This is a genomic window from Arenimonas alkanexedens (assembly GCF_054781355.1).
Genome location: NZ_BAAGUO010000008.1, coordinates 1 through 56,250, shown reverse-complemented (window position 1 = coordinate 56,250; position 56,250 = coordinate 1). Strand labels below are relative to the sequence as shown.

Annotated in this window: 52 protein-coding genes and 2 tRNA genes (1 of these 54 only partly in view); 25 read left to right on the top strand and 29 right to left on the bottom strand. The window is 67.1% G+C overall.

Going from position 1 to position 56,250, the window contains the following annotated elements:
* The 3 genes from rnd to ACYVGY_RS12910 form a co-directional block, all read left to right on the top strand.
* A protein-coding gene (gene rnd / locus ACYVGY_RS12920) for a ribonuclease D (RefSeq protein WP_460457908.1) crosses the window boundary here: on the top strand, positions 1-694 show its 3' portion. It extends 395 nt beyond the left edge of the window; the window shows 694 of its 1,089 coding nt (coding positions 396-1,089); its start codon lies beyond the left edge, outside the window; its stop codon occupies positions 692-694.
* 54 nt (positions 695-748) lie between these two features.
* Positions 749-824 (top strand) — tRNA-Ala (locus ACYVGY_RS12915).
* A gap of 175 nt (positions 825-999) precedes the next feature.
* Positions 1,000-2,403, top strand: a complete 1,404-nt coding sequence (locus tag ACYVGY_RS12910) for an ISL3 family transposase (RefSeq protein WP_460457907.1) — start codon at positions 1,000-1,002, stop codon at positions 2,401-2,403.
* 145 nt (positions 2,404-2,548) lie between these two features.
* Here ACYVGY_RS12910 and ACYVGY_RS12905 read toward each other — a convergent pair whose 3' ends face one another.
* The 3 genes from ACYVGY_RS12905 to ACYVGY_RS12895 all read right to left on the bottom strand — a co-directional run bounded on the left by ACYVGY_RS12905 (position 2,549) and on the right by ACYVGY_RS12895 (position 4,656).
* On the bottom strand, positions 2,549-2,965 hold the full coding sequence (locus ACYVGY_RS12905; protein WP_460457906.1) for a hypothetical protein: 417 nt from the start codon (positions 2,963-2,965) through the stop codon (positions 2,549-2,551).
* A gap of 14 nt (positions 2,966-2,979) precedes the next feature.
* A complete protein-coding gene (locus ACYVGY_RS12900; protein ID WP_460457905.1) occupies positions 2,980-3,198 on the bottom strand; it encodes a hypothetical protein in 219 nt (72 codons plus the stop codon).
* 462 nt (positions 3,199-3,660) lie between these two features.
* On the bottom strand, positions 3,661-4,656 hold the full coding sequence (locus tag ACYVGY_RS12895) for a transglutaminase family protein (protein WP_460457904.1): 996 nt from the start codon (positions 4,654-4,656) through the stop codon (positions 3,661-3,663).
* Between the two features lie 283 nt (positions 4,657-4,939).
* Here ACYVGY_RS12895 and ACYVGY_RS12890 point away from each other — a divergent pair, with 283 nt between their 5' ends.
* The 7 genes from ACYVGY_RS12890 to ACYVGY_RS12860 all read left to right on the top strand — a co-directional run bounded on the left by ACYVGY_RS12890 (position 4,940) and on the right by ACYVGY_RS12860 (position 10,985).
* Positions 4,940-5,932 carry a homoserine kinase gene (locus tag ACYVGY_RS12890; protein ID WP_460457903.1) on the top strand — a complete coding sequence of 331 codons (993 nt, stop codon included), beginning with the start codon at positions 4,940-4,942 and terminating at the stop codon, positions 5,930-5,932.
* An 11-nt stretch (positions 5,933-5,943) separates the two neighbouring features.
* Positions 5,944-6,020, top strand: a tRNA-Arg gene (locus tag ACYVGY_RS12885).
* Positions 6,021-6,067: 47 nt separating this feature from the next.
* The gene (amaB, locus tag ACYVGY_RS12880; protein WP_460457902.1) at positions 6,068-7,600 is read left to right on the top strand and encodes an L-piperidine-6-carboxylate dehydrogenase; all 1,533 of its coding nucleotides are present in this window, start codon (positions 6,068-6,070) and stop codon (positions 7,598-7,600) included.
* 9 nt (positions 7,601-7,609) lie between these two features.
* Entirely contained in the window at positions 7,610-7,975 is a 366-nt protein-coding gene (locus ACYVGY_RS12875) for a DUF4190 domain-containing protein (RefSeq protein WP_460457901.1), read from the top strand.
* A gap of 12 nt (positions 7,976-7,987) precedes the next feature.
* The gene (locus ACYVGY_RS12870; RefSeq protein WP_460457900.1) at positions 7,988-9,025 is read left to right on the top strand and encodes a quinone-dependent dihydroorotate dehydrogenase; all 1,038 of its coding nucleotides are present in this window, start codon (positions 7,988-7,990) and stop codon (positions 9,023-9,025) included.
* Positions 9,022-10,068 carry a UDP-N-acetylmuramate dehydrogenase gene (gene murB / locus ACYVGY_RS12865; protein ID WP_460457899.1) on the top strand — a complete coding sequence of 349 codons (1,047 nt, stop codon included), beginning with the start codon at positions 9,022-9,024 and terminating at the stop codon, positions 10,066-10,068. The genes ACYVGY_RS12870 and murB overlap by 4 nt, the downstream gene beginning before the upstream one ends.
* A 47-nt stretch (positions 10,069-10,115) precedes the next feature.
* Complete coding sequence (locus tag ACYVGY_RS12860; protein WP_460457898.1) at positions 10,116-10,985, top strand: DMT family transporter; 870 nt, start codon at positions 10,116-10,118, stop codon at positions 10,983-10,985.
* 6 nt (positions 10,986-10,991) lie between these two features.
* On the opposite strand, the gene ispG is transcribed toward ACYVGY_RS12860, so the two are convergent.
* Positions 10,992-12,221: a flavodoxin-dependent (E)-4-hydroxy-3-methylbut-2-enyl-diphosphate synthase gene (ispG, locus tag ACYVGY_RS12855; protein WP_460457897.1), complete on the bottom strand. Its 1,230-nt coding sequence runs from the start codon at positions 12,219-12,221 to the stop codon at positions 10,992-10,994.
* The gene (locus tag ACYVGY_RS12850; RefSeq protein WP_460457896.1) at positions 12,218-13,849 is read right to left on the bottom strand and encodes a hypothetical protein; all 1,632 of its coding nucleotides are present in this window, start codon (positions 13,847-13,849) and stop codon (positions 12,218-12,220) included. Before ACYVGY_RS12850 ends, ispG begins: the two co-directional genes overlap by 4 nt.
* Positions 13,850-13,954: 105 nt before the next feature.
* On the opposite strand from ACYVGY_RS12850, the gene xseA reads away from it, so the two are divergent.
* Positions 13,955-15,304, top strand: coding sequence for an exodeoxyribonuclease VII large subunit (gene xseA, locus ACYVGY_RS12845; protein WP_460457895.1), 1,350 nt, complete (start codon positions 13,955-13,957; stop codon positions 15,302-15,304).
* On the opposite strand, the gene ACYVGY_RS12840 is transcribed toward xseA, so the two are convergent.
* On the bottom strand, positions 15,305-16,750 hold the full coding sequence (locus ACYVGY_RS12840; RefSeq protein WP_460457894.1) for a diguanylate cyclase domain-containing protein: 1,446 nt from the start codon (positions 16,748-16,750) through the stop codon (positions 15,305-15,307). It abuts the gene before it with no gap.
* 90 nt (positions 16,751-16,840) lie between these two features.
* Between ACYVGY_RS12840 and ACYVGY_RS12835 the strand changes: the two genes are divergently transcribed.
* The 5 genes from ACYVGY_RS12835 to ACYVGY_RS12815 all read left to right on the top strand — a co-directional run bounded on the left by ACYVGY_RS12835 (position 16,841) and on the right by ACYVGY_RS12815 (position 22,464).
* Complete coding sequence (locus ACYVGY_RS12835) at positions 16,841-17,389, top strand: RNA polymerase sigma factor (RefSeq protein WP_460457893.1); 549 nt, start codon at positions 16,841-16,843, stop codon at positions 17,387-17,389.
* Positions 17,390-17,454: 65 nt separating this feature from the next.
* Positions 17,455-19,140 carry a vWA domain-containing protein gene (locus ACYVGY_RS12830; protein WP_460457892.1) on the top strand — a complete coding sequence of 562 codons (1,686 nt, stop codon included), beginning with the start codon at positions 17,455-17,457 and terminating at the stop codon, positions 19,138-19,140.
* An 8-nt stretch (positions 19,141-19,148) separates the two neighbouring features.
* Positions 19,149-20,108 carry a hypothetical protein gene (locus tag ACYVGY_RS12825; protein WP_460457891.1) on the top strand — a complete coding sequence of 320 codons (960 nt, stop codon included), beginning with the start codon at positions 19,149-19,151 and terminating at the stop codon, positions 20,106-20,108.
* Positions 20,108-20,710 (top strand): IMPACT family protein, encoded by a 603-nt coding sequence (locus ACYVGY_RS12820; protein WP_460457890.1) that lies wholly within the window; start codon positions 20,108-20,110, stop codon positions 20,708-20,710. Before ACYVGY_RS12825 ends, ACYVGY_RS12820 begins: the two co-directional genes overlap by 1 nt.
* A complete protein-coding gene (locus ACYVGY_RS12815) occupies positions 20,707-22,464 on the top strand; it encodes an ABC transporter transmembrane domain-containing protein (RefSeq protein WP_460457889.1) in 1,758 nt (585 codons plus the stop codon). The genes ACYVGY_RS12820 and ACYVGY_RS12815 overlap by 4 nt, the downstream gene beginning before the upstream one ends.
* 45 nt (positions 22,465-22,509) lie before the next feature.
* Here ACYVGY_RS12815 and ACYVGY_RS12810 read toward each other — a convergent pair whose 3' ends face one another.
* From ACYVGY_RS12810 to ACYVGY_RS12780, 7 genes are all read right to left on the bottom strand, one after another.
* On the bottom strand, positions 22,510-23,253 hold the full coding sequence (locus tag ACYVGY_RS12810; protein WP_460457888.1) for an S-methyl-5'-thioinosine phosphorylase: 744 nt from the start codon (positions 23,251-23,253) through the stop codon (positions 22,510-22,512).
* A gap of 1 nt (position 23,254) precedes the next feature.
* Positions 23,255-23,800: a hypoxanthine-guanine phosphoribosyltransferase gene (locus ACYVGY_RS12805; protein ID WP_460457887.1), complete on the bottom strand. Its 546-nt coding sequence runs from the start codon at positions 23,798-23,800 to the stop codon at positions 23,255-23,257.
* Position 23,801: 1 nt separating this feature from the next.
* A complete protein-coding gene (gene nagZ / locus ACYVGY_RS12800) occupies positions 23,802-24,812 on the bottom strand; it encodes a beta-N-acetylhexosaminidase (RefSeq protein ID WP_460457886.1) in 1,011 nt (336 codons plus the stop codon).
* Positions 24,812-25,315, bottom strand: coding sequence for a CYTH domain-containing protein (locus ACYVGY_RS12795; protein ID WP_460457885.1), 504 nt, complete (start codon positions 25,313-25,315; stop codon positions 24,812-24,814). Before ACYVGY_RS12795 ends, nagZ begins: the two co-directional genes overlap by 1 nt.
* 3 nt (positions 25,316-25,318) lie before the next feature.
* Positions 25,319-26,644, bottom strand: a complete 1,326-nt coding sequence (rlmD, locus tag ACYVGY_RS12790) for a 23S rRNA (uracil(1939)-C(5))-methyltransferase RlmD (RefSeq protein ID WP_460457884.1) — start codon at positions 26,642-26,644, stop codon at positions 25,319-25,321.
* A gap of 115 nt (positions 26,645-26,759) precedes the next feature.
* Positions 26,760-27,362 (bottom strand): YdbL family probable chaperone protein, encoded by a 603-nt coding sequence (locus ACYVGY_RS12785; RefSeq protein WP_460457883.1) that lies wholly within the window; start codon positions 27,360-27,362, stop codon positions 26,760-26,762.
* An 11-nt stretch (positions 27,363-27,373) separates the two neighbouring features.
* Positions 27,374-29,398 (bottom strand): hypothetical protein, encoded by a 2,025-nt coding sequence (locus ACYVGY_RS12780; protein ID WP_460457882.1) that lies wholly within the window; start codon positions 29,396-29,398, stop codon positions 27,374-27,376.
* A 47-nt stretch (positions 29,399-29,445) separates the two neighbouring features.
* Between ACYVGY_RS12780 and ACYVGY_RS12775 the strand changes: the two genes are divergently transcribed.
* Entirely contained in the window at positions 29,446-30,114 is a 669-nt protein-coding gene (locus ACYVGY_RS12775) for a response regulator (RefSeq protein ID WP_460457881.1), read from the top strand.
* On the opposite strand, the gene recO is transcribed toward ACYVGY_RS12775, so the two are convergent.
* The 10 genes from recO to rpoE form a co-directional block, all read right to left on the bottom strand.
* On the bottom strand, positions 30,105-30,818 hold the full coding sequence (gene recO / locus ACYVGY_RS12770; protein ID WP_460457880.1) for a DNA repair protein RecO: 714 nt from the start codon (positions 30,816-30,818) through the stop codon (positions 30,105-30,107). The genes ACYVGY_RS12775 and recO overlap by 10 nt on opposite strands.
* Position 30,819: 1 nt before the next feature.
* On the bottom strand, positions 30,820-31,734 hold the full coding sequence (era, locus tag ACYVGY_RS12765; protein WP_460457879.1) for a GTPase Era: 915 nt from the start codon (positions 31,732-31,734) through the stop codon (positions 30,820-30,822).
* Complete coding sequence (gene rnc, locus ACYVGY_RS12760) at positions 31,731-32,438, bottom strand: ribonuclease III (protein WP_460457878.1); 708 nt, start codon at positions 32,436-32,438, stop codon at positions 31,731-31,733. The genes era and rnc overlap by 4 nt, the downstream gene beginning before the upstream one ends.
* A complete protein-coding gene (locus ACYVGY_RS12755; RefSeq protein ID WP_460457877.1) occupies positions 32,380-32,796 on the bottom strand; it encodes a DUF4845 domain-containing protein in 417 nt (138 codons plus the stop codon). Before ACYVGY_RS12755 ends, rnc begins: the two co-directional genes overlap by 59 nt.
* Complete coding sequence (gene lepB, locus ACYVGY_RS12750) at positions 32,793-33,623, bottom strand: signal peptidase I (RefSeq protein WP_460457941.1); 831 nt, start codon at positions 33,621-33,623, stop codon at positions 32,793-32,795. Before lepB ends, ACYVGY_RS12755 begins: the two co-directional genes overlap by 4 nt.
* Before the next feature lie 35 nt (positions 33,624-33,658).
* Positions 33,659-35,452 (bottom strand): translation elongation factor 4, encoded by a 1,794-nt coding sequence (gene lepA / locus ACYVGY_RS12745; protein WP_460457876.1) that lies wholly within the window; start codon positions 35,450-35,452, stop codon positions 33,659-33,661.
* A 98-nt stretch (positions 35,453-35,550) separates the two neighbouring features.
* The gene (locus ACYVGY_RS12740; RefSeq protein WP_460457875.1) at positions 35,551-37,017 is read right to left on the bottom strand and encodes a Do family serine endopeptidase; all 1,467 of its coding nucleotides are present in this window, start codon (positions 37,015-37,017) and stop codon (positions 35,551-35,553) included.
* Positions 37,014-37,463 carry a SoxR reducing system RseC family protein gene (locus ACYVGY_RS12735; RefSeq protein ID WP_460457874.1) on the bottom strand — a complete coding sequence of 150 codons (450 nt, stop codon included), beginning with the start codon at positions 37,461-37,463 and terminating at the stop codon, positions 37,014-37,016. The genes ACYVGY_RS12740 and ACYVGY_RS12735 overlap by 4 nt, the downstream gene beginning before the upstream one ends.
* An 18-nt stretch (positions 37,464-37,481) precedes the next feature.
* The gene (locus ACYVGY_RS12730; RefSeq protein WP_460457873.1) at positions 37,482-38,123 is read right to left on the bottom strand and encodes a sigma-E factor negative regulatory protein; all 642 of its coding nucleotides are present in this window, start codon (positions 38,121-38,123) and stop codon (positions 37,482-37,484) included.
* Positions 38,120-38,713 (bottom strand): RNA polymerase sigma factor RpoE, encoded by a 594-nt coding sequence (gene rpoE, locus ACYVGY_RS12725; protein WP_460457872.1) that lies wholly within the window; start codon positions 38,711-38,713, stop codon positions 38,120-38,122. Before rpoE ends, ACYVGY_RS12730 begins: the two co-directional genes overlap by 4 nt.
* Before the next feature lie 152 nt (positions 38,714-38,865).
* Here rpoE and ACYVGY_RS12720 point away from each other — a divergent pair, with 152 nt between their 5' ends.
* Positions 38,866-40,896, top strand: a complete 2,031-nt coding sequence (locus ACYVGY_RS12720) for a 3-hydroxyacyl-CoA dehydrogenase NAD-binding domain-containing protein (RefSeq protein ID WP_460457871.1) — start codon at positions 38,866-38,868, stop codon at positions 40,894-40,896.
* 78 nt (positions 40,897-40,974) lie between these two features.
* Here ACYVGY_RS12720 and ACYVGY_RS12715 read toward each other — a convergent pair whose 3' ends face one another.
* Positions 40,975-42,420 (bottom strand): transglycosylase SLT domain-containing protein, encoded by a 1,446-nt coding sequence (locus tag ACYVGY_RS12715; protein ID WP_460457870.1) that lies wholly within the window; start codon positions 42,418-42,420, stop codon positions 40,975-40,977.
* Between the two features lie 105 nt (positions 42,421-42,525).
* On the opposite strand from ACYVGY_RS12715, the gene ACYVGY_RS12710 reads away from it, so the two are divergent.
* A complete protein-coding gene (locus tag ACYVGY_RS12710; RefSeq protein WP_460457869.1) occupies positions 42,526-44,019 on the top strand; it encodes a helicase HerA-like domain-containing protein in 1,494 nt (497 codons plus the stop codon).
* A 4-nt stretch (positions 44,020-44,023) separates the two neighbouring features.
* On the opposite strand, the gene ACYVGY_RS12705 is transcribed toward ACYVGY_RS12710, so the two are convergent.
* Positions 44,024-45,751 (bottom strand): DUF2207 domain-containing protein, encoded by a 1,728-nt coding sequence (locus ACYVGY_RS12705; RefSeq protein WP_460457868.1) that lies wholly within the window; start codon positions 45,749-45,751, stop codon positions 44,024-44,026.
* Positions 45,748-46,299: a LemA family protein gene (locus ACYVGY_RS12700; protein WP_460457867.1), complete on the bottom strand. Its 552-nt coding sequence runs from the start codon at positions 46,297-46,299 to the stop codon at positions 45,748-45,750. The genes ACYVGY_RS12705 and ACYVGY_RS12700 overlap by 4 nt, the downstream gene beginning before the upstream one ends.
* 112 nt (positions 46,300-46,411) lie before the next feature.
* Here ACYVGY_RS12700 and ACYVGY_RS12695 point away from each other — a divergent pair, with 112 nt between their 5' ends.
* Together ACYVGY_RS12695 and greB are read left to right on the top strand one after the other, a co-directional pair.
* A complete protein-coding gene (locus tag ACYVGY_RS12695; RefSeq protein ID WP_460457866.1) occupies positions 46,412-47,998 on the top strand; it encodes an AbgT family transporter in 1,587 nt (528 codons plus the stop codon).
* A 3-nt stretch (positions 47,999-48,001) separates the two neighbouring features.
* Positions 48,002-48,508 (top strand): transcription elongation factor GreB, encoded by a 507-nt coding sequence (gene greB, locus ACYVGY_RS12690; RefSeq protein WP_460457865.1) that lies wholly within the window; start codon positions 48,002-48,004, stop codon positions 48,506-48,508.
* Between the two features lie 74 nt (positions 48,509-48,582).
* Here the strand turns inward: greB and rimO are convergent, their stop codons facing one another.
* On the bottom strand, positions 48,583-49,917 hold the full coding sequence (gene rimO, locus ACYVGY_RS12685; protein WP_460457864.1) for a 30S ribosomal protein S12 methylthiotransferase RimO: 1,335 nt from the start codon (positions 49,915-49,917) through the stop codon (positions 48,583-48,585).
* A gap of 94 nt (positions 49,918-50,011) precedes the next feature.
* On the opposite strand from rimO, the gene ACYVGY_RS12680 reads away from it, so the two are divergent.
* The 3 genes from ACYVGY_RS12680 to ACYVGY_RS12670 are packed head-to-tail and all read left to right on the top strand — an operon-like array spanning position 50,012 to position 51,274.
* Positions 50,012-50,677 carry a dienelactone hydrolase family protein gene (locus ACYVGY_RS12680; protein WP_460457863.1) on the top strand — a complete coding sequence of 222 codons (666 nt, stop codon included), beginning with the start codon at positions 50,012-50,014 and terminating at the stop codon, positions 50,675-50,677.
* Positions 50,678-50,681: 4 nt separating this feature from the next.
* Entirely contained in the window at positions 50,682-51,116 is a 435-nt protein-coding gene (locus tag ACYVGY_RS12675) for an HIT domain-containing protein (protein WP_460457862.1), read from the top strand.
* A complete protein-coding gene (locus ACYVGY_RS12670) occupies positions 51,113-51,274 on the top strand; it encodes a LiaI-LiaF-like domain-containing protein (protein ID WP_460457861.1) in 162 nt (53 codons plus the stop codon). Before ACYVGY_RS12675 ends, ACYVGY_RS12670 begins: the two co-directional genes overlap by 4 nt.
* A 9-nt stretch (positions 51,275-51,283) precedes the next feature.
* On the opposite strand, the gene dcd is transcribed toward ACYVGY_RS12670, so the two are convergent.
* Both dcd and apbC read right to left on the bottom strand, forming a co-directional pair.
* Positions 51,284-51,853 (bottom strand): dCTP deaminase, encoded by a 570-nt coding sequence (gene dcd / locus ACYVGY_RS12665; protein WP_460457860.1) that lies wholly within the window; start codon positions 51,851-51,853, stop codon positions 51,284-51,286.
* Positions 51,854-51,928: 75 nt separating this feature from the next.
* Complete coding sequence (apbC, locus tag ACYVGY_RS12660; RefSeq protein ID WP_460457859.1) at positions 51,929-53,014, bottom strand: iron-sulfur cluster carrier protein ApbC; 1,086 nt, start codon at positions 53,012-53,014, stop codon at positions 51,929-51,931.
* 207 nt (positions 53,015-53,221) lie between these two features.
* On the opposite strand from apbC, the gene ACYVGY_RS12655 reads away from it, so the two are divergent.
* Positions 53,222-56,071, top strand: a complete 2,850-nt coding sequence (locus tag ACYVGY_RS12655) for a TonB-dependent receptor plug domain-containing protein (RefSeq protein WP_460457858.1) — start codon at positions 53,222-53,224, stop codon at positions 56,069-56,071.
* Positions 56,072-56,250 lie beyond the last annotated feature (179 nt).

Below are 56,250 nucleotides of genomic sequence, written 5' to 3'. Positions count from 1 at the left end.
CGAGACCCGCTCGGACTGGCTGCGCCGCCCACTGAGCGATTCCCAGCACGAATACGCCGCCGACGACGTCCGCCACCTGCACGCCGTGCATGCGCTGCTGGACGCCAAGCTCGCCGAGCTGGATCGCCATGCCTGGCGCCAGGCCGACGCCGACCGCGCGCTGACCAACGCCGCCAACGAAAGCGAAGATCCCTGGCCGCACCTGGCCCTGCGCAGCGCACAGGGGCTCGATACCGAAGGCCAGGCACGCCTGTGCCGGATTCTTCGCTGGCGTGACCTTGAGGCGCGCCGCAGCGACAAGCCCAAGAGCTGGATCATCGACAACGAGCTGGCGGTTTCGCTGGCCCGACGCCCGACCAGTGACCAGCGCGAATTCAACGCCATCCTTGATCGCCATCCCAAGGCCCCTCGCAAGTCGCGCGGCGCGCTGTTCGACGTCGTCAACGCGGCGCTGGCGGCCGAAGACCTCGCCATCCCGCTGCTCAAGGTCGACACCTTGGACAAACAAAAGGTGAAGGCGATGCAGGAGGCCGTGGCGGCCGTGGCGCAGGCGCACGGTCTGCCCGAGGGTCTGCTGTGCGCGCGCCGCCACCTCGAGGCCCTGCTGGAGGGCCGCGGCTGGCCCGGCGCCCTGGCCGGCTGGCGGCGCGAACTGCTCGAACCTGTGCTGGCCCCGATGATCCCGCCCGCCTGAATCGGACGGCTAGCCACGGCGACGCGGCATCCGTATAATTCGCGGACCTTCTGTGGGGGGGTAGCTCAGCTGGGAGAGCGCATCGTTCGCATCGATGAGGTCGTGGGTTCGATCCCCATCCTCTCCACCACGATTCCGAAAGGCCGGACCCTGTGTCCGGCCTTTCTTTTTTGGCTTTTTGGAATACGGTGTGGAGTTGGGATCTAGGATCAACTGCCGGCTGAAGTAGCTGTCATGGAATCCGGTGTTGAAACTGACGTGATCCAGTGACATGCTGTCATGGATTACAGTGTGGATTCCAACCCATGGATTTGCTGGACCTGAAGAACATCAAGTCGCTGTCGTCGAAGGTGGCTGACGGAGTTCGACTTATCGATGCGGAGGTGCTCGAAGAGCCAGATGTATGCGTGCTCTGCAAGGCACCTGACCCGTACCGGCATGATTCCCGGGAGCAGGCATTCGCGGATGCTCCGATTCGCGGCCAGCCAGTCCGTATCCTGTTCCACCGTCGTCGCTACCGCTGCCGCGTCTGCAAGAAGACCTTCTTCGAGCCGCTGCTGGGTTTCTCGGTGAAGCGCAACATGACCCAGCGCTTGGTCCACTACATCGCGCGGGACTCGCTGATCCGTACCTTCGCTGACGTCGCCCGCGACGTGGCCGTTGACGTGCAGACCGTGCGTGGCGTTTTCTTGGACTTCTCCTCGTGGCTCAGGGACAACCACCCGATCGCCACGCCACGAATCATGGGGATCGATGAGGCCAAGCGAGCCGGGGTCCTGTGTACTGTCCTGACGGACTTGGAGCGGCGCGAATATTTCGACATGCTGCCTTCGCGAAAGGCCAAGCCCTTGAATGCCTACCTGGCGCAGCTCCCCGACAAGGACCTGGTGAAGGTGGTCGCCATGGACCTGCACCTGGGTTTCGTTACGGCGATTGGCAAGCACCTGCCGAAGGCCGTACGCGTGGCCGACCGCTACCATGTCGCCCGGCTGGCGCAGGACGCCTTCGACAAGGCGCACGTGGCGGCCCGCAAGGGCCTCGATACCGGCGACCGGCTCGGGATGTTCCGCAAGCGGGGCCTGCTGGCCCAGCGAGATCGCACGCTCTCCGAGGCTGAGCGCCAGCGTGTGCTTGAGACCCTACAGCCCTTCCCGATCCTGGTAGCCGCCTACGAGGCGAAAGAGTCGTTCCTGCGGATATACGATGCCCCCGACCGAAGTAGCGCCGAGCAGGCGCTGGATGGCTGGCTGGACGGGTTGCCGAGAGAACTGTCGGGCTATTTCCGGTCGGTGACCCTTGCGGTCTCCAACAGCCGCGAGATCATCCTGAATTACTTTGAGCACCGGTATACGAACGCGTTCACCGAGGCGGCGAACGGCATCTCCAAACTGCTCCAGCGGACGGGGCGCGGCTACGGGTTTGAAGTCATGCGAGTGAAGCTGCTTTACGGCAAGCGGGGGCAGGCAGTCGACCTGTCGGACTATGACGCCGAGCTGGCGAGCGGTGGTGGTTCAGGCGCGCTAGGATACAGCCGAGTAACTGCTCACTACCGCTCGACACACGTCCCGACAGTTCCCAAGCAGACACGTCGAGGGCCAGCCTTTGCGCGGGTCGAGCGGCTGGTGGACGAAGGCTACTTCGATATCGGGAACCCTGAAATTGCTGACGAACTACAGGCGCTCGTTAGGGATTTCTCTGCTGAGACCTAGCGAAGGTTAAGGCTTCAACCGTTGCTCGCCCGCCCATTAATTTTCTATTCCACTAGCGGCATGCAACCAACATATCCGCACAGCTTGCGAGCCTGAGATTGCTGGAATGCCGTCAGCATACGACCAAAGCAGGTGAAACGGAATCTCATCCCGGCTCGCAATTCGCCTCGGGGTAGTAAATTCCACCGGTTCGATAGACTCTTTCCAAGCGTCTTTCGTCGATGTTGCTCACGTAAACGTAGTATTGATCCAAATAGGTGAGGTTGGCGAAAAGCAAACTTGCTTGACCAGGCATTGGCCCAGCCATGGCGCGTTCAAAGTCGAAATTCATGCCCGGCTTTCGCGCTGACAAATCAGTTTCGGCCTGACTGCGTAGCTGGTCAATCGCCTCGCCTGTTGCGGGCCTGCCGGACTTAAGGCGACACAGCGGCGGATCATTCGCAGTCGCATCGGCGAATGGAACCAAAAGTTCCACAGGCTCATCTGAAGTGCTCTCCCCGGAGGAGCATCCGGCGAGCGCAACTTGCAGAAAGCCCGCCAAGAAAAGCACACAAGTTCGCATCGGTTTTTACTCCACTACTTCGTCTTCGTTGCGCCCTCAATATGGCGATACTCGACAGCCTTGGCAGATTCCTCCGATTTTCTTTCCAAAGTGATCGGATTCACCGATGTGTCCAGTTGGCCCTGATCTCGGTCATACGCATGCCCGGCAACCTCGTGGGCAATGATGCTTGCGGGAGTACCCGAGCCTTCAATTCCTCCCGGAACGGTTTGATTCGGATCGTAGGCAGTCACGCTCCCAACGCCTGGGCCTCGTGAACCATCGGGTTGTATGTTTCCGTGCTCGTCGGGTCCGCCATTCGACCGGTTTGCAGGCCTTCCTCCAGCTTCCGGTTCGCGCGAGTGCGGCACGATTCGGTGCGCAAACCGTGAGCCCTCGAGTGTTGATATCCGCCTAGCATTCTCAGGATCAGCAGCCCTTACTGCCTCAAGGTTCGCACGGACACCCTTCCGAAACTCCAGCGGCCCGGAGATCATGACTCCTTCGCAAGATCCGTCGCCGCACCCCTTTGGAGCGCGACCATCAGGGTCGGTGTATAGGTAGGGATTGTTATTGGCGTACCAGTAGCGATTGAAGTTTGCGCCGTCCCGCTGATCCGTCTTTACCGGGTCTACGGACAAGAAACGAGCCTCGGCGCCTCCGCAGATCATGACCAGGATGCCGGTCATCACAACTGAACTCTTCGCCTTCATCGGTTAGTTCCTCGCCTCACGGGTCTTTTTCTCACGCCGAATCGATTCTAGGTACCGTGCTTCCTGCTCCGGCGACGGTGGTGTCCAGCCGAGCCGCTCTGCCTCAGCATACCAGCGCAGGTTCTCCTGGTTAATCGCGACGAACTCAGCCCGCTGACTGGCCGGAATTTGGTTCGGATCCGGATACCGGCGTACGAACCGCTCCTGGAAAATCAGATAATAGGCCGCACCCTTATGCTGCATGGCCACCACATCGCGCGGATCGACCTTGAGGGCAAGGTCCGCCGCTGCGATGCGCTGGCTCTGTAGGCCAGTCTTGCCATAGTGTTCCATCAACGAGCTCATCATTACCGTCACGGATTCCCGGCCGCTAAGCGGCCTCAGGTAAATACCTGTTTCGATGGCCCGAGATGAAATGCCCGTTTCACGTTCGTAGCTGCTGTCATATTTGAAGCCGCCCGCCGTGGCCTCCACGTTCAGCCAAGCGCCATCGTCACCGCGGAACTTGACAAGCAAGTGGCTGGGTGCGGTCGCGAGTGTCACCGGCAGGCCTAGGCGCTGGCCGAGGATCGCAAAGAGGATTGGCATCGAGACGCAGTTTCCCTCGCGAGTCGTCAGATAGACCGAGAGCAGTTTGTTCTGAAGGTCTCGGCCCAGCGGGTCATCCAAGTCGTACTGGAACGGCCTGCCGCCATTCCAGGGGCCTGGCTCGTACAAGGTCGACAGCAGCACATTGATCTTGCCGAGGTTCGACGCACCGGCAGGAATGCGGGCCTTCACGCTGGCGACCAAGGCGTCAATCTGCAGGCGGACCGCAGCTGGCGCCGCCTCTGGCGAAATCAGGTGATCGATGGCCAGCTTGGCTTCCAGTAGGTCGACCTCCCCATCCCGGCGCTCCAAGATCGACTCAATGGGTTTCAAGCCAGCCAGCCCCGGATCCGATGCTGACGCAGGCGATAGGGCGAGCAGGCAGGCGAAGAACGCCACGATCAGTCTCATCTGGACCTGCGAGTAGTGAAGGCCCGGCCATCGTAGGCGGTCTGGCCGGGGGCCTTCAACCGCTTGGCGGAAGAAAAATCCACACGGGCAGCACGGATCGCCTTTCTCGGAATCCACCGCGCCAACACTCGATCCGACCCAAACCCATCTGAAGGCTGGCCAGTCGAATCAACACTGGAATCCAAATAGCCTCTTTTTTTCGCCCCGCGAATCTTCACCCAGTGAATGCGCCGCCTGCGCGCGTCTCGGGCAATATGACGGCCCCGCTGCCGAGCTGCCCTGCGTGACCACAGTCGCCCGCCCCGCCAACGCCGCACCCCAGGTCGCCCGCGCCTTTGCACCGGCTTCGGTAGGCAATGTCGCGGTGGGTTTCGATCTACTGGGCCACAGCCTCGAGGGCGCCGGTGACATCGCCACCGTGCGCGTGTCTTCCGCTCCCGGCGTCCGCATTGTTGCGATTCGCGGAAAAGTCACCGAACTCCCCTGCGAGCCCTCCGCCAACACCGCCGGCGCCGCCCTGCTGTCCCTGCTGCAGGCCCAGGACCCCGGACACGGCTTCGAGCTCGAGCTCGACAAAGGCATCGCCCTGGGTTCGGGCATGGGCGGGTCGGCCGCGTCCTGCGTGGCGGCGCTGGTCGCGGCCAACGCGCTGCTGGCGACGCCTTTGCCGCGCGAGGCCCTCTACCCGCATGCGCTGACCGGTGAATCCGTGGCCAGCGGCGCCCGCACCGGCGACAACGTCGGACCCATGCTGCTCGGCGGGCTGGTGCTGGCCACGCCGGAGCGGCTGATCCGGCTGTCGTCACCGGCCGCCTGGCACTGCGCCTTGGTACATCCGCACTTCGTGCTCGAAACCCTGCGTGCCCGCGAAGTGTTGGTGGCGCCCTACCCGCTGGCCGACCTGGTGCGACAAACCGCGAATCTTTCCCAAGTGTTGCTCGGCTGCGAGCGCGGCGACGCCGGGCTGGTGCGGGCGGGGCTGCGCGACGAGCTGGTGGAGCCGCGTCGCGCGCCCTTGGTGCCGGGCTTCGCGGCGGTGAAACAGGCCGCGCTGGCGGCCGGTGCGATGGGTGCCAGCCTGTCTGGTGCCGGGCCCAGCGTTTTTGCCTGGTGCGAGGACCGGGCCAGTGCGCACCGGGCCGTCATCGAGATGCAGGCGGCGTTTTCCCGGGCAGGCCTTGGCAGCGACGGTTTCGTCTCGCCGCTGGCCGGGCCCGCCGCCGCACTGCTGCCCCCGACCGGCAGCATTGGGGCCAACCCGGTGTTTCTGCGATAATTCTCCGGCTTGGCCCCGTAGCTCAGCTGGATAGAGCGTCCCCCTCCTAAGGGGAAGGTCGTACGTTCGAATCGTATCGGGGCCGCCATTCTTTCTTAAGGCCCGTCACCGGGCCGTCTGCAACTGGAGCACACCATGACCCATCCCGTCCTCACCTCGCTCGGCCTGTCCGAGCTGGAATCCGGTACCTACCTCGGCCACGGCGAGTGGTCCAAAACCCGCGACGCCGGCGTGATCGAGCCGGTGAATCCCAGCAGTGGCGAGGTCCTGGGCAAGGTCCATGCGTCGTCGCAGGCCGACTACGACCTCATCGTCGAACGCGCCCAGGCCGCCTTCAAGATCTGGCGCACCACGCCGGCGCCCAAGCGCGGCGAAGCCATCCGCCTGTGCGCCGACGCGCTGCGCAAGCACAAGGACGCGCTGGGTTCGTTGGTTGCGCTGGAAATGGGCAAGTCCAAGCCCGAGGGCGACGGCGAAGTCCAGGAGATGATCGACATCGGTGAGTTCGCCGTCGGTCTCTCGCGCCAGCTCTACGGCCTGACCATGCACTCCGAGCGCCCGGGCCACCGCATGTATGAGCAGTACCAGCCGCTGGGCATCGTCGGCATCATCTCGGCCTTCAATTTCCCGGTCGCGGTATGGGCCTGGAATGCGTTCGTGGCCGGCGTCTGCGGCGACATCTGCATCTGGAAGCCCTCGCCCAAGACCCCGCTGTCGGCCATTGCTTCGATGAAAATCTGCAATGAAGCCCTGCGTGCCGGCGGTTTCCAGGACATCTTCTTCCTGTTCAACGACGGCGGCACCGACCTGGCCCAGTCGTTCGTGGACGACAAGCGCATCGCGCTGGTCAGCTTCACCGGTTCGACCAAGGTCGGCCGCATGGTCGGCGAGCGCGTCGCGCGCCGCATGGGCCGCAGCCTGCTTGAGCTGGGCGGCAACAACGCCATCATCGTCGACCCCTCGGCCGACCTGAAGCTGGCGATCCCCGCCATCGCGTTCGGCGCCGTCGGCACCGCCGGCCAGCGCTGCACCACCACCCGCCGCCTGTTCGTGCACGAGTCCATCTATGCCGACGTGGTGACCAAGCTGGTTGCCGCCTTCAAGCAGGTCGAGACCAAGATCGGCGACCCGACCGACGCCGCCAACCTGATGGGCCCGCTCAACAGCTCCGACGCGGTTGACGCCTATCTCGACGCCGTGGCCAAGGCCAAGGCCTCGGGTGGCAAGATCGAGTCCGGCGGCGCCCGCATCGACCGTCCCGGCAACTTCGTGCTCCCGACCCTGATCACCGGCCTGGCCAACAGCGCCGAGGTCGTGCAGACCGAGACCTTCGCACCGATCCTGTACGCGATGCCGTACAAGACCCTGGACGAGGCCATCGAAATGCAGAACGCCGTGCCCCAGGGCCTGTCTTCGTCCATTTTCACCACCGACCTGCGGGCGGCCGAGCAGTTCCTGGCCTCGGCCGGTTCGGACTGCGGCATCGCCAACGTCAATATCGGCACCTCGGGCGCCGAGATCGGCGGCGCATTCGGCGGTGAGAAAGAGACCGGCGGTGGCCGCGAGTCGGGCTCTGACGCGTGGAAGGTCTACATGCGTCGCCAGACAAACACCATCAACTACTCCAATTCGATGCCGCTGGCCCAGGGCATCAAGTTCGACCTCTGAGGAATGACCATGTCCGAGCCCACCTTGCCGCCTTCCCCGCCCTCCCCGGCGCCCGCTCCGGCGCCGGACACGGTCCCGGCCCCGGTCGGGCGTCCGACCAGCACGCTGGCGATCATCGCGCTGGTCAGCGGCATCCTGGGCTGGACCCTGCTGCCCTGGCTGGGCAGCCTGGCCGCCGTGATCTGCGGCCATATGGCCCGGGGCGAAATCCGCCGCAGTCAGGGCGGCATGGAGGGCGACGGACTCGCCATCGCCGGCCTGATCCTGGGCTGGGCCGCGATCGCGCTGACGGTGGTGACGATACTGGTCGTCATCTTCTTCTTCGGCGGCCTGGCGGTACTGCTCGGCTTGCTGGGCATGAGCGGCCAACTCTGAGGAACCGGCTCGATGTATGCCCTTGCCCGCCCCTTCCTGTTCCATCTTGATGCCGAACGGGCCCACGACCTGGGCCTGCGCGCGCTCGAGACCGCCTACCGCGCCGGCCTGAGCCCGCTGCTCGCCAGCCGGCACAAGCCGCTGCCCACCAAGACCTTCGGGCTCAACTTCCCGAATCCGGTGGGCTGCGCTGCGGGCCTGGACAAGAACGGCGCGCACGTGGACGCGCTGCTGGGGCTGGGCTTTGGCTTCGTCGAAGTCGGGACCACCACGCCGAAGCCGCAGGCAGGCAATCCCAAGCCGCGCATGTTCCGCCTTCCGGAAAACAATGCGGTCATCAATCGCCTGGGCTTCAACAACGACGGCGTTGACGCCCTGGTCGCCAACGTCTCCAGGGCGCGCCGCAAGCAGGGCGTGCTCGGCATCAATATTGGCAAGAACAAAGACACGCCCAACGAGGACGCGCTGCAGGATTACGCCTACTGCCTTGAGCGGGTGTATCCGCTGGCCGACTACGTCACCGTCAACATTTCCTCGCCCAACACCGCCGGCCTGCGCGAACTACAGGAAGAGCAGGCGCTGCGGCAGCTGGTCGGCGGCCTGCGCGAAGCCCAGGAAAAGCTGGCCAGCCAGCACGGAAAGCGCGTGCCGATGCTGGTGAAGGTCGCACCGGACCTGTCCGATGACGACATCGACGCCTGCGCCCGCGTGCTCAGCGACATGCGGGTGGACGGCGTGGTGGCCACCAACACCACCGTCGACCGCCTGCCCGTCGAGCGCCACCGGCTGGCGAAGGAAGCCGGCGGCCTGTCCGGCCAGCCGCTGTATGGAAAATCAACCGCGGTAATGCGCCGACTGCGCGCGCGGCTGGACGAAAGCATCCCCATCATCGGCGTCGGCGGCATCCTCAGCGGTGCCGATGCGGCCGGCAAGATCACCGCCGGCGCCCAGCTGGTGCAGTTCTATACCGGCCTGATCTATCGCGGCCCCGATCTGATCGGCGAATGCGTGGACGCGATCCGACGGCGACGCGAGGGCCGCCCGGCATGAGCGGCTACCAGCTGGCGGAGAACGTATCCCTCGCCGGCCGCAACACCTTCCGCGTCGCTGCCCGCGCCGCGACGATGGCGGACGTGTCGCAGGCCGATGCGCTGCCCGAGCTGTTCGAGATGATTTCGCTGCGCGACGACCCGCTGCTGGTGCTGGGCGAAGGCAGCAACCTGCTCTTTGCCGGCGACTTCCCCGGCGTGGCGATTTGCCTGACGATGGCTGGCTTACGCATCGTCCAGGACGACGGCGACAGTGCCCTCGTCCGGGCCGACGCCGGCGTGGCCTGGAACGACCTCGTGGGCTGGACACTGGCCCGCGGGCTGGTGGGGCTGGAAAACATGGCGCTGATCCCCGGTACGGTGGGCGCTTCGCCCATCCAGAACATCGGCGCCTACGGCGTCGAGGTCGGTGAGTTCATCGAGGCCGTCGAGGCCTTCCAGCGCGACACCGGCCAGATCAAGCGCCTGGCCCGCGAAGACTGCGCCTTCGGCTACCGTGACAGCATCTTCAAGCGCGAGGCCGACCGCTGGGTGGTCACCGCGGTAGAGCTTCGCCTGCCGCGCCAGCGCGAGCTGCGGCTCGACTATGCCGGCGTGAAAGAAGAGCTGGCGGCGATGGGGGTGGCGACACCGCGGGCAGTGCACGTCGCCGAGGCCATCAGCCGCCTGCGGACCCGCAAGCTGCCCAACCCGGCGCTGCTGGGCAATGCCGGCAGCTTCTTCAAGAATCCGCTGGTGGACACGAGCCAGGCCGAAGCCCTCAAGACCGAGCATCCGGCCCTGCCGGTTTTCCCCGGCCCCGCCGGGCACCAAAAGCTCTCGGCCGGCTGGATGATCGAAACCTGCGGCTGGCGCGGGTTCCGCGAGGGGGATGCCGGGGTCGCCAAGCAGCACGCCCTGGTGCTGGTGAACCACGGTCAGGCCAGCGGCGCACAGCTGCTGTCGCTGGCACGCAGGATCGCGGCGTCGGTGCGCGAGCGCTTCGGCGTGGCGCTGGAACCCGAGCCGCGCATCATCGGCGCCCGCTTCGACGACGCCGCGTGAGCGCCGTCGGCAACCGCCCCGCGGATGTGCCACGCGCGGTCGCGCTGATGACCGCAGGCACCGTGCTGTTCGCAATCATGGCGGTCTGCATCCGGCTCGCCTCGGAACAGTTGCACGCCTTCGAGATCGCCTTCTTCCGCAACTTTTTTGGCCTGGTGTTCATCCTGCCGATCCTGTTCCGGCACGGCCCCTCCATCCTGCGCACCAACAAGCTGGGCTTCTACCTGGGCCGCTGCGCGATCGGCATGGTGTCGATGCTGGCTGGCTTCTGGGCGATCGTTAACTTGCCGCTGGCGCAGGCGATCGCGCTGTCCTACTCCAGCCCGCTGTTCGTGACCATCGCCGCGGTGCTGGTGTTGGGCGAAGTGGTGCGCGCACGCCGCTGGACGGCGGTCACGGTCGGCTTCCTTGGCGTACTGGTGATCGTCAGACCGGGCAGCGACGACTTCACCGCCGGCAGCCTGGTCGCGGTGCTTGCGGCCCTGGCCAGCGCCAGCGCGGCGATCAGCATCAAGTTCCTGTCGCGCACCGAGCACCCTGACGCGATCGTGCTCTACACCACCATGATCTGGGTACCGATGTCGTTGGTGCCGGCGCTGATGGTCTGGCAGATGCCGGTCGGCATCACCTGGCTTTGGATCGTGCTGGCCGGCTTCCTTGGCACGACCGCGCACATGCTCTGGACGCGTGCGCTGAAGCTGGGCGAAGCCTCGATGCTCACGCCGATCAGCTTCCTGCAGGTACTCGTCGTGGCGGTGCTGGGCTATTTCCTGTTCAACGAAGTGCTCGACCGCTGGACCGTACTGGGCGCCGCGATCATCTTCGGCTCCAACGTCTACATCGCCCGACGCGAGGCGCGGCTGGCGCGGCAGGCGGTTACCGACCCCGAGATCAATCCGGGCACCCAGCAGCGCTGAGCCGGTTCAGGCCCCGCCGTAGCGTCGGGCCACGTAGTCGTCGATCACGCCCACGAAGTCGTCGGCGATGTTTTCGCCGCGCAGGGTCATGGCCTTTTCACCGTCGATGAAGATCGGCGCCGAGGGCGCTTCGCCGGTGCCGGGCAAAGAAATACCGATGTCGGCGTGACGGGATTCACCCGGGCCGTTCACCACGCAGCCCATCACGGCCAGCGACAGATTCTCGACGCCCGGATACTTCAGCTTCCACACCGGCATCTGTGCGCGCACGTGTTCCTGCACGCGTTGCGCCAGCACCTGGAAGAACTCCGAGGTGGTGCGTCCGCAGCCGGGACAGGCGGTGACCAGCGGCGTGAACGCACGCAAGCCCATCGTCTGCAGCAGCTCCTGGGCGACCTGCACTTCCAAGGTACGCGACGCGCCGGGCTCGGGCGTTAGCGAAATCCGGATCGTGTCGCCGATGCCTTCCTGCATCAGCACCGCGAGCGCGGCGGCGGACGCAACGATGCCCTTGCTGCCCATGCCGGCCTCGGTCAGACCCAGGTGCAGAGCGAAATCTGAGCGCGCCGCAAGGTCGCGATACACGGCGATCAGTTCCTGCACACCGCTGACCTTGGCCGAAAGCACGATGCGCTCAGGCGCCAGGCCAATCTCGACCGCGCGCGCGGCCGATTCCAGCGCCGACACCACCAGTGCTTCGCGCAGCACGCGGGCGGCGTCCCAGGGTTGGGCGCGGGCGGCGTTCTCGTCCATCAGTCGGGCGGCAAGCGCCTGGTCCAGGGAGCCCCAGTTCACGCCGATGCGAACCGGCTTTCCGAACTCGATCGCCTTTTCGACAATGGCGGCGAACTGGGTATCGCGCTTCCTGCCGAAACCGACATTGCCGGGATTGATGCGGTACTTCGCCAGCGCCTCGGCGCAGGCCGGCTCGGCCGCCAGCAGGCGGTCGCCGTTGTAGTGGAAGTCACCGACGATCGGCACCGGCACGTTCATCATGGCGAGCTTGTCGCGGATACGCGGTACTGCCGCGGCGGATTCGGGGTTGTTCACCGTCACCCGCACCAGCTCAGAGCCGGCGCGCCACAGCTCAGCCACTTGCTTGACGGTGGCATTGACGTCGGCGGTATCGGTATTGGTCATGGACTGCACCACCACCGGTGCGCCGCCGCCAATCTGGACGCCGCCGACGACAACGCCGCGGGTATCGCGACGCGACTGTGCGCGAGCCTCACTCATGCGGCGGCCTCCGGCTGGCGTTCACCGAGCAGCACATAGTCACCGGCATTCACCAGCACCTCGACGTCGGGCAGCAGGTCGGCGCCGGTGCGCGCGAGTTCAGGGAAGTGGCTGGAGAGATCATGAATCACTTCGACCCGGCTTCCGGACTCGATCGCCGCGTTGGCGATGAAGCAGCGACCCGGCGTACCGTCGATCGGAAACACTTCGATCGCGCGGCTGACCTGGCGGTTGCCGCCGTCGGCGCTGACCACGCGCAGGGCCACCGCGCTTGAGCGCCGCGACACCAGCTCAACGCCGGCGGACAAACTGCCGTCATCCTCGTAGCGCAGCCAACGCATCACGCCCACCATCCAGACCTGCTCTTCGCCTTCATCGCCGAAGTTCAAGCCCACCAACTCACCGACGCGGGCACGCGCCTGCTCGGCGCTGGCCCAGACCATGCGATATCCGCCGAGGCTTTGGTCGAGCACCTTGCCGGTGAAGCGCGGCACCTTGGTCATGTTGGCGGCGCCCTGGGTCCAGGCCGCACCCGCCACCACGTGCACGGTGCCCTGCGCCGACTGCTTCATGAAGGTGTCAAAGTCACGTTGTCCAGCCAGGAAGTAATGCAGGCCACTCAGGCCCAGCACCGTGTCCAGGCGATGACCGGCCGGCAGACGCACCAGGCCGCGCGCGGCGATCTGCCCGAAGGCACGGCGCAAGCGGATCAACAGGTCGTTGCCCACCCGGAAACCTTGACCCGCGGCAGGAACTATCTCGGACTGGCCATCGCGCACGCGCGACAACGCGCGCTCGACTTCATCGGCGAAGGCGCGCAAGTCGAGCCACATGGAGTGCGACTCTTCCCCGGCCCCGGGGCCGCGGTCGGCATCATCGGGCACCGCAGGCGCCAGCTCGTCCGGCGTCTGCTCGACCAGGCCACAGCGTCCGGTGAAAGCGCGGGCAATCGGCCACAGGCTGTCCTGCTCAATCTGACCGAAGGCGTAAGGATTCACCGCCGCCAACAGCAGTGCTTGGACATAAAGGGTATTCACGTCGGTACTGGCGCCGCCCAGCTTGTCCTCGGCGACCTTGCGGTCGAGCTTGAGCTGTACGGCGAAACGGTGGACGCGATGCAGTCCCTGCCAGACACCGACGGAGGCCGGACGATAGATGCGCCAGGCCATCGCCAGCGCCCGCGCATAGTGCCAGGCCGCTCGCTCGAGCGCGGTCAGCACCGAACCACCGCGCAGGAAAGGAATATTTCCCGCCGGCGCACACAGGTCGGCCGCGGCGCGCCGATAGCCTTGCGCCAGCAGCACATGGAAGGATTCGGCGACCGCCGCCGCGCGCGCGGCATCGGCCGGAAGCGGAAGCGGACTGGCGTTGAACTGGCGCTCGAGCAGGGAAATCGATTCGAGCGCGACGCCGCGCAACTCCTCCAGCGCACCGAGCCGGGCGCCGCTATCGAGCCGCTGCGAGGCCAGGCTGGTCAGGGCCCGCGACAGTTCCTGCTCGGTGGCCAGGGCGTTGGCGCGCGGAAGCGCAGCAACCCAGGCCTTCACCTTTCTTGGTTCCGGCGCGAAGCCGGCGCCGCCGGTGGCGGCGGGCAAATCTTCACAAAGCCGCTGGTAGCTATCGCTCATGGGGTTTCCTCGTGGCCCGCACAGTTTAGACCGGGCCGGTGCCCGCGCCCTACCCCGGCCGTCCGCGCCCCGGGGTATCCTGTCCGGCCATCCTCCCGGCCGCCCATGTCTCAGCTTGCCCGCGAACGCCAGGTCCTGCGCCCGTCCCAGCTCAATGCGCTGGCGCGCGACCTGCTTGAGGGCAGCTTTCCGCAGGTTTGGGTCGAAGGCGAAATCAGCAATTTCTCGCGCCCGGCCTCCGGGCACGCCTATTTCACTTTGAAAGACGAACGGGCCCAGGTCCGCTGCGCGCTGTTCCGGGCCAAGGCCCAGACCCTGCGCTTCGCCCCCCGGGACGGCATGTTGGTACTGGCGCGCGGCCGGCTCACGCTCTACGAAGCCCGCGGCGACTACCAGCTGGTGCTCGATCATATGGAAGAGGCCGGCGAGGGCGAACTGCGGCGCGCGTTCGAAGAGCTCAAGGCGCGGCTCGCCGCCGAGGGTCTGTTTGCGACAGATCGCAAGCGGTCGCTGCCGGCCTTCCCGCGTCGCCTGGGCGTGATCACCTCACCGCGCGGCGCCGCGGTTCGCGACGTCCTGAGCGTGCTTGGCCGGCGCTTCCCGCTGCTGCCCGTGGACGTGCTGCCGGTGCCCGTGCAGGGCGACACCGCCGCTGCGCAGATCCTGGACATGCTTCGCCGCGCCGTGGCCTCCGGTCGATATGACGTGCTGCTGCTGACACGCGGCGGCGGCTCGTTGGAAGACCTGTGGGCGTTCAACGACGAAGCCCTGGCGCGTGCCATCGCCGCCTCGCCGGTACCGGTGGTGTCGGCCGTGGGGCATGAGATCGACACCAGCCTGAGCGACTTCGCCGCGGACCTTCGTGCACCCACGCCCTCGGCCGCCGCCGAACTCCTGGTGCCCGAACGCGGCGAACTGATGGCACGGCTGTCCCAGCGTCGCCGCCAGCTGCAGGCACTTTTCGAGCGCATGCACACCGCGCGCGCCCAGCGTGCCGACCAGGCCTTCCTGAAGCTGCAGGCGCTGCGTCCGCAGCTGAGGCTCGAGCGCGGTCGCGGGCGGCTGGCCGCCCTCGCGCATCGCTTGGGTCAGGCAGTGGACCAGAGCCTGGCCCTGCGAGCCGAGCGCAGCGCCCGCATCCTGCGTCGCCTGGACCAGCAGCATCCGAGCAGGCGCCTGCAGGCGCATCGCCATCGCCTGCAGATGCTGGGACAACAGCTGTCCACGATCCCCAAGCGCGTCCTGGAGCCGAGGCAGCTGCGTTTGGTCGGTCTGATGCGCGCGCTGGCCAGCGTCAGCCCGCTGGCCACGCTCGCGCGCGGCTACAGCATCCTGCGCGACGACAAGAGCGGCAAGCTGGTGCGGCGCGTTGACCAGGTTCGGCCGGGGGATCGGCTTCAGGCGCAGATGGCGGACGGAAAACTGCAGCTGCGGGTTGAGCCGGGCGACGACTGATCAGTCGTCCGATGGCGCCGGCGATGCCTTGTGGAAGGTAATGCCCGCGCCGCCACCCTGCTTGGCCAGATACATCGCCTCGTCTGCCCGGTGCAGCAGCAGTTCGGCGCTGTCAGCGTCCGCCGGAAACTGAGCAATGCCGACACTGGTGCCCACGTCGACCGAATGCTGGCCCACCGAAATCGGCTGCTGAACCGTCTCTCGAAGCCGCGCCGCCATCGCGCGCACCGCCTCCTGATCCATGTCCGGGCCCATCGGCACCAGCACCAGGAACTCATCGCCGCCCATGCGCGCGACCATATCGCCCGGCCGCACGGCCTCCACCAGTCGTTCGGCGAGCTCGGCCAACACCATATCGCCGGCGGCATGGCCATAGGTATCGTTGACCGGCTTGAACTTGTTCAGATCCAGCGACAGGAGCGCAAAGCCATCGCCGCCACGGCGCCCGCGGGCGATCATGCGGTCGAGGTGACGCAAGGCCCAACGTCGGTTTGGTAGTTGCGTCAGTGCATCGACGCCGGCCAAGTGCCGGATCCGCTCACGATCGTGCAGGATCCTGGCTACCGCCAGCGCCGCCAGCACGCCCAGGGCCAGGCGCAGCAGGAACAGCGGCGAAAGCCAAAGCTCGCGGTCATGCCAGCCCTCCCGCGGCACCGCCGAGATAAGCCAGCTGCCGCCGGGCAGGAAGACCGGGACCTTGACGGCGCGGGCATTGATCGGAAGACGCGCACCGCGGATCGGCGCGCCGCCGGGGCCGGCAGCATCGCGACCGATGATCGAGATCAGCAGGTCTTTCTCCAGCTTGTCGATGCCCGCGCGGCGGAGCATGCGCTCGTGGTCCAAGGCCATGGTGACGACACCCCAGAGCCGGGGCGCGTCGTCCACGCTCACCCACATCGGGATGCGTACCGCCAGCACCTGGCCGCCCTGCACGGCCTCGAACGGGCCGGCGAGCACGGGCTCGTCCAGTCGGATGGCCTGCATCACGCCCTGCTTCTGGTCGGGATCGGCGAGTAGGTCCAGGCCCAGCGCGTCCTCGTTGCCAGCCAGTGGGTAGATGCTGGTGATGACGAAACCGGGCGCCAGCGCCAGCGTGTTGATCTGCGGCTGGCCCCGCAGCAGCTGTTCCGAAATCGCCTGGAATTCGAGCTCAGAAATCCCCTCGTGCAGGACCACCTGCACCGCCAGGCCCCGCACCAGGGCAACGCTGGCATAGATGTCGGTTTCGAGTCGTGCGCGGAAATTGGACAACTCGGCTTGCACCGCCGCCTGCCGCTCGCTGAAGGCGCGGGCGCGCTCGGTCTCCAGGGCGTTGAAGCTGAAAGCCAGCCCCAGCGCCAATACCAGCAGGGCCGCTACCCAATGCCGACCGGGACGCAGCCAGCCGCCCCGGGGGCCGGTGGGACCACTGTCGTCGTGACTGTCGAGAAGGAGACGCATGGCCATGCCCGGAATTGTAGACCCGGACAGCACGGGCATGGACAACCTCGGCTGACCGACTTCTCCCGCATGCCCAAAGTCCGTAGGCTTCGACCCATGCAGGAGGAACCCACCGACGAAGCCTTGATGCTGGCCTACGGGACCGGCGACGTCGCCGCATTCCAGACCCTGTACTCGCGCCACCGGGGGCCGCTGTTCCGGCATCTGGCCCGACAGGTACGCGACACCGCACTGGCGGAAGAGTTCTTCCAGGACACCTGGCAACGCGTGATCACCGCCCGCGAACGCTATCGCCCGGAAGCGAAGTTCACGACCTGGCTGTACCAGATCGCCCACAACCGGGTCACCGACCACTGGCGGGCCAAACAGCACCGTCCCGAGGCGCCCGGCGACGCGACCGAGCTGGCCGAACGCATTCCTGACCCGGATTCGCCCGAACGCAGCCTGTCGGCCTTCGAGGAGCGCCGGCGCCTTCAACTGGCGCTGGAGGAACTGCCGGACGACCAGCGCGAGGTGATACTGCTGCGCCTGGAGCAAGAGCTGAGCCTGGAGGAGATCGGCGAGATCACCGGCGTCGGCCGGGAAACCGTGAAGTCCCGCCTGCGCTACGCGATGGACAAGCTACGCGCGAGGCTGAGGCCATGAGCGCTCAACCCCGTTTGCGCCACTGGCGCGTTGAACAAGGCACCACCCCAGACAGGAGCTCCACCATGCGCCCGCTACTGATCAGCTGCCTTGCCCTCGCCGTCGCCTCTGGTTGCGGCAAGAAATACGAGGACGTCCGTGCCGAGCAGGCGGCGAGCGCCGCCGACTCGGCCACCCTCGACGCCATCGCGGTTTCCGGCTCGCGGATCAACGAAACCCAGTCGCACCAGTACGCGCTCAGGCAAGCCCCGCCGGAGGCGCCGTCGCTGATGCCCTCGCCGCAGCCCGGGATAGCCCTGCCCGCGACCGCGCCGAACACCGAAAAATACGCCGAGTTCGAAGACAACGGCATCGTCCGCACCGACCAGAACGCCGTCTCCACCTTCTCCATCGACGTTGATACCGGCAGCTACAGCAATGTCCGCCGCATGCTCGGCCAGGGCCAATTGCCGCCCAAGGACGCCGTGCGGGTCGAGGAAATGATCAACTACTTCGACTACGGCTACGTGCCGCCGACCGACCGCAGCCAGCCTTTCAGCGTGCGCACCGAGCTCGCGCCTTCTCCCTGGCATCCCAAGCGGCTGCTGATGCAGGTCGGTATCCAAGGCTACGAAGTTGACGCTGCGCAGCTCCCGGCGTCGAACCTGGTGTTCCTGATCGATACGTCCGGCTCGATGAACTCCCCCGAGAAGCTGCCCCTGCTCAAGGAAAGCTTCCGGCAGATGGTGACCCAGCTGCGCGCCCAGGACCGCGTTTCCATCGTGGTCTACGCCGGCAGCGCCGGCCTCGTGCTGCCGCCCACGCCGGGTGATCGCCACGGCGAAATCCTGGCGGCCCTGGGCCAGCTGCAGGCCGGCGGCTCCACCAATGGCGGCCAAGGCATCGATTTGGCCTATGCAATGGCCAAGCAGGCCTTCATCGAAGGCGGCGTCAACCGGATCGTGCTGGCGACCGACGGCGACTTCAACGTCGGCATCTACGACCAGCGGGCGCTGGAAACCAAGGTCGAGAAGGGGCGCGAATCCGGTGTCGCACTGACCACGCTCGGTTTCGGCATGGGCAATTACAACGACGCCCTTGCCGAGCGGCTGGCCGACCTGGGCGACGGCAACCACGCCTACATCGACACGCTGATGGAGGGCCGGAAGGTGCTGGTGGATGAGATGGGATCGACCCTGCTCACCATCGCCAGCGACGTGAAGATCCAAATCGAATTCAATCCCGCCCAGGTCGCGGAGTACCGCCTGATCGGCTACGAAAACCGGGTACTGGCCCGCGAAGACTTCAACAACGACCAGGTCGATGCCGGCGAGATCGGCGCCGGCCACGACGTCACCGCGCTGTACGAGGTCTGCCTGGTCGGCATGGGCTGCGAGTCCAGCGACCCGCTGCGCTACGCCGCATCGACCGCGCCCGTTGCGCAGGGCAGCGAGCTCGCTTTCCTGAAGCTGCGCTACAAACTGCCGGGCAACGCACAAAGCGTGTTGATGGAACGCCCCGTCACGCGCGGCGATATGGGCACCGAGGCCAGCGAAGACCTACGCTTCGCAGCCGCGGTCGCCGCCTATGCCGATCTGCTGCGCGGCGGTGGCAACACCAACGGCTTCACTTGGGACCAGGTGGAGGCGCTGGCCCGCGGTGCCCGCGGCACGGACGCCTGGGGTTATCGTGGTGAATTCTTGCAACTGCTGGCACAGGCGCGCAGCCTGAGCCCCGCCCGCGATCCCGGGATCGCCATCAGCCAGGACTGAGCAAAGCCGTGACCCAGCCGCAGGACCCGCGCCAGCACCCGCTCCAGGACGATGAAATCGACCTGGCCCGGGTGCTGCGCGCCCTGCCGGCCGGGGAACCCTCGTCGCGGGTGGACGCTGCGATCCTGGCAGCGGCCAGCGACGCGGTCGCCGCCTCCCCGGGACGCCAGCCGCGTGCCCGCGCCTCCCGCCGCATCCTGCCCTGGCTGCCGACCTGGGCGATCGGCACCGCTGCCGCCGCGGTGTTGGCGGTCGGCATCGGCACCCAACTACGCCCGCCGCTGGCGCCCACGGTGTCGCCGCAGGCCGACCAGTCCGAGGCCTACCGCCCCCTGCCCGAAGCCCGGCCGCGGCTGCAGGTCGAACTTCCCGAACCCGAGGCAGCGCCTCTGTTGCTGCCGCCACCGTCGCCACCGCCGACCCAGCCGGCGCAGGTGCGTCGTCCAAGCCAGGCCCCGCTTTCCCCGCCAGCGGCGCCGCTGCCTCAGGCCAGCTACGCCGAACCGGCACCGATGGCCGATGCCGACGCTGCGAACGCATTCCCTGCGATGTCGGACACCGCCGAGAGCGAAGTCGAAGCAGGTATTTCGCTCGACAGTGTGACCGTCAGCGGCAGCCGGATAGCAGCGCCAGCGGAATCCGGCGACCAGGCACGGCGCCGGCACCAGGCAACGCATGCCGCACGTGCCGAGCAGCGCAGGCAGGCCGAGCGCGAATCACTGGCGCGAAATGGTCAGGCCCTCAGCGCCGCACCGCCCGTCGCCAAGGCAGAGGCGGCCGCCGAAACACAGCGGTTGGCCCTGCCGCCCGTGGCCGGCGATGCCGAACTGGCGCTGGACGCATGGTTCGATCGCATCCGTCTGCGCAGCGAACGCAAGGACCTCGCGGGCGCCCGCGAAAGCCTGGCGGCGCTGCGCCAGGCCTACCCGGACGCGGTGCTGCCCGACGACCTTGAATCCCTGCGCTGATGGCGGGAGAAACGCTGCAGGCACCGGCGAGCTTCCTGCTCGAAGCCCGTAAGAGCCGCTTCCTGGCCCGCGCTGCGCCAGTGGATTCGCCGGAACAGGCCCTGGACTGGCTGCATGAGATCGCCGACCCTCAGGCCACTCACAACTGCTGGGCCTACCGCATCGGCGCCGCCTACCGCTTCAGCGACGACGGCGAGCCCGGCGGCAGCGCCGGCCGCCCGATCCTGGCCGCTATCGAGGGCCAGGGCCTGGACCAGGTGATGGTGGTGGTCACCCGCTGGTACGGCGGCACCAATCTGGGCGTCGGGGGTCTGGTGCGGGCTTACGGTGGTTCGGCGGCGGAATGCCTGCGCACCGCACCGAGACGACCGCTGGTGGACTGGTGCCAGGTGACGCTAGACGCCGACTTCGCGCTATCGGGGCCGCTGCACGGCCTGTTTGACACCTTGGGCGCCCAGAAGCTTGAGGAAAGCTTCGACGAACATGGCCTGCACTTGCGTTTACGCCTTCCCGCCTCCAGCTTTGATGCCTTAGCCGACCGGCTGCGAGACCTCAGCCGAGGTGCCGCGCGCCTCCGGCGCCACGAGACCCCCGACGCATGAGCGATTCCTCCACGCCGCCACGCCCGCCGCTGAATTCGCTGCGCGGCCTGCTCCCCTTCCTGCGCCCGCACCGGCCATTGCTGGCTTGCTGGCTGGTGGCCCTGGCGCTGAGTTCGAGCGCCACGCTGCTGCTGCCGGTGGCGGTGAAATACATGATCGACCAGGGTTTCGTCGCCGGCAGTTCGGTTGATCGCTGGTTTGCCATGCTGTTTGCGGTGGCGGTGATGCTGGCGCTGGCGACGGCGGCGCGTTTTTACTTCGTGTCGCTGCTAGGCGAACGGGTTATCGCGGACCTGCGGCGTGCGCTTTACGGCCACCTGCTGTCTCTCGACCAGTCCTTCTTCGAGCGCACCCGCACCGGTGAGCTGCTTTCGCGGCTGTCTGCCGATACCGAACTGCTGCGCTCGGTGGTGGCCTCTAGCATGTCGGTGGCGCTGCGCAGCGGCATCACCGTATCCGGCAGCGCGATCATGCTGGCGGTGACCAGCCCGCGACTGGCGCTGTTCGCACTGCTCGGCATTCCGCTGGTGATCCTGCCGATGGTGGTGTCGGGCCGGCGCGTGCGCGGTGTCGCCAAGGACAGCCAGGACCGGGTTGCCGATGCCAATGCGCGCGCCGGTGAAACCCTGGGCGCGATGCACACGGTGCAAAGCTACGCCCGCGAAGACTATGAACGCGGCCGCTTCGGTAGCGCGGTGGATGTGGCGCTGGGCACCGCCCGCCGGCGTATCCGCCTGCAGGCGATGCTGACCGCGGTGGTGATCGTGCTGGTGTTCGGTTCGATCACGGCGGTGCTGTGGATAGGCGCCCAGGATGTCGTTGGCGGCAACATGACGCCGGGCACGCTGGGCCAGTTCGTGCTTTACGCGCTGCTGGGTGCCGGCTCGGTCGGTGCGCTGACCGAAGTCTGGGCCGAAGTGCAGCGCGCTGCCGGCGGCATGTCCCGGATCAACGAGCTGCTGCAGGAGCGCTCCGACCTGGCCATGCCCACGCAGCCGGGCGCGCTGGCCGAGCCGGTGCGTGGCGACATCGTGATCGAAGGCGTGCGTTTCCATTACCCCAGCCGCCCCGACACCCCCGCGCTCGACGACTTCAGCCTGTCGGTGGCGCCGGGTGAAACGGTCGCCCTGGTCGGCCCTTCCGGGGCCGGCAAGAGCACGGTATTCCAGCTGCTGCTGCGCTTCCACGACCCGGAAGCGGGAAGGATCAGCGTGGACGGCGTTGACCTGCGCCAACTCGAGCCCACCGCGCTGCGCCGCCACGTGGCGCTGGTGCCGCAGGACCCGATGATCTTTGGCGCGAGCGCGCGTGAAAACATCCGCTATGGCCGGCTCGAGGCCAGCGCCGCCGAGATCGAGGCCGCGGCCCGCAGCGCCGAGGCCCACGACTTCCTGTCGGCCCTGCCGCTGGGCTACGACAGCGAACTGGGCGAACGCGGCGCGCGGCTCTCCGGCGGCCAGCAACAGCGCCTGGCGATCGCCCGGGCGCTGCTCAAGGACGCGCCGATCCTGCTGCTCGATGAAGCCACCAGCGCCCTGGACTCACAGAGCGAACACGCCGTGCAGCAGGCGCTGGAGCGGCTGATGCGCGGCCGCACCACGCTGGTCATCGCCCATCGCCTCGCCACCGTGCTCAAAGCCGATCGCATCGTGGTCATGGACCAGGGCCGCATCGTCGCCCAGGGCACGCACGCCGAGCTATTGGCGCAGGGCGGGCTCTATGCCGAGCTGGCGCGGCTGCAGTTCGATCATTAAAGGGCCTGGCGCGGCTGGCGTGAGCAAGCACGCGCCGGCACCGGACTAGGCAAGCAAAGCCTCGAACAAACCCGGCAGGGCGGCGCTGGCAGCGTCCACGTTCGCGAGCACTTCCGCCAGGGTGATTTCCCCGTCGTCGCTGCAGCCCGCGGCCCAGTTGGCCACGACCGCCAGGCAGGCGTAGTCCAGGCCCAGTTCGCGAGCCAGGCCGGCCTCGGGCATGCCGGTCATACCGACCAGGTCGCAGCCGTCGCGGCGCATGCGCGCGATCTCGGCGCGCGTTTCCAGCCGCGGCCCCTGGGTCGCGCCGTAGCAGCCGCCGTCCAGCACCGGCGCACCCGCGCGCGCGGCGGCGGCCAAAACCTCGGCCCGGAGCGACGGCGTATAGGGTTCGCCGAAATCAACGTGCAGCACCTCACCGCCCTCGCCGTCCCAGAAACTGGCAGCGCGGCCCCAGGTGTAGTCAATCAGTTGATCGGGCAGCGCCAGCACGCGTGGCCCGAAGCGTTCAGTAATGCCACCGACCGTGTTGATGGCCAGCACCCGGCTCGCGCCCAATTGTTTGAGCTGCCAGAGATTGGCGCGATAGTTCACCCGGTGCGGCGGCAGCGAGTGGCCCTCGCCGTGGCGGGCGAGGAAAGCGACGCGGCGGCGGCCGATGGTGCCTAGCCGCACCGGGCCCGAGGTCGCACCCCAGGGCGTCTGGCCTTCGATGGCGTCGGCGTTCTCGAGGCTGGCGAGGCGGTAGACACCGGTGCCACCAATCACGGCCAGGTCAATCGCGTCCATGTCAGTCTCCCAGCGCGTAGATCGCGGGCAGGTTGCGACCCTGTTCGTGGTAATCCATGCCATAGCCGTAGACGTAGCGATCGGGCACCGCGAGCGCCACATGGTCGGCGGCGATGCCGTCGACGCAGCGATCATGCTGCTTCACCGCGAGCACGGCGATGCGCACTTCGATCGCGCCCTCGTCTTCGCACCACTGCTTCACGGCCTTGAGCGTGTGGCCTTCATCGAGGATATCGTCGGCCAGCAGCACTTTGCGGCCGCGCAGCGAGGTGGCGGGACGATGCAGCCAGGCCAGGCCCGACCCGGTGAGGGCGCCGCGATAGCGGCTGGCGTGCAGGTAGTCGAACTCCAGGTCAAGCTTCATCGCCATCGCCAGCTGCGCGGCGAAGGGCAGCCCGCCGTGCATGATGGTCAGATAGACCGGCCGATCGCCCTCCGCGTAAGCGGCGTCTATTTCGGCGGCGATGCGCTGGATCTCACGCTCGATTCGCTCGCGGTCGAACAGCAACTCCGACGCCGCCAGCGCCTGCGTCAATGACTTCGGCATCTCAGGCCACTCCTTTCTGGTGGGCGGACACGCGCTCGCAGGTCGGGGCATAGCTTGCGTCGGCCAACAGTCCGTCCCAGCCGCCGCTGCCGCGGCCCAGCAGGGACGTGATCGGAAGCGTGTCGGAGCCGCTGCGGCTGTCCATCGCCACGAGCGAATCCTCGACCAGGGCCGGCGCGCACACCAAGACCACGTCGCAGCCAGCGTCCAGGTGGGCGTCAATGCGCGACTTCACGCCGCCGGCCGACTCGGCGGCCGCCATGCCGATGTCGTCGGAAAACACCACGCCGCGGAAACCCATGTCCCCACGCAGGATTCCCTTGATCCAGCGCGACGAGTAGCCGGCCGGCTCGGGCGCGACCGCCGGATACTTCACGTGCGCCATCATCACCGCATCGGCCCCCGCCTCAATACCGGCGACGAAGGGCAGCAGGTCGCTGGCCTGCAGCTGGTCCAGCGACCTCGGGTCGACCGCGTCATCAAAATGCGTGTCCTCCAGTACCGACCCGTGACCCGGGAAATGCTTCAGGGTCGCCGCCATGCCGGCCGCGTGCATGCCGGCGACATAGGCGCGGGTGAACTCGGCGACGATGTCAGGGTCGGCGTGGAAGGCCCGGTTGCCGATGGCCAGGTTGCCGCGGCCCAGGTCCACCACCGGTGCAAAGCTCAGGTCGACGCCCGAGGCACGGATCTCGCTGGCCATCAGCCAGGCGTGGTCACGGGCCAGGCGCAGCGCCGCGTCAGGATCGCGCGCATGCAGCTGCCCATAGCCCTCGAGCGGGGGCAGCGGATGGTAGCCGGTGCGGAAGCGCTGGACGCGGCCGCCTTCCTGGTCCACGCAGATCAGCTGCGGGCGCGGTGCGGCGGCGCGGATGGCGGCCGACAACTCAGCGACCTGTTCACGCGAAGCAAAGTTTCGGGTGAACAGGATCACGCCTGCCACCGCGTCGTGCTGCAGCCACTCGCGCTCGCGGGCGTCGAGTTCGTGGCCGCTGATTCCAATCACCAGCATCAGTGCTGCTCCTGTGCGCTCCAGCGCGAATACGGACGCTCGGCGAGCGCCAGATTGTAGTAGCGAAGTTCATCGGTCACTTCCACGCCCAGCCAGCCGGGGCGCGGATAGGCCTGGTCGGCGGAGGCGAGTTCGAGCTCGGCGACGACCAGGCCATCGTTGTCGCCACCGAATTCGTCCACTTCGAAGGTGTGGCCGTCAACCTCGACGTAGTGCCGGATCTTGTCAATGCGCCCACCAACGCAGAGCGCCAGCAGCGCGTCGGCATCGGCGACCGGGATCGGGTAGTCGAACTCCTGCCGAGTGGTGCCCAGCTCGCGCGACTTGAGGTTCAGGAAGGCCTGCTGGCCGGCGATGCGCACGCGCACCGAGGCGTTCTGGCGCCCGTCGCGCAGCGCGCCCATGTCGTTGATATAGCCCTGGGCGATGCGCACGGAGCGACTGGCCGCCGCGCGCCACGCGTCACCGGCAACACGGAACTTGCGCTCGATCTCGATGCCCACGCCCTACTCCTGCTTCTCGAACAATGCGATGGACTCAACGTGCGCCGTCTGCGGGAACATGTCCATCGCTCCGGCGGCCCGCAGTGTGTAGCCACGCTCACGCACCAGGAAACCCGCGTCGCGCGCCAGCGAACCCGCGTGGCAGGACACATAGACGATGCGCCGGATGCCTTCGAGCGGCAGCTGCGCCAGCACTTCGGCCGCGCCGGCGCGCGGCGGGTCGAGCAGCAGCTTGTCGAAGCCGGCCTGCATCCAGGGCTCGGCCGAAAGGTCCTTGGCGAGATCGGCGGCATGGAACGCGACGTTGTCCAAGCCGTTCTTGGCCGCGTTGGCGCGGGCGCGGGCGACCAGACCGGCGTCACCCTCGACGCCCACCGCCTGCCCCACCCGCTTGGCCAGCGGCAGGGTGAAGTTGCCCAGGCCGCAGAACAGGTCCAGCACGCGGTCCTGCGGCTGCGGATCGAGCAGGTCCAGCGCGGAAGCGATCATCTGCGCGTTGAGTCCGGCATTGACCTGGATGAAGTCGAGCGGGCGGAAATCCAGCGACAGATCGTGCCCGGGAATGGCGAAGGACAGCGGCACGAGCTCGGGCCACAGCGCCTTCACCGTATCCACGCCGCCGGGCTGCAGGAACACGGCAAAGCCGGTCGCTTTGGCAAAGTCGAGCAAGCGCCCAAGGTCGTCCGCCGATAGCGGTTCAAGATGACGGAACACGAGCGCCACGGCCTCGTCGCCGGCGATGAATTCGATCTGCGGCAGGGTGCGCTTGCCGTCCAGGCTGTCCACCAGGGCCGCAATTTCCGGAATGCGCAGACCAATCGACGGCACCACCGTGTAGCAAACGGACAGGTCGGCGACGAAGCGCGGGTTGGTTTCCCGGAACCCGACCAGAACCTTGCCCTTCTTCTCGACGTAGCGCACCGAGAAACGGCCCTTGCGACGATAGCCCCAGGCCGCGTCAACCAGTGGCGGCAGCAGCCTCTCTGGCTCGACCTGGCCAATGCGCAGCAGGTTGTCGGTCAGCACCGCCTGCTTGGCCTCGATCTGGCGCGAAGGCTCAAGATGCTGGAGCACGCAGCCGGCGCAGGTGCCGAAATGCGGGCAGCGCGCCGGCACCCGATCGGGCGACGCCTGGAGCACCTCGAGCGTCCGGGCTTCGTCGAAATGGCGGTTGCGTCCGGTTTGCTCTACCCGCACGGTCTCGCCCGGCAGCGCGCCGGCCACGTAGACCGCCTTGCCCTCGCGACGACCCACACCGCGACCGTCGTGCGCGAGTTCAGTGACCTCGATTTCGAAGATTTGATGCAGCTTTGAGCGAGAACGAGCCACGGGCGGGACCAAACGGAACGGGGCGCGGATTGTCGCAAATCCGCGCCCCGCTTGCTGGTTGCGGCGGCCCGGCGCCGGGGCGCCGGGTTCGGGCCTGAAGGCCCGCCTACACCGACTATTTCTGCTTCCAGCTGCCGTCGGCGGCCTGGTACCACCAGCCGGCACGGGCGCTGGTCACCCACTGCTTGGCGAAGGTTTCGCGGATCTGGCCTTCCCACTCCGGATGACCGTTGGCCACGGCGATTTCGCGATAGACCGCATCGCGGTCACGATTTTCCTCGGCCACCAGCTGGTTCACGCCAACACGGTCCTTGAGCCCGACCTGGGTGGCGTCGCGCAGGACCACGCGGCCATCCCGGCCAAAGCCCACCGCACCGGAGTCAAAATGCGGCTTGAGGCTGGACTGGAAACGAGCCTCCATGCGCGATTGGATCGCCTGGATTGCCGGCGTGCGCAGGGTGATGTCCACCTGCTGGGCATGGGCGCTGGAAATAAACAGCGAGGCGATGCTGAAGCCTTCGCGCACCGGCGCCTGGAAGGACTGCGGGTTGCCGCCGGGTGCGGCGTCCTCGCCCAGCACCTTTTCGACAAACTCCTCGGCCGCCTGCTGCGCCTCGGCCGCCGGGAAATAAACGTTGATGGTGACGCAGGCGCCCAGGGCCAGCACGCCGACCGCGAGCAGGGACGACAACAGGTAACGCGACTTTGGCTTGCCCATGACACTCTCCTTCATTGGATGACCGGAACCTGACCCTCGGTGGCCGCCTTCAGGCGATCCACCAGGGTCGGCCAATCGACCTGGCGGCGGAAGCCCACCACCTGGATGCGTGGCAGGCCGGAACCTTCGACGATGGTATAGCCATCACCGGCTGAACTGACACCGTCCATCGCACAAACATTGTCCCGCAGGCGGCAGGCCAGCCCGATCCGGGCGTAACCGAAGTCGTCGAACAGCTTCAGCACCTGCGTCTGCAGGCCCGCGACCAGCCCGGCACCGCCGACCTTGGAAATGTCCTCGACGGCGCGTTGGCTGATCCGACGCCGCCCCTTCCAGGCCTCGTCCGTCGCCAGCCGGGCATCGAAGGCGACCGGCGACCAGTCCACCATGCGCAGACCGGTGATGCTGCCGTCGAGGCGGCCGGTAATGCTGCCGAATCCGAACGCGGCGGTCATCGGCTCCATGTCGATGTCTTCGATGGCGATGTCGGCAGACAGGGTCGGGGCAACGCCGAACGGTCGCTCCATCACCAGCGAGGACAGCGCGACACTGCCGCCGAACACGTCCATCGCCAGACCACCGTCGAGGGTTAGCACGTTGTCCTCGAAGCGCGCCGACGGAATGCGCCCGCCCAACTGGCCAGTGAACGGTGGCCAGCCAAGACGCTGCGACAGGCTGCCCAAATCCAGGGCATCGAGCGTCAGACCGAGCTGGAAGCGCGTGCGCTGCGAATCGGTCGGTGCCTGCCAGCGCAGTTCATCCAGGCCGATGCTGCCGCCCAGGACGGCGATCTGCGCGGCGTCCCGCAGCCGCAACTCACCGCCCATACTACGGAACGCCAGGCTGGCCGGGCCCAATCCGATGCCGTAAAGCGCGCCGCCTTCAATCGCCAGCACGCTATCGAGCGCGTCCGCGCCCAGGGTCCACTTCAGGTCGCCGCCGAGTCCGGACAGCGCGAATCGCTGGCGCGGGTCAACCGCATTGACCCCCTTCAGGAATACCGACATTTGCCGCGCACGGCCTTCATGCAGTTCGATTCGGGCGCTGGCGTGACCCGAGAGCACCATGTCCGGAAAACCCGCCGGCGACAGGAAGCCGGAGAGATAGCGATCCCGCGCGATCGCAAGATCGCCCAGCGACAATTCGAGCGAAAGATCGCGCAGGCTGGCGTCTTCTGCCAGCAGCGCCTGGCCGCTGGCCTGCAGCACCTTGCCGTCGCGCCAAGACAGTTCCGGCAGGCGCCAGCCGGCCTCGCCGCTGCGTTCGGCCAAAACATGCATATCGACCGGCGTACTCGGCAGCTGTGCATAGAGCCCCTGCGCCAGGAATTCGCCGCCGCGGCTGCGCAGATCAACCTGCACGCGCTGTCGACCCGCCTGCTCGCGGTAGCCAAGCTCGAGCGTGGCCTGCAGGCCCGCGGCCGCCAGCCAGCCGTCCGGCGTTTCCAGGCCCACATCCGCCAGGTTCAGCGCGGTATCCACTTGGAAGGGACCGTCCGCGGGCACCGAGATGTCGATGCGTCCACTCAGCTCACCGGCCGTCCACTGGCCGTCGGCCCAGATTCCGGCTAGGAACTCGGCCAGCCAGTCGACCGGGACGCGCGCGAGCTCGAGCCGGTGCCGGTCGGGCGCGGCGGCGATGGATTGGTAGGAAATCCGGCGCACGCCGACGGCGAGTTCCGCGCGAGTCGCTGCCGGCGAAAGCTCAAGCGACAGGACATGCGTGGCGCCACCTGCAACCTGCAGCCCGCCCCGGCACGACCAGCGGCCATCGTCCTGGCGCTGAAGCGGGCAGCGCCAGACCAGATCGCGGCCGCGATAGCCCAGGAGCGGCATTTCCGCGTTGCTGACGCGCAGTTCCAGCGTTCCGCTCGCCTCCTCGTCTGACCAGGCCAGCCGCAGGCTGACGCCCTTGAGCGTGGCCACTTCGCTGCGCACCGCGTCCACTTCGGCGCGCAGCACCCTGGCCTGCGACGGCAGCGTCGCGAGCAGGAGACTACACAGAAGCATCTTGCCGAGCGTGGCGGGTCGCCGCATGCTGCCAGCATAGTGGTTTTGGACGATGGGATTAAATGGCAACCGCGATGAACCCCCGCCTGCTGCTGGTCGAAGACGATGCCGTCAGCGCCGCCTTCCTGTCCCAGGCGCTGGCGCCCCTGCCGCTGCGGCTGGCCCTGGCCAGCGATCTGGCGCAGGCGCGGGCACTGGCCGATGAACGCGACGTCCTTTGGGTATTCGATGCCCGCCTGCCCGACGGTCGCGGCGATGCGCTGCTGGCCGAACTACGCGCCCTCGGCTTCACCGTCCCGGCCCTGGCTCTCACCGCCGAGGACGATCCGGCGGTTCTGGCCGCACTGGGCGCCGCCGGGTTCGCGGCGGTGCTGGCGAAGCCGATCAGCGCGATTGCGCTGCGTCAATTGGTAGCGGCGACGATCGCTGCGTCCCTGCCCCGCTGGGACGATGAGGCCGCGCTGTCGGCACTGGGCGGCGAGCCGGCAACCGTGCTGGCGCTGCGAAAGCTGTTCCTCAAGGAACTCCCGGGCCAGGCCGATGCGATCGCGACGGCCTGGTCCGGTCGCGACGACGGCAACCTGCGCGAGCACCTGCACCGCCTCAAAGCCAGCTGCGCCTTCGTCGGCGCCGCCGCCCTGCTCGATGCGGTGCGGGCCCTGCACGCTGCGCCCGCCGACGCCGGAACGCATGCGCGCTTCCAGGCTGAGGCAGCGGCCATGGTGGTCGCCGATCAGTCCTGACCGATCCGGGCCAGCTCGGACAACAGGCCCCAGGACTTGAGCTTCTGCGGTCCAAGGTGGGTCTGCAGGACGCCGCGCATCGCGCTGCGCAGTTCGGCCAACTGCTCTGGCGGCGGCAGCCGGTCATCGGCCAGCGCCAGCAGCGCGGCACCACTGGTTGAGCCGGCGCCGTGGGCGCGGTCGCGGACCGGGCCGCGTTCGGCGTCTAACCGGTAGCGGCCCGCCGGGTCAACGCGTTCGCCGTCCTCGTCCTGGTCCAAGGGCAGGCCGTAGCCAAGCAGTTCCAGCAGATCACGCTCGAAGCGACGCAGAGTCCAGGCCAAGGGCCCGGCGCCGGACAGCGCCGCGCGCAGTTCGCCGTAGCGCGTATAGAGCTCGGCCGCCGGATCCTGGCGCGGCAGCAGCCGCAGCACCAGTTCGTTGACGTAAAACGCCGCCATCAGGGCGTCGCCGTGCAGCATGGCACCGGCGTCGAGCGCCTCGGCCTGCACCAGCCGCGCCAGCTCGCCGCGCGGCAGGAAGTCGACCCGGATTGACTGCAGCGGCTGCAGGGCCGCACGCAGCGGATGGCGCTTGGCGCCCTGCACGCCGCGGGCAACGACCGCCACCCGGCCGTGGTCGCGGGTGAGCAGCTCGACGATCAGGCTGGTTTCGCGCCAGGCCCGGGCGTGGAGCACAAAGGCGGGCTGGGCCCGGACCTGCATTTTAGTCGCTGTAGCCGAAGCGTCGCAGCGCAGCCTCGTCGTCAGACCAGCCCTCGCGAACCCGGCACCAGGTTTCCAGGAAAACCTTGCGGCCGAACAGGTTTTCCATGCCGTGGCGGGCGCTGGTGCTGATCGCCTTCATGCGCTCGCCGCCCTTGCCGATCACGATCGGCTTCTGGCCCTCTCGCTCCACCCAGACCACGGCGGCGATGCGCAGCATTTCGCCGTCGAGCTCGAATTTCTCGATTTCCACGGTGGCCGAGTACGGCAGCTCGTCGCCCAGGCGCAGCATCAGCTGCTCACGTACCAGCTCGCCGGCAAGGAAGCGCTCGCTGCGATCGGTGATCTCGTCTTCCTCGTAGCTCGGCGGAGCTTCGGGCACATGCGCAAGCAGGGTCTTGATCAAGCCGTCGAGCCCACGCTTCTTCAGCGCGGACAGCGGGTAGACGGCGCTGAACTCCCGGTCCTTGGTCACCTCGGCGATGAAGGGCAGCAAGGCGCCTTTGTCGGTGATCTTGTCGACCTTGTTGATCACCAGCACGCAAGGTACGCCGGCATCGTGCAGGGCCCGGTAGGCCAGCGCATCGTCGTCGGTCCAGCGGCCGGCCTCGACCACCAGCATGGCCGCGTCGACGCCTTCGACCGCGCCACGGGCGGCGCGATTCATCATGCGGTTCATCGCCCGTTTCTGCTGGCCGTGGATGCCCGGCGTATCGACCAGCAGCAGCTGGCCTTCCGGGAAGGTAGCGATGCCCAGCATGCGGTGGCGGGTGGTCTGCGGCCGCGGCGAGACGATGCTCACCTTGGCGCCCACCATCGCATTGACCAGGGTGGACTTGCCGACATTGGGTCGGCCAAGCACGGCGATGGTGCCGGCGCGATGGGCGGCCGGACCGGTGGCGGTTTCGGTGTTCACTTTTTCTCCAGTCTCGCCAGCACGCGTTCGGCAGCGAGTTGTTCGGCGGCACGCAGGGCGGGCCCTTCGGCCTGCTCGGCCAGTTCGGGCTCACTGGTTTCACAGCTGACCAGGAAGATGCGGGCGTGGTCGTCGCCGCGCGTTTCGAGCAAACGATAGTCAGGACGGGGCAGCTGCCGGCCCTGCAGCCACTCCTGGAGTCGGGTCTTGGGGTCTTTTTCGACCTTGCCGGTCGGCAGGCTGGCCATCAACGGCTCAAACCAAGGCAGCACCGTGTCGCGACAGGCCTCGAAGCCGGCGTCCAGGTGGATGGCCGCGACCACGGCCTCCAGGGCATCGGCAAGGATGGAGTCGCGGCGGTGGCCGCCGCTCTTGAGTTCGCCGGGACCCAGTTCAATGCGGTCGCCCAGCTCCAGTTCGCGAGCAATCCCGGCCAAGGCCGACTCCCGCACCAGCGCCGCACGCGCCCGGGTCAGGATGCCCTCGTCGGCTTTGGGCCAGCGGGCATACAGGGCGTTGGCGACGATCAGGTTGACCAGGGCATCGCCCAGGAATTCCAGGCGCTCGTTGTTCGGCGCCCCGGCGCTGCGGTGCCGGAGGGCCTGCTGCAGCAGTTCGGGGTGGCGAAAGGCGTGTTGGAGCCGATCAGCCACCCGTGCCCGTACCGCTGAGGTCGGCCACGTGCTCGAAATTGCCCACAACATCGAGGTTGAACATGAGGGGCTTGCGCACTTCGTAGGAGATTTTCATCTGCATGCCACGACCCTGCGCCGCGCGCTCGATCTTCATGTTCTCGCGCTTCACCGACTCCACGTAGGCGATATTGAAGCGCCGCTCAAGGTCGGCCCAGGCCTGGGGCGGAGTGCGGCTGGCCGAGTTCGGCTCGGCCGCATAGGCGTCGACGGCGGCCTTCATGTTCTGGAATTCGCTGTACATCGGGAAAAGCTTCATCGCCATCAGGGCAAAGAAGCCCACGACGACCAGGACGATGACGAAACTCATCAAGGTGATGCCTTTTTGCTTGCGTAGCATGGTCCTGTCCCCTGGGTTGATGCGGCTCATCGGATGGTATCGCCAATCCGGGTGTAGTCAAACGCTTCATTGCAGAACCAGCCCGAGCAGTTGAGCCAGACCAGGAAGGCCTTGCCGACCAGGTTCTGCTCCGGTACGAAGCCCCAATAACGGCTGTCTTCGCTCTGGTCGCGATTGTCGCCCATCACGAAGTAGTGGCCCGCCGGCACCACCCACTGGTTCTCCGCGCGCGGGTCGCTGTAGCGGCCGATCTCCAGGCTCAGGTGGGTTCGGCCCGGCTGGTCGTCCGTGCCGGGCAGGTCCACTTCGTACAGGCTGGCGCCGGTCATGGACCGCCCCTGGCCGCGGCCGATGTAGACCCCAGCTTCGCGCTTGGCCACGGGCTGGTCATTGATGAAAACCACCTGGTCCTTGAACGTGATGCGGTCACCCGGCAGGCCAACCACGCGCTTGATGTAGTCGGTGCCGGCCTTGGGATCATCGGGCGAGAAGCCCGGGTAGCGGAACACCACCACGTCGCCCCGTGCCGGCTGGCCCAGCGCCAGCACCTTGGTGTTCGCCACCGGCAGTCGCAGGCCATAGGTGAACTTGTTGACCAGGATGAAGTCGCCCACCAGCAGGGTCGGCATCATCGAGCTCGACGGGATGCGGAAGGGTTCGGCCACGAAGCTGCGCAGGCCCAGCACCAGGAAGATGATCGGGAACAGCGACTTGGCGTACTCGACCAGGACCGGGTCGGCCACGTCCTCGCCCTCGGCCTGCATCAGGCGGCGCTTGCGTGCGAACAACAGGGCGTCGATTAGCCAAATCAGGCCAGTCAACGCGGCCAGCACGGTCAGGATCAGGGCAAGGTCTATTTTCACGCGTCGTGTTTCCTCACGGCGGGGGCCGCTTACTTGTTGTCAGTCTGCAGCACGGCGAGGAAGGCTTCCTGCGGGATCTCCACGCGACCCACCTGCTTCATGCGCTTCTTGCCCTCTTTCTGCTTCTCGAGGAGCTTCTTCTTGCGGGTCGCGTCGCCGCCATAGCACTTGGCCAGCACGTTCTTGCGCATGGCCTTGACCGTGGAGCGCGAGATGATCTGCGAGCCGATGGCGGACTGGATGGCAACGTCGAACATCTGGCGCGGGATCAGCTCGCGCATCTTTTCACACACCTCGCGGCCGCGGCGGTCGGCGTGGCTGCGGTGCACGATCGACGACAGCGCGTCGACCTTGTCGCCGTTGATCAGCGTATCGATCAGCACGAATGGACCCGCCTCGAAGCGCTCGAAGTGGTAGTCGAGCGAGGCATACCCGCGCGACACCGACTTGAGCCGGTCGAAGAAATCCAGCACCACTTCGGCCATCGGCAGCTCGTAGCTGATCTGAACCTGTGACGCCATGTAATTGATGCCGATCTGCCGCCCGCGCTTCTCTTCGCACAGCTTGATCACATTGCCGACGTAGTCGGGCGGCGTCAGGATATTCGCGCGGATGATCGGCTCGCGGATTTCAGCGATCTTGGTAACCGGCGGGAGCTTGGACGGATTGTCCAGCGGCATGGTGCTGCCGTCGTTCATCAGCACCTCGTACACGACCGTGGGCGCGGTGGTGATGAGGTTGAGGTCGTATTCGCGTTCCAGGCGCTCCTGCACGATCTCCATGTGCAGCATGCCAAGGAAGCCGCAGCGGAAACCGAAGCCCATCGCGTCCGAGCTTTCCGGCTCGAAGCGCAGCGCGGCGTCGTTGAGCCGCAGCTTCTCCAGCGCCTCGCGCAGCGACGGATAGTCTTCGGCATCGACCGGAAACAGGCCGGCAAACACGCGCGGCTGCATTTCCTGGAAGCCCGGCAGCGGGCCCGGGGCCGGGTCGTTGGCCAGGGTCAGGGTGTCGCCCACCGGCGCGCCGTGCACGTCCTTGATGGATGCGTTGATCCAGCCCACTTCGCCCGCGCCCAGCTTGGCCAGGTCCTTGCGCTTGGGGGTGAACACGCCGACTTTGTCGACCTGGTGGGTGCGGCCGGTGGACATCACCAGCATCTTGTCACCGGGCTTGATCTCGCCCTGCATCACCCGCACCAGCGACACCACGCCCAGGTAGTTGTCGAACCATGAGTCGATGATCAGGGCCTGCAGCTTGTCGGTATCACGCGGCTTGGGCGGGGGAATGCGAAGCACGATGGCCTCGAGCACGTCGATCACGTTCAGGCCGGTCTTGGCACTGATGGCGACGGCATCCTCGGCGTCGATGCCGATCACCGCTTCAATCTCGGCCTTGACCTTCGGGATGTCGGCGGTGGGCAGGTCGATCTTGTTGATCACCGGCACCACTTCCAAGCCCTGCTCGACCGCGGTGTAGCAGTTGGCGACCGACTGCGCCTCGACGCCCTGGGCGGCATCCACCACCAGCAGCGCGCCTTCGCAGGCGGCCAGCGAGCGGCTGACCTCGTAGCTGAAGTCGACATGGCCGGGGGTGTCGATGAAGTTGAGCTGGTAGACCTGCCCGTCCTTCGCCGTGTACGGCAGCGACACCGACTGCGCCTTGATCGTGATCCCGCGCTCGCGCTCGATCGGATTCGAGTCGAGCACCTGGGCCTCCATTTCGCGCGCCTGCAGGCCGCCACAGATCTGGATGATGCGGTCGGCGAGCGTGGACTTGCCGTGGTCCACGTGGGCGATGATGGAGAAATTACGGATGTGATGCATGCGGGGAAAGGCTGCCGGTCGGTGGCGGTAAACGGCGGATTATCGCACAGCAGCGCCACTCCGGCCCGCCGCGGTGGCGGGCCGGCGGGCCGAAGCCCTCAGCGCAGCGTGAAGGTCACGAAACCGGTGCTGCGGGCGTTGCGCACCAGCAGCCGGACCTCGTCGCCGGAGGCCAGGTCCTTCACGGCGGCGTTGAACTCGGCGACCGTGCCGACATTGCTGCGCCCGACCTGCAAGATCACATCGCCCGAAGCCAGTCCGGCCTGGCGCGCGGCCAGTCCGACCACGCGGCCGACCAGCACGCCCTCGCCCGCCCGCAGGCCCAGGGCGCCGCGCGCCGACGGGTCCAGCTCCTCCACCACCACGCCCAGCGCGTTGCCGGCCGCCGGGGCCGGGGTGACGCGGTCGGCCGGGGCGGTCGGGGCCGCCGTGGCATCCAGGGCGGCCAGGGTCACGGCCAGATCCAGCGTCTTGCCATCACGCATCAGGGTGACGCTGGCGCGGCTGCCCGGCGGCATGGCGCCGACCATCGGCGGCAGCTCGGCCGAACGGCCGACCTCACGACCATTGAAGCGGGTGATCACGTCGCCCGGCCGGATGCCGGCCTTGGCGGCGGCGCTGCCGTTTTCGACCGAATCGACGAACGCACCGATCGGACGATCCAGGCCCAGCTCTTCCAGGCGCTCGCGATCCACGTCCTGGATACGCACGCCCAGCTGGCCACGCACCACCTTGCCGGTGTCGCGCAGCTGGCGCACGGCGTTCATGGCGACCTCGATCGGGATGGCGAAGCTGACACCCATGTAGCCGCCCGAGTTGGAGAAAATCTGCGAGTTGATGCCGACCACTTCGCCGCGGGTGTTGAGCAGCGGACCGCCGGAGTTGCCGCGATTGATCGCCACGTCGGTCTGGATGAAGGGAACGTACTGCTGGCTCGGATCAAGCGACCGGCGGCCGACGCCACTGACGATGCCAGCGGTGACCGAATGCTCGAACCCGAACGGCGAACCGATTGCAAGCACCCACTGGCCGGCCTTGAGTCCGCGGGAATCGCCGATCTTCAGCACCGGCAGGCCGCTGCCCGTGACCTTGAGCAGGGCCACGTCCGACAGCGGATCACTGCCGACCAGCTCGGCCCGCAGCTCGCTGCGGTCGTTGAGGCGCACGACGATGTCGGTCGCGCCTTCCACCACGTGGTGGTTGGTGAGCACGTAACCATCGGCCGAAATGATGAAGCCCGAACCCTGCGACATGCCGCCGCGCGGGCTCGCCTCGGGGCGTCCCGGCATACCGGGCTGGCCAAAGAACCGACGGAAGAACTCCGGCATATCCTCGGGCGTCGGCGGCGCCGTCTGGGCACCTGCGTCGGCGTCGCCAGCGTCCGGCGCACCGCCGATCCTGGCCTCGATATTGACCACCGCCGGACCGGTGCGCTCAACCAAACGGGTGAAGTCGGGCAGTTGCACCAGCGGTGCGGGCTCGGGGGCACTGGCTTCCTGCGCCTGCACGAGTGGCATCGGCAGCAGCAGGACGACGGCGAGGACAAGTCGGAACGAAGGGCTCATGGGCAATCACTCGGGCAGGAGGGTGGGATGGCGCTGGCGGCTGGCAGCAGCCGCGGCGCGGGCAAGTGGCGTTTGGAGGCCAGCACGGCCAGAAAAGTTCCCGACAGCAGCCCGGCCAAGGTCAGCAGGTCGCGACCGGCGGGCCAGGCGGCGCCGAGCGCATACCCCAGCACGGCCCCTAGCAGCAGCCCCAGCAGCGCGCGGCCATAGCCCTGCCAGGCGGCGCGGCGCAAGGCTTCGTCGTCCAAGGCCAGGCGAAAACGTTCGCCGGGAACGCACTGCACGCCCGCAGGCACCTGCAGCGCGAATCCACCGGCCGCCGACGTGGCGAACAGGTTGCAGCGACCGGCACAGCCACCCTGGCAGCCGTCACACTGGTCGCCCAGCAGGCGCAGCTGCAGCGCTTGGCCGTCGGCGGCGATCACCTCCACCTCGCGCTCAGCCATGGGCATCCAGCGTACGCATCACTCGCGGGCAAGCTCCGCGTCAGCAGTGGCGGCACCAGCTTCGGCGTCCTGAGTAGCCACGTCTGCGTTAGCCATGAAGCCGCCGACGCCGCCGCCAGCCGCCAGGTTGTTGTGCCGCACCAGAAGGGCCTGCAGCGAACGATCGCCGGACAGCAAGGGCGAACGCGGCCAAGGTTTGTCGCCGACCGGCTGGGACAGCGGGAAATCACGCACCGAGGTCAGCGGCGAACTCGGCGCCAGTGCCGCCTGCGCCAGCGCCGGAATCGGCGAAACCAAGGCCGGGGCGGACGCACCCGCCAACTGGGCCGATGGCGGCAGGCCGGGGCCTGACTCTGGCGCCATCAGGTTCGGCAACAGCACCGCCACCAACACCGCCGCAGCCGCGGCCCAGGGCCAGCGCGCACGCGACCCACTGGTCGCAACCACGGCGGCTTGCACGGACGCGGCAAACCCACCGGGCATCAGCCGCACCGGCTGGCCGCGCAGACACGCCGACGCCAGCTGCCATCGCTCGAACTGCCCGCGAAGGGCCGGATCATTGTCCAGCCTTCGCTGCAGGAATCGCGCTTCGTCGGCGGGCAGTTCGCCGTCCAGCCAGGCGCTGAGCTGTTCCTTCAGTCGGGTGTCGATCTCGGTCATGGGCGCACTCGTTCGGTATCCATCAAGGGGCGCAATGCCTGGTCGATCGCCTCGCGGGCCCGGTAGATGCGCGAGCGCACCGTGCCGATGGGGCATTGCATTAGCTGCGCGATTTCCTCGTAGCTCAGGCCATCCACTTCGCGCAGATTGATGGCCTGGCGTAGGTCGTCGGGCAGCGCGGCCACCGTGTTGGTGACGGCCTGCTCGATTTCCTGGCGCAGCAGCTGGTGTTCGGGCGTGTCGTTGTCGTGCAGTCGGCCGCCGCCGGAAAAATGTTCGGCGTCTTCGGCCGCGATGTCGGCGGTCGGTGGGCGGCGCTTGCTGGCGACTAGGAAGTTCTTGGCAGTGTTCACGGCGATCCGGTAGAGCCAGGTGTAGAACTGGGCATCACCGCGGAAGTTCGGCAGCGCCCGGTAGGCGCGGATGAAGGCATCCTGGGTGATGTCCTGGGCCTCGGCGTGATCGGGCACGAAGCGGTACACCACGGCGCCGATCCGGTGCTGGTATTTGCGCACCAGCAGGTCGAACGCCGAGTTGTCGCCGCCTTGCACCCGTTTGACGAGCACCAGGTCCAGTTCGTTGTCGCCCATCCGGACCGCTGCTCCTGCGGCCATCCGGGCCGCTACATAGACATTCGCCGCCGGGAAAAGTTCCCGCCGGACGCATCACCGGCGTTGACCCCCCCGGGGTCCTGCCCGGATGATACGTCTTCCCTTCCCTACCCTATCGTATGGAGACCGCCATGTTCGACGGACTTCGCCTCACGCATTGGCGTGCGGACTCTCGCCCCGACGGCATTCTGGTGCTGACCCTCGACCGGGCAGACCAGAACGTCAACGCGCTTTCGCGCGCGATCCTGGACGAACTCGAATCCATGCTCGAGCGCATCGCCCTGGAATTACCCAAGGGCATCGTGATCATTTCCGGCAAGGCCGCCGGCTTTATTCCCGGCGCCGACATCAAGGGCTTCGGCGAGATCGCGGCCAAGGGCCAGACCGAAGACTGGATCCGCCACGGCCAACTGGTCTTCCAGAAGCTGGCGGAACTGCGCTGCCCCACCGTCGCGGCGATCCATGGCCACTGCATGGGCGGTGGCACCGAGATCTCGCTCGCCTGTCGCTACCGCATCGCCAGCAACGACGAAAAGACCCGTATCGGCCTGCCCGAAGTGAAGCTCGGCATCTATCCGGGCTGGGGCGGCAGCGTACGCGCGCCGCGCCTGCTGGGCGCACCGGCGGCCATGGACCTGATGCTGACCGGACGCTCGCTGTCGGCATCGGCGGCGCGGGCGATCGGGCTGGTGGACAAGGTGGTGGCGCCGGCGGTCTTGCTTGACGAAGCGGTCAGGCTGGCCCAGCGCGGCACCACGCGCCCACTCAAGCAGCGGCTGACGGCCTGGGCCACCAACACCGGCCTCGGCCGCGCGATCCTGGCCCCGCAGATCGCCAAGCAAGTCGCCCGCAAGGCGCGCAAAGACCACTATCCGGCCCCGTTCGCGCTGATCGAAACCTGGCGCCGCAGCGGCGGCCTGCCGGTGCACGCGGCACTCAAGGCCGAAGCGAAGTCGGTGGTGAAGCTGGCCGCCACCCCGACCGCGCACAACCTGGTGCGCGTGTTCTTCCTGATGGACCGGCTGAAGTCACTTGGCGGCAAGGATCACGGCATCCAGAAGGTTCATGTCATCGGCGCCGGCGTGATGGGCGGCGACATCGCCGCCTGGTGCGCGCTGCGCGGGTTCGACGTGACGCTTCAGGACCGGGAGATGAAGTTCATCCAGCCGGCGCTTGACCGCGCGGCCACGCTGTTCGGGAAGAAGGTCAAGGACGAGACCAAGCGCGCGGCCACCAGCGCGCGCCTGCAGGCCGATGTCGAAGGCAAGGGGGTCGCCGAGGCGGACCTGGTGATTGAGGCCATCTTCGAGAACCTCGACGCCAAGCAGGCCCTGTTCGCCAAGGTCGAGGAATCGCTCAAGCCCGGCGCCCTGCTGGTCTCGAACACGTCTTCGATCCCGCTCACCGACCTGCGCGCGGGCCGCAAGGACCCGGCCCGCTTTGCGGGCCTGCACTACTTCAACCCGGTGGCGCTGATGCCGCTGGTCGAGATCGTCCGCCACGACGGCCTGGACCCGGAGGCCGAGCGCCGACTGGCCGCCTTCTGCAAGGCCATCGACAAACTGCCGATCCCCGTCGCCGGTACGCCCGGTTTCCTGGTCAACCGCATCCTGGCGCCCTACATGCAGGAAGCCATCATCGCGTTCTCGGAAGGCATCCCGGGCCCGGTGATTGACAAGGTAGCGCTCAAGTTCGGCATGCCGATGGGGCCCATCGAACTGGTCGACACCGTTGGCCTGGACGTCGCCGCCAGCGTCGGCAGGATCATGGCCGACTTCCACGGCCAGTCGCTGCCGGATGCGTTCAAGGTCGAGGAAGGCAAGCGCGGCAAAAAGGATGGCCAGGGCCTCTACAAATGGGAGAACGGCCGCGCGGTGAAACCGGAGGTGCCCAAGGACTACCAGGCGCCCGAGGACCTCGAGGACCGCCTGATCCTGCCCCTGTTGAACGAAGCGGTGTCTTGCCTGCATGACGGCGTGGTGTCCGACGCCGACCTGCTCGACGCCGGCGTGATCTTCGGCACCGGGTTCGCGCCGTTCCGAGGCGGCCCGATCCAGCACATCAAGGCCGTCGGCGCCGACAAGCTCAAGGCCCGCCTCGATACGCTGCACACGCGCTACGGCGGTCGCTTCAAACCTCGCGAAGGCTGGGAAAACCTCTAACCCGGAAACCCGTGTAGGAGGGCCTTCAGGCCCGAAGCCTTTCGCCGAAAAGCTTCGGGCCTGAAGGCCCTCCTACATTCAGCCGCAGCCCGACAGCTTCAGGGACTGGCCGGCCCTGATCACATAGGGCGGCCGCAGGCCGTTGGCCCGGGCCAGCTGGCTGGCGCTGGGGCAGCGTTTGTCGCGGGCGATACTGCTCAGGGTGTCGCCGGAACGCACGCGGTAGCTGCTCACGGCCGCGGGCGTGGACGGCGGCCGCGACGCCGTCGCCGGCACGGTCGGCTTGCTGGCCGCCATCAAGGCCACCGCCAGTTCGGCGCGCGGCCCGGTCACGCAGGACTGCGCGTAGCGCGGCGGCACCGCTACGGGCACCCGCAGTTCGGTGCCCGCGGCGATCGCAAGATGCGGCTCGTAGCGGGGGTTGAGGTTGCGCAGCGCGCGGAAGTAGCCCTCGCGCGGCCCGCCCAGGCAAATCGCCAGCTGGTAAATGGAAGCCGGCGCCTGCAGCTTCATCACGGTGGCTGCGCCGTCCACCTTCGGGAACTCCAGCCCGTATTCCTCCGGATGCAGGAACAGCCAGGCTGCGGCCAGCACGTAGGGCACGTAATCGCGGGTCTCGGGCGGCAGTTGGCCATAGACGGACGGGTCCCAGAACGACTTGTCGCCCGAGGCGCGCTTGAGCCGAAGCGCACGGCCCTCGCCGCCGTTGTAGGCGGCTACGGCGAACTCGAGGTCATTGTTAAGCTCGGCGAAGCGCTCGTTGAAATAAAGCACGCTGGCGCGCGCGGCCAGCTGCGGGTCGTAGCGGGTGTCGAAGCCGTCGCGCCAGCCGAGTCCGAAGCGCGCGCCGGTGGCCGGCATGAACTGCATCGGCCCGGCGGCGCCTGCACGCGATACCGCGTGCACGCGACCATTGGACTCCTTGGCCAGAATGCCGAACAGCAAGGCCTCGGGCAGTCCGGCCTGGTCGTACTCGGGCCACATCAGGAAGCGCATCTGCTGGTAGTTCTCCCAGCTGGTGATCAGGCTGGGGCGCATCCAGGTCAGCCATTCGGCCATGGCTGCCTTTACCGGCTCGTTGAGCTCGATCAGCTCACGCAGGTCCTGCCCCTTGAGCAGGACAAGGCTACGCCCGGCCTCGGGCATCGCCGCCGTGATCGCCGACTCACCGGCAAGGCCGGCCTCGGGCGCGCTGGCGCGAAAGCCTTCCCCTCCGGCGGCGAGGTCTGCGCCCTCCTGCACCAGCGCGTCATAGGCCGCCAGGAATCGTGCGCCGTCACAGCCCCGGGTGTCCTGGCAGCGGCGGGCAGCCACCAACAGCCGGCCGGCCGCTTCGCGCGTTATCTCGCGCCCGGCCGTGCCCTGCCCGCGCCGGATCTGCGCCAACCCCTCCCGGTAGCTGTCGCTGGCCTCGTCCAGGGTGTCATAGAGTTTCTGGGCGCCGACCGGGGTTCGGCGGGCCTCGGCCGGCGCCGCGGCCAGGAGGATCAGGGCAAAAGAGCAAAGCAGGAGCGAGGCGCGCATGGGGTCATCCGGATCGGCAGGCGCGCAGCCTAGCGGCCACAGTCGCGCGGCGGCAAGCGGCGGCGGCTAGAATCAAGCGGACACCTGCACCGGAGCTTCCACCAGATGAGCGACATCCTGATCGGCAAGGGCGACCTGCCCGTGCACCTGATGGGCAAGTACGGCAACCGCCACGGCCTGGTCGCCGGCGCCACCGGCACCGGCAAGTCGGTGACCCTGATGGTGATGGCCGAAGGCTTCTCGCGCCTGGGCGTGCCGGTGGTGATGGCCGACGTGAAGGGGGATATCGCCGGTCTGGCGGTCGCGGGCGTACCGAACGAGAAAATCGCAGCGCGGGTCGCGCAGATTGGCGTCGAGGGTTACACCACCGAAGCCAGCCCGGTCGTGTTCTGGGACCTTTACGGCAAGCTGGGCCACCCGCTGCGCACGACGGTGTCCGAAGTCGGCCCCGCGTTGATGTCGCGCATGCTCGAACTCAACGACACCCAGTCCGGGATCATGGACATCGCCTTCAAGCTCGCCGACGACAACGGTCTGCTGCTGCTTGACCTGGACGACCTGCGGGCCCTGCTCAACTTTGTCACCGAGAACAAGTCCGACATCTCCAAGCAGTACGGCTTGGTCAGCCCGCAGTCGGTGGCCGCGATCCAGCGTTCGCTGCTGCGGCTCGAGCAGGACGGCGGCAAGGAGTTCTTCGGCGAGCCCGCGCTGCAGTTGGCCGACCTGATGCGCCAGGACATGTCCGGCCGCGGCGTCATCAACCTGCTCGCCGCAGACCAACTGATCCTGCGCCCGCGTCTGTATTCGAGCTTCCTGCTTTGGCTGCTGTCGGAACTGTTCGAGAATCTTCCGGAAGTCGGCGACCTGGCGGTGCCCAAGCTGGTGTTCTTCTTCGACGAGGCGCACCTGCTGTTCGACGACTGTCCGCCGGCCTTGCAGCAGCGGGTCGAGCAGGTGGTGCGACTGATCCGGTCCAAGGGCGTCGGCGTCTACTTCTGCTCGCAGAATCCCGACGACATTCCCGACACGGTGCTTGGCCAGCTCGGCAATCGCGTTCAGCATGCGCTGCGCGCCTACACCCCACGCGACCAGAAAGCCGTACGCACCGCCGCCGAAACCTTCGTGCAGAATCCCAAGCTCGACGTCGCAAAAGTCATCGGCGAGCTGGGCGTTGGCGAAGCGTTGGTGTCTATGCTGCTTGAGAAAGGCATCCCGATGCCGGTCGAGCGGGCACTGATCGCGCCGCCGCGCTGCCGCATGGGCGCGATCACCCTGGAAGAGCGCGCCACGGTTCGCGGCCGCAGCCCGGTCGGCATGAAGTACGACACGCCGATCAACCGCGAGTCCGCCTTCGAAATGCTGGCCAAACGTGCCGAACAGGCCGCCGCGCCCGAAACGGCCCCGGCCGGCAAGAACGCCCCGGCACCCCCGGCCGAGCCAGAAAAATCATCGAAGTTCGATGAGTTCCTGTGGGGCACCAAGCGCCGTCAAGGGGCCGTGGAAGCCGCCGCCAAGTCGGCCACGCGTACGGTCGCCAACGGCATCGGCCGCCAGATACTGCGCGGCCTGCTGGGCGGCCTGATGGGCGGCAAACGCTGAGTCGCTAGCGACCGCCGCCACCGCCGCCACCGCCGCCGCCGCCGGACGAGCCGCCGCCGCCACTGCCGGACGAGCCTCCCGGCGGCGTGGATGCCGACGAAATATGCTGGGTCAAGGCACTGCCCAGCGAACTCCCCAGACCGGCCAGGCCCATCGCCGTGCCGGCACTGCCCCCGCGGTACCAGCGCGGCTGCGCGGCCTGCGCTTCCTGGACGCCCACGGCCTGGGTGAAACGCTCGCTCCAGGCGGCCTCGACGTCGAGCGCCAAGGCGTAGGGCAGGAGTTGTTCGTAGCGGCCGGCATCCAGGGCCGGTTCGCCCGGCGTTGCGCCGGGCGCCGCTGCGGCATGGATCTCATCGCGCTCGGCCACCGACAAATAGCGTCGCAGGCCTTCGATCTCGTCCATGGCGCGCCGACCGTCCGGGGTGGGCGCCCTGAGCAGTATTCCGAAGCCGACGTGCAGGCCGAGCATCAACGCGCAGATCAACACAAGCACCAGCACGCCGTTGCCATCGGCCACATTGAACGCGAGGATCATCCAGATGATCGAGGCCAGCACCGCGAACACCACATTGGTGCCGTGGGTCTTGAAATAGGCCGGCTGCAGTTGCTTGGTCAGGGCCAGGGTATGGGCCAGGCGCGCACCGCCCACCCGCTTGGCCTCGGTGTTCTTGAGCACGACCTCGTCGGAGGTACTGAACAGCTTGGCCTGGATATCCTGCTGCGCCGGCGACAGCGCGGCCAGATCAGCTTCCGCGCGCCGCACCAGGCGCCATTCCTTACCTTCTGCATGGATGTCGAGCGCGCCGCGCACCGCCATCTGCACCACGTCGGCGGCGAAAGCGCGATTGTCGTATTCCATGCGGCGCAGCACCCGCACCTCACCGGCCGAAAACGCCGCGGGCGCCTCGTAGCGCGGGAACACCGGGCCGGCCGGCAGGTCCCGCCCCACCTGATGCCAGCGCAAGAGATAGAACCCGAGCAGCAGTACGAATCCCACCATGGCCACCAGGACGCCGCCGTTGTCGCTCAGGAAGGCCGCCGTGCGCGCCAATCCAGAGGGCTCCGGAACCTGCCCCTTCGGGAAGCCGGCGGCGATCGTCAGGCCCTCGCGCGGGCCCAGCGAACGCGTGCTGCGGAAAACAACCTCACGCGGACCCACGATCTCGGTCTCGACGGCCCGCTCGGTCGAGCCTTCCGGGCCGGTGTAGCCCGCCAGCCGCCATTGGTCAGCCGCCACGTCGGCCGGCAGCCGCAGCCGTGCCGACGCCGACTCGATGGCGAAATCCCAGCCCAGTCCGGTCACGTTCCAGTACAGCTCGTCGTAGTCGCCGAAGAAGCCCATCTGGCGCGTGGTGCGATAGCGCAGCTGGTATTCGATGTCGGCCGGCACGTTCAACAAATCATCGCCACCGGTATTCACCCGCACCCCGTTGGACCGGCGCTCGGTGAAGAACGGCTCGGGCTGGCCGTCGCGGCTCAGGCCCAGCACTTCGAAGTCCACCACCACGCGATTGCCCAGCTGGTCGCGATAGCGGGTCGGGAAGTCGCGGAATATGCCGCGGCGGATGCGCTCGCCCTCGGCACGCACGCGAATGGTCTCGGTAACCTCCAGGCTCCCGTCGGACTGCAGCGCAAGGTCGGCGTGATAGGCGAGGATGCGCTCCTGGGCCGCCACCGGAGCGACGGCGACCACCAGCAGCGCCAGCAGCAACCAGCCCGTGCGCCTCACGACTCCACCCCGATCCGCGGCGCCTGAGCGGCATCGGCGTCGGCCTCGAAGAACTCCGCCGCCGCGAAGCCGAAGCCCCGGGCCACGAACAGGTCCGGCACACGCTGCACGCCGTCGTTGTTGTCGCGCACCGCGCCGTTGTAGAAGCGCCGGGCGAACTGCAGATGATCCTCGACCTCGACCAGCTCGCGCTGGAGCTGCAGGAAATTCTCGCTGGCCTTGAGGTCCGGGTAAGCCTCCTTGATCACCATTAGCCGGCCCAGGCCCTGCTCGAGCTCGCGTTCCACCGCGGCCAGGCGCGACGGCGACTGGGTCGCCATGGCCTGCGCCCGGAGTGAGGTGACGTTTTCGAGCAATGCCTTTTCGTGGCCGGCATAGGCGCGAACCGCCTCGACAAGCCGCGGCACCAGGTCGTGGCGGCGCATCAGCTGCACATCTATGTCGCTCCAGCCGGCGCGCACTTGGTTGCGCAGGCGGACCAGGCGATTGAACACCAGCACCGTCCAAACGACCAAACCAAGCAACAGGACAACCAGCAACAGCTTCATGGGCTTCCCCCGGGTGGCGAGGCTGGAATACTGACCCAGCCGGGCGCCGCTGGCGACCTCGGGTATATTTGGGCGCTTCGGGCCCCGCCCCCCTCCACCACCGGAAACGCCGATGACCGACCTCGCCCCCGTCAAGCGCAGCGCCATGGACCGCTTCCTGAACATCGTCGAGAAGGGCGGCAACGCCCTGCCCCATCCGGCGACGCTGTTCGCGCTGCTGGCGCTGGCGGTGGTGGTGGCGTCCTGGCTGGCCTCGATGGCCGGGCTGAGCGTGGCGCATCCATCCACGGGCGAGATCGTGACCCCGGTGAACCTGCTGAGCATCGAAGGCCTGCACCGGATGATCACCGGCGCGGTGACCAATTTCACCAGCTTCGCGCCGCTGGGCGTGGTGCTGGTGGCCCTGATCGGCATCGGCGTGGCCGAGCACAGCGGACTGATCGGCGCCTCGCTGCGCATGCTGGTGCTGGCATCCCCGAAGTTCCTGCTCACCCCGGTGCTGGTGTTCGCTGGCGTGATGTCGAACATGGCCAGCGAGATCGGCTATGTGCTGCTGGTGCCGCTGGGCGCACTGATCTTCCTGTCGGCAGGCCGGCATCCGATCCTCGGCATGGCCGCGGTCTTTGCCGGCGTTTCGGGCGGCTATTCGGCCAATCTGTTGATTGGCACCATCGATCCGCTGCTCTCGGGCCTGTCGCAGGAAGCGGCCCGCATCGTTGATCCGAACTACACCGTCAGCCCGCTGGCGAACTGGTACTTCATGATCGCCTCGACCCCGGTGATCACTCTGCTGGGCTGGTTCGTGACCGAGCGCATCGTCGGCCCGCGCTTCCCCAACCCGCCCGACGGCGCCGCGATAGCACGCGCTGACGACGCCGCCCCCGACTCGCAGCGGCTCAGCCCCGCCGAGCAACGTGGCATGAGCTATGCCGCCATCGCGGTCGGTATTTTCAGCCTGCTGCTGCTGTGGTCAGCGCTGCCGGTGGGTTCAATCCCCGGCGCCGGCTTCCTGCGCGACGCCAGCACCGGCGACCTGCTCAAGTCACCCTTCCTTAGCGGCGTGGTGGTCATCATCTTCCTCTACGGCGTCATCGCCGGCGTGGCCTTCGGCGTTGGCGCCGGCACGATCAAGTCCGACAGCGACGTGGTCAAGGGCATGGCGGCCAGCATGAGCACCTTGGGCGGCTACCTGGTGCTGGTGTTCTTCGCAGCGCAGTTCGTGGCCTTCTTCAACTGGACCCAGCTGGGTCTGGTGTTCGCAGTTGAAGGCGCCGATTTCCTGAAAGCCCTCGGCCTGCCCACCATTCCGCTGTTCATCTGCTTCATCCTGCTCACCGCGGTGGTGAACCTGTTCATGGGCTCGGCCTCGGCCAAGTGGGCGCTGATGGCGCCGGTCTTCATCCCGATGTTCATGCTGCTGGGCTATTCCCCGGAAATGACCCAGGTGGCCTATCGCGTCGGCGACAGCGTGACCAACATCATCTCGCCGATGATGAGTTACTTCGCCCTGATCATCGCCTTCTTCCAGCGCTACGAACCCAAGGCGGGCATCGGTACGCTGGTCGCGACGATGCTGCCCTATTCGATCGTATTCCTGCTGGGCTGGAGCGTCATGTTCGGCATCTGGATCTGGTTCGAGCTACCGATCGGCCCCGATTCACCGCTCAACTACCTGCCCGCGACGCCCATCGCGGGCTGAGCCATGGGTCGCTGGCGGCCACCGGCCGAAGGCTCGACGGCGATCATCACCCGCGCCGGCTTTGAGCGCCTGCGCACCGAGCTAGATGAGCTGTGGCGCGTTCGGCGCCCGGTCGTGGTCAAGGCGCTGGCCGAAGCCGCGGCGGAGGGCGACCGCAGCGAGAACGCCGAGTACACCTACCGCAAAAAACAGCTGGGCGAGATCGATCGTCGCGTGCGCTACCTGACCAAGCGGCTGGAGGCGCTGAAGGTCGCCGAGGGTGCACCCTCGGACCGCGGCGCCATCTTCTTCGGCGCCGTGTTCGAGATCGAAGACGAGAAAACCGGCGACGTGGTCCGTTACCGCATCGTCGGCCCGGATGAAACCGACGCCAAGGCCGGCTGGATCAGCATCGACTCGCCGCTGGCCCGCGCTGCGCTGCGCAAGCGCGTGGACGATGAGTTCGAGGTGCAGCTGCCGGCTGGACCGGCACGCTACCTCGTCCTGTCCGTCGCCTACGCCCCCCTGTAGGAGGGCCTTCAGGCCCGAAGCTTTTCGGCGAAGGGCTTCGGGCCTGAAGACCCTCCTACAGGGAATCTGCGAGCTCAGTCTTCTTCGTCGCCCACCAGGCCGAACAGATCGTGTTCGTCGCTGCCCATGATCCGCACTTCGCAGAAGTCGCCGGGCTTGAGGCCGGCGGCGGCACCGTCCTGGATTTGCACCAGGCCGTCGATCTCGGGCGCGTCGGCCTTCGAACGGCCGATCGCCAGGTCACCGTCGATCTCATCGATGATCACCGTCTGCACCGTGCCAACCTTGCGCTCGAGCTTGTCGGCGCTGATCTCGGCCTGGAGCGCCATGAAGCACGCCAGGCGCTCCTGCTTCACTTCCTCGGGCACGGCTCCGGGCAGGTCGTTGGCGCTGGCGCCCTCCACCGGCGAATAGGCGAAGGCCCCGACGCGGTCGAGCTCGGCCTCGTCCAGGAAGGACAGCAGCTGCTCGAAGTCTTCCTCGGTCTCGCCCGGGAAGCCGACGATGAAGGTGCTGCGGATGGTGATCTCGGGGCAGATCGAGCGCCAGCGCTGGATCCGCTCAAGGGTCTTGTCGACCGCACCCGGCCGCTTCATCAGCTTGAGAATGCGCGGGCTGGCGTGCTGGAACGGGATGTCCAGGTAGGGCAGCAGCTTGCCGTCCGCCATCAGCGGGATGATGTCGTCGACGTGCGGATACGGATACACGTAGTGCAGCCGCGTCCACAGGCCGAGCTCCGACAGACCCTCGCACAGGCCCTTCATGCGGGTCTGGTACTGCTTGCCGCGCCACTCGCGCTCGGCGTACTTCGTGTCCACGCCGTAGGCGCTGGTGTCCTGCGACACCACCAGCAACTCACGCACGCCGCCGCGGGCCAGTTTCTCGGCCTCGCGCAACACCTCGTCCACCGGGCGCGACACCAGGTCGCCGCGCATCGACGGGATGATGCAGAAGCTGCAGCGGTGATTGCAGCCTTCGGAAATCTTCAGGTAGGCGTAGTGCTTCGGGGTCAGCTTCAGGCCGTAGTCGGGCAGCAGGTCCACGAACGGGTCGTGCCGCGGCGGCAGCACTGCGTGTACGGCCGACATGACGCTGGCGTAGTCCTGCGGGCCGCTGATGGACAGCACGTCGGGATGGGCCGCGCGGATCTGCTCAGGGCGCTTGCCCAGGCAGCCGGTGACGATGACCTTGCCGTTCTCGGCAATGGCCTCGCCGATCGCGTCCAGGCTCTCGGCCACGGCCGAATCGATGAAGCCACAGGTATTGACCACCACCACGTCGGCGGCGTCGTAGCTGGGCACGATCTCGTAACCCTCGACCCGAAGCTGGGTAAGAATGCGTTCTGAGTCGACAAGGGCTTTCGGGCAGCCGAGGCTGACGAAGCCCACCTTGGGGTGGCTGGCGGACATGGCGGGTCGGGTTGAGGCGGGGGCGCGGAGTATACCCCTCAAGGCCCCGGCCGCCGGTGTAGGCTGGAACCCTTGGACCAACGGGGGAGCAGGCATGGGCCAGACCATCTCTATCAGCACACGCCACGGGCGCATTTCCGCCTGGCAGGCAAAGCCGCACGACAAGCCGCGCGGGGTCGTGATCGTCGTGCAGGAGATCTTCGGGGTGAACCACCACATCCGCCAGGTGGTGGACCGGTTCGCGAACTATGGCTACCTGGCCATCGCGCCGGCGCTGTTCGATCGGATCCATCCCGGCACCGAGCTTGGCTATGACGAGGAAGGCGTCGCCCGCGGCCGTGCCATGGCCGAGGAGCTGGGATTCAATGGCGCCCTGGACGGCGTCCGCGGCGTCTACGATCTGATGGAGAGCGAATTCCGGGTGGGCGTGGTGGGCTATTGCTGGGGCGGCAGCGTCGCCTACCTGGCCAATGCCCGGATCGGCTTGCCGGCGGTGAGCTACTACGGCGGCCGCACCGTGCCGCTGCTCAAGGAGCGCCCCAAGGCGCCACTGATGCTGCATTTCGGCGAGGACGACCCGCTGATTCCGCCGGAGGACGTCGCCAAGCACCGGGAAGCCCTCTCGGACAACGCCGAGATCCACGTCTGGCCCGGCGCCGGCCACGGCTTCAACTGCGACCAGCGGCCCGACTTCAATGAGACCGTCGCCAAACAGGCCCTCGACCGCACCCTCGCCTTCCTCCAGAAGAACCTGCGCTGAGCCGATGAGCGATCTCGACCTCGATCCGCGCCTGGCCTCGGACTCCGTACTGGTGGCCGATGGCCCGCTTTCGCAATTCCGGCTGGTGGACGACGCCCGTTTCCCTTGGCTGGTGCTGGTGCCGCGGGTGCCGGGCGCCAGCGAGTGGATCGACCTCGAGGGCGGCGCCCAGCGCCTGCTGCTGGCCGAGGTGAATCTGGCCGGCCGCCTGCTGCGCGGCCTCGGGCCGGTGCACAAGCTCAACATCGGCGCCCTGGGTAACGTGGTCAGGCAACTGCACGTACATGTCGTCGCCCGCCAGGAAGGCGACGCGGCGTGGCCGGGGCCAGTCTGGGGTGCGGGGGTTCGCCAGCCCTACCTGGCCGCGCAGCGCGAGGCGCTGCTATCTTCCCTACGTTCGGCGCTTGCCGCCGCCGCCCTGCCCCCGGAGTCCCCATGAAGTCGAACATGCTGTCCGCCATCATCCTGATCCTGCTGGGGGCGCTGCTGCTGGCGAACAACCTGGTGCCGGAGTTCCAGATCTGGGCCACATTGTTCAAGTGGTGGCCGGTACTGCTGATCGCGCTGGGCCTGAGCCTGCTGATCAAACGCAACTGAAGCCGCGGCTCAGGTCCGCGGCAGGGTCACGCCGGTCTGGCCCTGGTACTTGCCGCCGCGATCCTTGTACGAGGTTTCGCAGACTTCGTCTGACTGGAAGAACAGCATCTGCGCCACGCCCTCGCCGGCGTAGATCTTGGCCGGCAGCGGCGTGGTGTTGCTGAACTCCAGCGTGACGTGGCCTTCCCATTCCGGTTCCAGCGGCGTCACGTTGACGATGATGCCGCAGCGGGCGTACGTACTCTTGCCCAGGCATACCACCAGGGTGTCGCGCGGGATACGGAAGAATTCCACCGTACGCGCCAGCGCAAATGAATTGGGCGGGATAATGCAGACGTCGGACACGATGTCCACGAAGCTGGTCGGGTCGAAGTTTTTCGGGTCGACGATGGTGGAGTTGATGTTGGTGAAGATCTTGAACTCGCGCGCGCAGCGCACGTCGTAACCGTAGCTCGACGTGCCATAGCTGACGATGCGCTGGCCGTCGCCGTCGTGCTTGACCTGGCCGGGCTCGAACGGCTCGATCATGCCCTGCTGTTCGGCCATGCGGCGGATCCACTTGTCTGACTTGATGCTCATGCGGGGACGCGCTTCCTTTTTCGAAGGGGGAAAGTCTAGCGGGCCGGGCGGGCCATGGCGCGCCCGGCGCCGGGCTCAGCTGTCCTGGATGACGATATTGGGGAAGGCGATGGCCTTGTTCCGGGCCTGCAGCGACAGCTGGGCCGCCGTGCGCCGGGCGATGTCCCGATAGATCCGCGACAGCGCCGAGTCCGGATCGGCCGCCACGGTCGGCACGCCGCCATCGGCCTGCTCGCGGATGCGGATGTCGAGCGGCAACGCACCCAGCAGGGGCACGTCGTACTGCGCCGCCATCCGCTCGCCGCCACCGGCGCCGAACACGTGCTCAGCGTGGCCGCAGTTCGAACAGACATGCACCGCCATGTTCTCGACGATACCCAGCACGGGCACTTCGACCTTGGCGAACATCTGCAGGGCCTTGCGGGCGTCCAGGGTGGCGATGTCCTGGGGCGTGGTGACGATCACCGCGCCGGACACCGGCACCCGCTGGGCCAGGGTCAGCTGGATATCGCCGGTACCGGGCGGCAGGTCGATCACCAGATAGTCCAGGTCATCCCACTGCGTGTTGTTGAGCAACTGCTGCAGGGCCTGGGTGACCATCGGGCCGCGCCAGATCATGGGCGTGTCTTCGCCCACCAGCAGGCCGATGGACATGGCCTGGAGGCCGTGGTTGCGCTTGGGCTCAATGGCCTTGCCGTCCGGACTGTCGGGACGCCCCTCGAGGCCCAGCATCTTGGGAATGGACGGACCATAGATGTCCGCGTCGAGCACGCCGACGCGAGCACCCTCGGCCTGCAGCGCCAGGGCCAGGTTGACGGCCGTGGTGGACTTGCCCACGCCACCCTTGCCCGACGCGACCGCGATGATGTTCCGAACCTGGGGCAAGGGCGTCAGGTCTTTCTGCACCCGATGGGCCTGGACCCGGGACTTGACGCTGACGGTCGCCCCGGTCACGCCCGGGCAGGCGGCCAGCCGGGCCTTCACGGCGGCAGCCAGCTCGTCATGCCAGCCCTGGGCCGGATAGCCGAGCAGAATTTCGACCGCCACCTGGCCGGAATCGACCCCGATTCCGCGTATCGCACCCGAAGAAACCAGGTCCAGACCACAGTACGGGTCCTTTACTTCTGCGAGCGCCGCACGGACCTCTTGCTCCGAAATCATGTGAAACCCCTTGTTTTGACCCGGGGAAGTGTACAGGGCCAGGGCAGCGCCTCCTCCCCTCCACAAAGCTGAATGTGAGGAGGGGGTGAGAAATCCGCCCAGAAACATGTTACGTTCCGGTTAAGGCTGATCGGAACATCCGAATCGCCCCACCGAAAGCTACCTAAAATCCAATCAAGTCCCGAAGACCCAAGGGGAGTCACCCGAATGAAGAGTGCCGCTACGCCTGCCTATCGCAGGAACCTGCTTTCCCGCGCCCTCGCCGTGGCGCTGGTGATGCCGATGGCATCGATGGCGTTCGCCCAGGATGCCAGCAGCGAAGACGAGACCGAAGAGACTTCCAGCCAAGCGGAAGCCACTACTCTCGACACCGTTACCGTTGTTGGTTCGCGCATCGGTCGCGCCGAGATCGAAGGTCCGGCACCGGTCCAGATCATCTCGCGCGCCGACATCGAGCGCGAAGGTTTCCAGACCATCGCCGACGTGCTGTCGACGCTGACCCAGAACACCTCGAACTCGTTCACGGGTGACCTGGCCACCAACTCCTTTACCCCGAACGCCTCGGTGGTGAATCTGCGCGGCCTCGGCCCGGGCTACACCCTGACCCTGGTCGACGGTCGTCGCCTGCCGGACTATCCGCAGCCGTACAACCGCGACAACTCGGCGGTCAACGTCGGCGCGATCCCGACCACCCTGGTCGAGCGCATCGAGATCCTGTCCGGTGGCGCCTCCGCCATTTACGGTTCCGACGCAGTCGCGGGCGTGATCAACATCGTCACCCGCAAGAACCTCGACGGCCAGGTGCTTCGCGGCACCTTCGGCACCACCACCATGGGTGGCGGTGACAGCTTCGACATCGAGTACTCGGGCGGCAAGACCGGCGACGACTGGAACTTCGTGTACTCGCTGCAGTACGTGAACGTTGAGCCGATCTTCGCTTCCCAGCGTGACTTCCTCGACGACACCCGCGACGGCCCGAACGGCGCCAACGTGTCGCCGGCGCTGAGCCTGATCGCTCTTGACCTGCTCAATGGCGCCCGCGCGGCGTTCTACCCGGGCGCGGATGCTTGCGACCGCTTCGGCTACACCACCTTCAACAGCCCGACCCGCGGCCTGGTCTGCGGTTCGTACACCACCCCGGCTTCTCGCTCGATCTCCAACTCCCGCGAGAACTGGGTCGGCTACCTGTACGGTTCCAAGGACATCGGTAACGTCCAGCTTTGGGGCTCCGTGTCCCTGTACGACTCGACCGCCAAGTCCACCAACGGCACCGAGTTCTGGGGCACCGCCGGTGACCCGTTCATGCGCACCAGCAGCGGCGCCACCACGTCGGCTTACTACGACGCCGGCCTCGGCACCCTCGTCCAGCTGCAGCGCGTCTTCCAGCCGTTCGAGCTGGGTGGCAACGAGCAGGTCACCACGATCTACAACGAGAACACCGTCGACATCGCCTTCGGTGCGCGTGGTGATATCGGCAAGTTCCAGTGGGATGCCAGCGTCGGTCATGCGACCTATGACTACGAGTCGGATCGTCCGCGTCTGCTCGCCCAGGCCGTGCACGACTACTTCCTCGGCCCGCAGGCTGGCTTCGTCTCGATCTACCCGGTCTACACGCTGGACATCGACCGTTGGACCACGCCGTTCAACCAGGCCCAGTACCAGGCCCTGTCGACCCGCGTCGTCACTCAGGGTGAAACCAGCGCCTCGCAGGCCAACTTCGTGCTGAGCGGCGACCTGTTCGAACTGCCGGCGGGTCCGCTGAGCTTCGCCACCGTGTTCGAGTGGGCGCGCCAGACCCAGGAACTCAACGGTGACCCGCGCCTCGCCGCCGGTCGTCCGCTGGACAACCAGACCATCTACAACCTGGGTGGTTCGGGCCGCATCGACGCCGAGCGTGAGCGTTACGCCATGGGCGCCGAGTTCCGCGTTCCGCTGTTCGACACCCTGTCGATGCAGCTGGCCGGCCGTTACGACAAGTACGACGACGTGACCGCGGTTGACGATGCCGTCACCTACAACATCGGCCTCGAGTACCGTCCGACCGACAGCTTCCTGCTGCGCGGCACCTATGCGACCAGCTTCCGCGCCCCGGAACTGCCGCTGCTGTTCTCGGAAGGCTCGACCGGCTTCACCACGGTCCTCGACCAGTACGCTTGCCGTGCCGGTGTCGGCCCGGGTTCGGCGGGTGGCCCGCGTAGCTTGGCGGACTGCAACGTGTCCGGCGACCTGACGATCTACCAGGCCCAGACGGTTGCCAGCGGCAACCCGAACCTGGAAGAGGAAGAGGGTGAGTCGTTCACCGTTGGTTTCGTCTGGGACATCGTCGAGGGTCTTTCCTTCTCGGCTGACTACTACGACGTTGAGCTGACCAACGCTGCCTTCCAGCAGAGCGCCGCCGGCCTTCTGGCCGCGGAAGCCAACTGCCGCCTCGGTACGTTCCCGGACGGTTCGCCGTACCCGAACGCCATCGGCTCGCCGTTCTGCCAGCAGGTGCTGGGCCTGATCGACCGCCAGGTCGCTCCGGGCACCGCGCTTGACGGCCGCCTGGCGCAGATCCGCACGAGCGCCATCAACACGGCGATCTCGCGCAACACCGGCGTCGATGCCCGCATGGAATATCGCTTCGACACCGACCGCTTCGGCCGCTTCGGCTTCGACCTGGGTTACACCTTGTCGATCAAGGAAGAGTTCGCGCAGCAGGAAGGCGACGAGATCATCGATTACCGTGATCTGCTCTCCAACGACAACCAGCGCAGCCGCGTCCGCGGCAGCGTGTCCTGGGCCTACCGTGACTGGACCACGACTGTCTTCGGCAGCCGCCTTGGTTCGGCTCCGAACTTCGCTAGCACCGAGCGCCTGCAGCCGTACTCGATCTACAACCTGACCGTCAGCCGCCAGTTCGGCGACAACGTGTCGGCGTCGATCATCGTCAACAACGTCCTCAACAACACGTTCCGCGAGGACGCGACGCAGACCGGCTATCCGTTCTTCAACTACACCATTGGTGCCGATCCGCAGGGTCGTACCGCCTACTTCCGCGTCGCTTACGCGTTCTGATAGGCAGCACCTGATCCACTTGAGAGCCCGGCTTCGGCCGGGCTCTTTTTTTGGCTTTTTGGATTCTGGTGTGGAAACGAGACCATGTCCCTGCGACCGGTCAAAGTGGCTGTCATGGAAGCTGGTGTTGAAACTGGCGTGACCCGGTGACATGCTGTCATGGATTACGGTGTGGATTC

Bases quoted from the DNA above. Each gene is read 5' to 3' on its own strand.
- ACYVGY_RS12675 (WP_460457862.1), top strand. From the start codon at position 50,682: ATGAGCGATCTCGACCTCGATCCGCGCCTGGCCTCGGACTCCGTACTG.
- ispG (WP_460457897.1), bottom strand. From the start codon at position 12,221: ATGAGTGAGGCTCGCGCACAGTCGCGTCGCGATACCCGCGGCGTTGTC.
- ACYVGY_RS12805 (WP_460457887.1), bottom strand. From the start codon at position 23,800: ATGCCGAAGTCATTGACGCAGGCGCTGGCGGCGTCGGAGTTGCTGTTC.
- ACYVGY_RS12670 (WP_460457861.1), top strand. From the start codon at position 51,113: ATGAAGTCGAACATGCTGTCCGCCATCATCCTGATCCTGCTGGGGGCG.
- ACYVGY_RS12700 (WP_460457867.1), bottom strand. From the start codon at position 46,299: ATGAAGCTGTTGCTGGTTGTCCTGTTGCTTGGTTTGGTCGTTTGGACG.
- ACYVGY_RS12775 (WP_460457881.1), top strand. From the start codon at position 29,446: ATGAACCCCCGCCTGCTGCTGGTCGAAGACGATGCCGTCAGCGCCGCC.
- xseA (WP_460457895.1), top strand. From the start codon at position 13,955: ATGTCTCAGCTTGCCCGCGAACGCCAGGTCCTGCGCCCGTCCCAGCTC.
- ACYVGY_RS12680 (WP_460457863.1), top strand. From the start codon at position 50,012: ATGGGCCAGACCATCTCTATCAGCACACGCCACGGGCGCATTTCCGCC.
- ACYVGY_RS12785 (WP_460457883.1), bottom strand. From the start codon at position 27,362: ATGGGCAAGCCAAAGTCGCGTTACCTGTTGTCGTCCCTGCTCGCGGTC.
- ACYVGY_RS12870 (WP_460457900.1), top strand. From the start codon at position 7,988: ATGTATGCCCTTGCCCGCCCCTTCCTGTTCCATCTTGATGCCGAACGG.
- ACYVGY_RS12875 (WP_460457901.1), top strand. From the start codon at position 7,610: ATGTCCGAGCCCACCTTGCCGCCTTCCCCGCCCTCCCCGGCGCCCGCT.
- ACYVGY_RS12905 (WP_460457906.1), bottom strand. From the start codon at position 2,965: ATGCGAACTTGTGTGCTTTTCTTGGCGGGCTTTCTGCAAGTTGCGCTC.
- ACYVGY_RS12720 (WP_460457871.1), top strand. From the start codon at position 38,866: ATGTTCGACGGACTTCGCCTCACGCATTGGCGTGCGGACTCTCGCCCC.
- ACYVGY_RS12755 (WP_460457877.1), bottom strand. From the start codon at position 32,796: ATGAGCCGCATCAACCCAGGGGACAGGACCATGCTACGCAAGCAAAAA.
- apbC (WP_460457859.1), bottom strand. From the start codon at position 53,014: ATGATTTCGGAGCAAGAGGTCCGTGCGGCGCTCGCAGAAGTAAAGGAC.
- ACYVGY_RS12835 (WP_460457893.1), top strand. From the start codon at position 16,841: ATGCAGGAGGAACCCACCGACGAAGCCTTGATGCTGGCCTACGGGACC.
- rnc (WP_460457878.1), bottom strand. From the start codon at position 32,438: ATGTTGTGGGCAATTTCGAGCACGTGGCCGACCTCAGCGGTACGGGCA.
- ACYVGY_RS12735 (WP_460457874.1), bottom strand. From the start codon at position 37,463: ATGGCTGAGCGCGAGGTGGAGGTGATCGCCGCCGACGGCCAAGCGCTG.
- ACYVGY_RS12820 (WP_460457890.1), top strand. From the start codon at position 20,108: ATGGCGGGAGAAACGCTGCAGGCACCGGCGAGCTTCCTGCTCGAAGCC.
- dcd (WP_460457860.1), bottom strand. From the start codon at position 51,853: ATGAGCATCAAGTCAGACAAGTGGATCCGCCGCATGGCCGAACAGCAG.
- greB (WP_460457865.1), top strand. From the start codon at position 48,002: ATGGGTCGCTGGCGGCCACCGGCCGAAGGCTCGACGGCGATCATCACC.
- ACYVGY_RS12840 (WP_460457894.1), bottom strand. From the start codon at position 16,750: ATGGCCATGCGTCTCCTTCTCGACAGTCACGACGACAGTGGTCCCACC.
- ACYVGY_RS12710 (WP_460457869.1), top strand. From the start codon at position 42,526: ATGAGCGACATCCTGATCGGCAAGGGCGACCTGCCCGTGCACCTGATG.
- ACYVGY_RS12910 (WP_460457907.1), top strand. From the start codon at position 1,000: ATGGATTTGCTGGACCTGAAGAACATCAAGTCGCTGTCGTCGAAGGTG.
- ACYVGY_RS12895 (WP_460457904.1), bottom strand. From the start codon at position 4,656: ATGAGACTGATCGTGGCGTTCTTCGCCTGCCTGCTCGCCCTATCGCCT.
- ACYVGY_RS12830 (WP_460457892.1), top strand. From the start codon at position 17,455: ATGCGCCCGCTACTGATCAGCTGCCTTGCCCTCGCCGTCGCCTCTGGT.
- murB (WP_460457899.1), top strand. From the start codon at position 9,022: ATGAGCGGCTACCAGCTGGCGGAGAACGTATCCCTCGCCGGCCGCAAC.
- ACYVGY_RS12810 (WP_460457888.1), bottom strand. From the start codon at position 23,253: ATGGACGCGATTGACCTGGCCGTGATTGGTGGCACCGGTGTCTACCGC.
- rpoE (WP_460457872.1), bottom strand. From the start codon at position 38,713: ATGGGCGACAACGAACTGGACCTGGTGCTCGTCAAACGGGTGCAAGGC.
- ACYVGY_RS12715 (WP_460457870.1), bottom strand. From the start codon at position 42,420: ATGCGCGCCTCGCTCCTGCTTTGCTCTTTTGCCCTGATCCTCCTGGCC.
- ACYVGY_RS12850 (WP_460457896.1), bottom strand. From the start codon at position 13,849: ATGAGCGATAGCTACCAGCGGCTTTGTGAAGATTTGCCCGCCGCCACC.
- ACYVGY_RS12655 (WP_460457858.1), top strand. From the start codon at position 53,222: ATGAAGAGTGCCGCTACGCCTGCCTATCGCAGGAACCTGCTTTCCCGC.
- ACYVGY_RS12815 (WP_460457889.1), top strand. From the start codon at position 20,707: ATGAGCGATTCCTCCACGCCGCCACGCCCGCCGCTGAATTCGCTGCGC.
- ACYVGY_RS12730 (WP_460457873.1), bottom strand. From the start codon at position 38,123: ATGACCGAGATCGACACCCGACTGAAGGAACAGCTCAGCGCCTGGCTG.
- lepA (WP_460457876.1), bottom strand. From the start codon at position 35,452: ATGCATCACATCCGTAATTTCTCCATCATCGCCCACGTGGACCACGGC.
- nagZ (WP_460457886.1), bottom strand. From the start codon at position 24,812: ATGCTGGTGATTGGAATCAGCGGCCACGAACTCGACGCCCGCGAGCGC.
- ACYVGY_RS12695 (WP_460457866.1), top strand. From the start codon at position 46,412: ATGACCGACCTCGCCCCCGTCAAGCGCAGCGCCATGGACCGCTTCCTG.
- ACYVGY_RS12860 (WP_460457898.1), top strand. From the start codon at position 10,116: ATGACCGCAGGCACCGTGCTGTTCGCAATCATGGCGGTCTGCATCCGG.
- amaB (WP_460457902.1), top strand. From the start codon at position 6,068: ATGACCCATCCCGTCCTCACCTCGCTCGGCCTGTCCGAGCTGGAATCC.
- rimO (WP_460457864.1), bottom strand. From the start codon at position 49,917: ATGTCCGCCAGCCACCCCAAGGTGGGCTTCGTCAGCCTCGGCTGCCCG.
- recO (WP_460457880.1), bottom strand. From the start codon at position 30,818: ATGCAGGTCCGGGCCCAGCCCGCCTTTGTGCTCCACGCCCGGGCCTGG.
- ACYVGY_RS12740 (WP_460457875.1), bottom strand. From the start codon at position 37,017: ATGAGCCCTTCGTTCCGACTTGTCCTCGCCGTCGTCCTGCTGCTGCCG.
- ACYVGY_RS12780 (WP_460457882.1), bottom strand. From the start codon at position 29,398: ATGCGGCGACCCGCCACGCTCGGCAAGATGCTTCTGTGTAGTCTCCTG.